This window comes from Curtobacterium sp. PhB130 (assembly GCF_003755165.1).
In the GTDB taxonomy this organism is placed as follows: Bacteria; Actinomycetota; Actinomycetes; order Actinomycetales; family Microbacteriaceae; genus Curtobacterium.
Window position 1 is genome coordinate 1 of sequence record NZ_RKII01000006.1, and the last position, 55,639, is coordinate 55,639.

The window sequence follows — 55,639 nt, forward strand, 5'->3', positions numbered from 1 at the left end:
GGCATTGACAATGTGCACGCTGTTGAGTTCTCAAGGACCAGACGCACTCCCCGCTCGACCCGTAACAGGTTCCGCCAGAGAGGCATTCGTTCTTGGTTTGACCACCGGCGTCGTCGATCCGATTGGATCAGTGGCTCATCCCGAGGGAGAGAACCGGTGGAGTAGTCATCCTAGGCGTCGAAGCCGTCCAGCGCAAGGCCGGATCTGAACTCCAGTGGAAGGATGGTCCCGCTTGAGGGCCGACGTGCTCTGGGCTTTCGCTCCAGCCGCTCCGCCGCACCTTTGGGGTGACGAGTGATTACTTTACGCAGGGGTCGGCGGGAGCGCCAAGCCAGCCCACATCCCGGGCGTGTCGCATCCTGCAACACGCGCGGCCCCGGACGCGTAGAAGCCCGGTTCCGCAGGTGCGTGGGCACTGCGGAAACCGGGCTTCCGGGCGTGGGTGGGTCAGCTGGCGAGGGTCACGCCGGCGAGGGTCTTCTTGCCGCGACGGAGCACGAGCACTCCCCCGGGCAGGGCGAGTCCGGACAGCGGTGCGGTGGCATCGTCGGCTCGGGCGTTGTTCACGTAGACCCCGCCCTGGTCGATCGCGCGGCGCGCTTCGCCGAGGGACTTCACGAGTTCGGTCTCGACGAGCGCCTTCGCCAGGTCGGCATCCGGTGCGAGCGTCACCGACCCCGGCAGTTCGGCGATCGCCGCCCGGAGGGTGGGGCCGTCGAGTGCTTCGAGGTCACCGTTGCCGAACAGCGCCGCGGAGGCGTCGATCGCCGCCTGGGTCGCGGCGACCCCGTGGACGAGCGCGGTGACCTCGAACGCGAGGGTCCGCTGGGCTTCCCGCCGGAACGGTTCGTCCGCCACGGCCTGCTCGAGCCGGTCGATCTCGGCGCGGGAGAGGAACGTGAACTCCCGCAACCGGGCGATCACGTCCGCATCCGCCGTGTTGAGCCAGAACTGGTACAGCGCGTACGGCGAGGTCATCTCCGCGTCGAGCCAGATCGCGTTGCCCTCGCTCTTGCCGAACTTCGTGCCGTCGGAGTTCGTGATGAGGGGCGTCCCCAGCGCGTGCACCGTCGCCCCCTCGGCACGCCGGATGAGCTCCGTCCCCGAGGTCAGGTTGCCCCACTGGTCCGAGCCGCCGGTCTGCAGCGTGCACCCGTACTGCAGGAAGAGTTCGCGGTAGTCCAGCCCCTGGAGGATCTGGTAGCTGAACTCCGTGTAGCTGATCCCCGCGTCCGAGTTCAGCCGCGCGGAGACGGCGTCCTTCTTGATCATCGAGTTCACGCGGAAGTACTTGCCGATGTCCCGGAGGAAGTCGATCGCGGACAGCGGCGCCGTCCAGTCGAGGTTGTTCACCAGGCGCACACCGTTGTCGCCGTCCGGGCTGAGGAACCGGGAGACCTGTTCCTGCAGGCGCGACACCCACGACGCCACCGTTTCTCGGGTGTTCAGCGTGCGTTCGGCCGTTGGTCGCGGGTCACCGATCAGGCCGGTGGAACCGCCGACCAGTGCGAGCGGCTTGTGTCCGGCCAGCTGCAGTCGGCGCATCGTCAGCAGCTGCAGCAGGTTGCCGCAGTGCAGCGACGGCGCCGTGGGGTCGAAGCCGCAGTAGTACGTGATCGGCTCACCGTCGAGGGCCTCTTTGAGCGCGGTCTCGTCGGTCGAGACCTGCACCAGACCACGCCAGCGCAGTTCGTCCCACACCGAGGCGAAGGTGGGGTCGTTCTGCTGGCGCGTCAGGACATCGGGAGCGGTATCACTGGACACCACGCCATCGTAGCGGCGACCTCCGACGCGTCGAGCGCGGGGTCTGGTCAGTCGATCGCGGCCTTGTGCCGCCGGTACGTCGACACCGTCGGCTCGCCGGCCAGCGCGAACCGCCAGGGGAAGGACCGGCCGCCGGCGATGCCCGCGACACCGGTGCGCGGCCCGCGGAGGATGCGGGGATCTGCAGCCAGCTCCGCGAGGACCGCAGTCGGTCCGTCGGCGGCGAGCCGAGCCTCCAGGCCGGGTGCCAGGGTGAGCACGTACGGGCCGCGACCGTCGACGACCGACGTGCCGTCGTCGGCACCGAGGACCGCCCCGAGTGCCGCTCCGAGGTTGCCTGGCCCCCGGGCGAGCTGGACGTCCGAGACGGACGCGCCGCGCCGCGAACGCGCCACCGCGACGCCGTCCACGACCTCCGCGCCGCGGAGCAGCGATCCGGATGAGGTGCCCGCCGGTGCGCTCACGACGTTGACGCACGTGTGGATGCCGTAGGACCGGTAGGCGTAGAGCGTCCCGGGCGGCCCGAAGAGCTGCTTGTTGCGCTCCGTCATGCCGCGGTGCCCGTGCGATCCCGGGTCGGTGGGACCGAAGTAGGCCTCCACCTCGGTGATCCGGAGCGTGACCCCCTTGCCCGTGAGCGTCGCGCCGAGCAGGGCCGGCGCGCTCACCGGCGCCGGCTCCGCGAGCAGGGCGAGGAGCGCGTCGTTCACCGCGTGAACGGCACCCCGGACGCGAGGTCGTGCACACGCTGCGTCAGGCCGGCGAGCTGCTCGGCGACCCGGTCCGGTGCCGTCCCGCCGACGCCCCTGCGGGACGCGACACTGCCCTCGATGGTGAGGACCGCGCGGACACCCGGCGTCAGGTGCTCCGAGATCGACGCGTACTCCGCGTCGGTCGGGTCGTCGAGCTCGATCCCCCGCTGCTCGCAGTACTGCACCAGTGCGCCGGAGACCTCGTGTGCATCGCGGAACGGCACGCCCTGGCGCACCAGCCACTCGGCCACGTCCGTCGCGAGCGAGAAGCCCTGCGGCGCGAGCTCGGCCATCCGGTCCGTGTCGAACGTCAGCGTCGCGATCATGCCGGTGAACGCCGGCAGCAGGACCTCGAGCGTCGCGACGGAGTCGAAGACGGGCTCCTTGTCCTCCTGCAGGTCGCGGTTGTAGGCCAGCGGCAGGCCCTTGAGCGTCGCGAGGAGGCCCGTCAGGTTGCCGATGAGCCGACCGGACTTGCCCCGCGCGAGTTCGGCGATGTCCGGGTTCTTCTTCTGCGGCATGATGCTCGAGCCGGTGGAGAAGGCGTCGTGGAGCCGGACGAAGCCGAACTCCTTCGTGTTCCAGAGGATGACCTCTTCGGCGAGGCGGGAGACGTCGATCCCGATCTGCGCCAGCACGAAGGCGAACTCCGCGACGGTGTCGCGGGCCGCGGTGGCGTCGATCGAGTTCTCGGCCGGACGGTCGAACCCGAGCTCGCGGGCGATCGCCGACGGGTCCAGCCCGAGGGAACTGCCGGCCAGCGCCCCGGCACCGTAGGGGCTCACGCTGGCCCGCGTCGACCAGTCGCGGAGCCGCTCCAGGTCACGGACCAGGGGCCACGCGTGCGCGAGGAGGTGGTGCGCGAGCAGGACCGGCTGCGCGTGCTGCAGGTGCGTCCGGCCCGGCATGATCGCCGCCGGGTGTTCGCTCGCCTGCTGGCTGATCGCGTCGACGAGGTCGATCACGAGCCGGCCGATGCGGCGCCCGTGGTCGAGCATGTGCATCCGGCCGAGGGTCGCGATCTGGTCGTTCCGGCTCCGCCCGGCGCGGAGCTTCCCACCGAGTTCCGGACCGAGGTCGGCGATGAGCAGGCGCTCGAGGGCACCGTGCACGTCCTCGTCGGAGTCCGCCGGCAGGAGCGTGCCGTCGGCATGCGCCGCGTCGAGACGGTCCAGGCCCCCGAGCATCTGCTCGAGCTCGTCGGCGGTCAGGTACCCGGCCGTCTGCAGGGCTCGGGCGTGGGCACGCGACCCCGCGAGGTCGTAGGGCGCCAGCTGCCAGTCGAAGTGCGTCGACTTCGACAGGGCGGCGAGCTCCGGGCTCGGCCCGTCGGCGAACCGCGCGCCCCACAGCGCACCCTGGTTGGTGCCGTCGGTCTTCGTGTGCTGGGTCTCCGGCCGGGAGGCTCCGCTTGCGTCCGTCATGTCGTCCTGCGTCGTGTCGTGGGTCGGTCTGGTGCTCGTCGGTCGGCCCGGTGCTCGTGGGCCGCGCAGGGCATGGCGGAGGCGGGTCGGGCCTCCAGGACGGTCCGGACGGCGTGACCAGCGGGTCACGCCGTCCGGGACCGGCTCAGTTCGCCAGGTCGCGGCGTGCCGAGATCTTGCTGGGCAGCGACCAGATCTCGATGAAGCCCTTCGACAGCGACTGGTCGAACGTGTCGCCGGTGTCGTAGGTGGCGAGGTCGAAGTCGTACAGCGACTGCTCGCTGCGGCGACCCGTGACCGTCGCGCGACCGCCCTGCAGCTGCAGGCGGATGTCGCCGGAGACGTACTGCTGGGTGTCGTCGATGAAGGCGTCGAGGCTGCGCTTGAGCCCACCGAACCAGAGGCCGTCGTAGACCAGGTCGGCCCACTCCGACTCCACACCGCGCTTGTAGCGGTTCACGTCACGCTCGAGGGTCAGGCTCTCGAGCTCCTCGTGCGCGGCGATCAGTGCCATCGCGGCCGGGGCCTCGTAGACCTCGCGCGACTTGATGCCGACGAGACGGTCCTCGACGACGTCGATGCGGCCGACGCCGTGCTTGCCGGCGAGGGCGTTGAGCTCCTGCACGATGCGCAGGACGCTGAAGCGCTGGCCGTCGATCGCGACCGGGACGCCCTGCTCGAACGTGATCGTGACCTCGTCCGCCTCACGCGGGACCGAGGGGTCCTGGGTGTACGCGTAGAGGTCCTCGATCGGGGCGTTCCACGGGTCCTCGAGGAACCCGGTCTCCACCGCGCGACCCCAGACGTTCTGGTCGATCGAGTACGGCGACTTCTTGCTCTGCAGGATCGGCAGGTCGTGCTCCTGCGCGTAGACGATCGCCTTGTCACGGGTCAGCGCGAGGTCACGGACCGGGGCGACGCTGGTCAGGTCGGGTGCGATCGCGGCGACGGCGGCCTCGAAGCGGACCTGGTCGTTGCCCTTGCCGGTGCAGCCGTGCGCGACGCTGTCGGCGCCGAGCTGCTTCGCCGTCAGGGCGAGGTGCTTCGCGATGAGCGGGCGGCTCAGCGCGGAGACCAGGGGGTAGCGCTTCTGGTACAGCGCGTTGGCCTTGAGGGCGGGGACGAGGTAGTCGTCGGCGAACTCGTCCTTGGCGTCGATGACGACGGACTCCACCGCGCCGCAGTCGAGTGCGCGCTGACGGATCGCCTCCATGTCCTCGCCGCCCTGGCCGACGTCGACCGCCAGCGCGACGACGTCCTTGCCGGTGGCGTCCTTGAGCCAGCCGATGCCGACGGAGGTGTCGAGGCCTCCGGAGTACGCCAGTACGACGCGGTCTGCCATGGGTTTTCTCCTAGGGGTGTTGGTTGTCAGTTGTTCGCGGCGGTCGCGGCCGTCGCGGCCGTCGCACCGGTCGCGGCGTTCGCGGCGAGGAGCCAGGCGAGGAGCGCCTTCTGGGCGTGCAGACGGTTCTCCGCTTCGTCCCAGATGATGCTGCGCGGGCCGTCGATGACGTCCGCCGTGACCTCGTAGCCGCGGTCGGCCGGCAGGCAGTGCATGAACACCGCGTCGTCGGCTGCGTGCGCCATCAGCGCGTCGTCCACGCGGTAGTCCTTGAAGGTGTCGAGGCGCTGCTGCTTCTCGTCTTCCTTGCCCATCGACACCCAGGTGTCGGTGACCACGACGTCGGCGCCCGCCACGGCGGCGACCGGGTCGGTCACGACGAGCACGGAACCGCCGGTCTCGGCGGCGCGGTGCTCGGCGTCCGTCACGACCTGCGCAGCCGGGGAGAACTCGGACGGCGATGCGACCCGGACGTGCATGCCGGCAGTCGCTGCCGCGAGCAGGTACGACTGCGCCATGTTGCTCGCGCCGTCGCCGACGAAGGCGATGGTCTGCCCCGCGAGCGTTCCACGGTGCTCGCGGATCGTCAGAAGGTCCGCGAGCAGCTGGCACGGGTGGAAGTCGTCGGACAGCGCGTTGACGACGGGCACCGTGGTGCCTGCCGCCATCTCCTCGAGCCCGGCCTGGCCGTACGTGCGCCAGACGATGGCGGACACCATGCGCTCCAGCACCCGGGCGGTGTCGGAGGGGGTCTCCTTGCCGCCGAGCTGGCTGTTCGCGGTCGAGATGATCAGCGGGCTGCCGCCGAGGTCGCTGATGCCGACGTGGAACGACACCCGGGTCCGGGTGGACGACTTGTCGAAGATCACGGCGACGCTCTGCGGACCGGCGAGCGGCTTCGCGGCCCAGCGGTCCCGCTTCATCTCGACCGCGAGGTCGAGGATGGCGGACTGCTCGGCCTGGGAGAGGTCGTCGTCGCGGAGGAAGTGGCGGGTCATGCGGAGGTCTCCTGGACTGCGGTCATGCTCGCCGCCAGGATCGCGAGGAACTCGTCGATCTCGGCGTCGGACACGATGAGCGGCGGTGCGATGCGCAGGCTCGACTCGTTGGGGGCGTTGACGATCAGGCCGCGCTCGAGCGCGGCGGCCGAGATCGCGGCGGCGACGGGCAGGTGCAGCCCGACGCCGATGAGGAGGCCCTGTCCGCGGACCTCTTCCACGAGCGGGGACCCGATCGCGGCGATGCCGGCACGGATGCGCTCGCCCTTGGTCACCGCGGCGTCCACCAGTCCGGCGGACTCGATCTCGCCGAGCACCGCGTTCGCGACGCGGGTCCCGAGCGGGTTGCCGCCGAAGGTCGAGCCGTGCTGGCCGGCCGAGAAGAGGTCGGAGGCGTGGCCGAACGTCACGAGGGCGCCGATCGGGAAGCCACCCGCGATGCCCTTCGCGACGGTGATGGCATCCGGGACCACGCCGAGGTGCTGGAAGGCGAACCACGAGCCCGTCCGGCCGACGCCGGTCTGGATCTCGTCGAGGATCAGCAGTGCGCCGTGCTCCTCGGTCAGCTTCCGAGCGGCGACGAGGAAGCCCTCGGGGAGGTCGACGACGCCGGCCTCGCCCTTGATCGGCTCGATGAAGAGCGCGGCGACGGTGTCGTCGATCGCGTGCTCGAGCGCTTCGATCGAGGTGTCGATGTGCTCGACACCCGGGATCATCGGCAGGAAGTCCGCCTGCAGGGCCGGCTTGCCGGTGAGCGCGAGGGCACCCATCGTCCGACCGTGGAAGGCCTGCTGCAGCGCGAGGATGCGCGTCTTGCGGCCGTCCTTCCCCCGGTTCAGGCGGGCGAGCTTGAACGCTGCCTCGTTCGCCTCGGCGCCGGAGTTGCCGAAGTACACGCGGCCGGCGTCACCGGCACCGGAGATGCGCTTGAGGCGCTCGGCGAGCTCGAGCTGCGGCGGTGTCGCGAAGTAGTTCGAGACGTGCACGAGCTTGGCTGCCTGGTCGGCGATCGCCTCGACGAGCGCGGGGTGCGCGTGCCCGAGGGAGTTCACCGCGATGCCGGCGAGGAAGTCGAGGTACTCGTTGCCGTCGACGTCCCAGACCCGGCAGCCCTGGCCGCGCTCGAGCATGATCTTCGGCGGGGTCAGGGATCGCATCAGCGACGCCCCGAACCGGTCGTTCCAGGTCTCGGTCTGCGTCTCGGTGCTCACCGTGCGTTCCCCTTCGTGTCGCTGCTGTCTGCTGGGTGCTGGATCGGGCTCGCGGGACCGCGTCGGCCGATCTCGGCGTGGGTGTTCTGGTTCTCGGTTCGTCGGCTCGGGTCCGGGATCACCTCGGTGCCCGCGCCGCGGAGGGTGAAGACCTCGAGCAGGATCGAGTGCGGGATCCGGCCGTCGATGATGGTCGCGCCGCCGACCCCGCCGACCACGGCGTCGAGGCACGCGGTCATCTTCGGGATCATCCCGGACTCGAGCGACGGCAGGAGCTCGCGGAGTTCCTCGACTGCGATGAGGTCGATGATCGAGTCGCGGTCGGGCCAGTTGCGGTACAGCCCGGGGACGTCGGTCAGCATCATCAGCTTCGAGGCACCGAGTGCGATCGCCAGCGCTGCGGCTGCGGCGTCGGCGTTCACGTTGAGCGCCTGGTCCGGGTGGGCGTCGTCGATCGCGATGCTCGACACGACCGGGATCTGGTTCGCCCGGATCGCCGCGAGGACGCCGGACGGGTCGACGTGGGTGATGTCGCCGACGTGGCCGAGGTCGAAGTGCTCGCCGTCCACGACGACGCCCTTCTTCTCGCCGGTGAACAGCGACCCGCCGTCGCCGAACACCCCGACGCCGAGGCCGTCGCCGTGCTCGTTCATCAGCTCGACGATCTCGCGGTTGACCTCACCCGCCAGGACGTCCCGGACGACCGTGATCGCCTCGGTCGTCGTGACGCGGTAACCACCGCGGAACTCGGACTGGATGCCCTGCTCCTTGAGCGCGGCGGAGATCTGCGGCCCGCCGCCGTGCACCACGACCGGGTGCAGCCCGGCGTAGCGGAGGTAGACCATGTCCTCGGCGAACGCCCGCTTGAGGTCGTCGTTCACCATCGCGTTGCCGCCGAACTTGACGACGACGATCTTGCCCGAGAACCGCTTCAGCCACGGCAGGGACTCGATCAGGGTGGCGGCCTTGACGGCGGCCAGCTCGTGCTCTTCCTGTTTCGACAGGGCGTCTCCGGTGCCCATCAGCTGGAGTACGCGCTGTTCTCGTGGACGTAGTCGTGCGTCAGGTCGTTCGTCAGGATGGTCGCCGCGTACGGTCCCACCCCGAGGTCGATCAGCACGTCGGTGTCGCGGGGCGTCAGGTCGACCTCGTCGCTCGGGCGGTCCGGGGCGCCGGCGTGGCAGACCCGGATGCCGTTCATCGACACGTCGACCGCGTAGGGGTCGAACTCGGCGTCGGTCGTGCCGATCGCTGCGAGGACCCGGCCCCAGTTCGGGTCGTTGCCGAACACCGCTGCCTTGAACAGGTTGTTCCGCGCGACGCTGCGGCCGACGGTGACCGCGTCGTCTTCGCTCGCGGCGTTCACCACGTGGATCGCGATGTCGTGGCTCGCGCCCTCGGCGTCCTGCTGGAGCTGCCGGGCGAGGTCCGCGCACACGGCGGTCAGCGCTTCCTGGAAGTCGCCGACTTCCGGCGTGACACCCGAGGCGCCGGAGGACATCAGGACCACCGTGTCGTTCGTCGACATGCAGCCGTCCGAGTCGACCCGGTCGAACGTGACCCGGGTGGCGGCGCGGAGTGCCTGGTCGAGTTCGTCGGACCCGAGGAGCGCGTCGGTGGTGATCACGACGAGCATCGTCGCGAGGCCCGGCGCGAGCATGCCAGCGCCCTTGGCCATGCCGCCGACGGTCCAGCCGTCTTCGGTGACCTCGGACTGCTTCGCCTTCGTGTCCGTGGTCATGATCGCGGTGGCCGCGTCCGGGCCGCCGGTCTCCGACAGGGCGTCCTTGGTGAGTGCGACGCCGTGCAGGACGTGGTCGCGGAAGGTCTGGTCGCCGACCCCGATGAGGCCGGTCGAGCAGACGACGACGTCGCCGGCACCGATCCCGAGGGACTCGGCCACCGCCTCCGCCGTCATGTGCGTGGTCTGGAACCCGAACGAGCCGGTGAAGCAGTTCGCGCCGCCGGAGTTGAGGAACACGGCACGGGCGATGCCGTCGCCGACGACCTGGCGGGACCAGATCACCGGGTGGGCCTGCGCGCGGTTGCTCGTGAAGACCGCGGCGACCGCGGCTTCGGGGCCGTCGTTGACGACGAGGGCGACGTCCGGGGTGCCGCTCGCCTTGAGGCCGGCGGTGGCGCCGGCAGCGCGGAAGCCGGCCGCTGCGGTGACGCCCTGTCCGGCGGTGACAGCCCGTCCGGCAGTCGCGTCGGTGTCGGCCTGGGCCCCCTCGTGCCGGTTCCGGTCGGACGCGGAGCTTGCGGAGCGGCCGTCCGGCCGAGTGCGTGGGGAGAGGCTCGGCTCGGTCTGGTCCTGCTTGCTGGCGTCGGTCACGGTGCGACTCCGTCCACGCTGAGGCCGAGGGTCTCGGGGAACCCGAGTGCGATGTTCGCCGACTGCACCGCGGCACCGCCGGTCCCCTTGGCGAGGTTGTCGAGTGCGCTGACCGCGATGACCCGGCCCGCGGCTTCGTCCACGGCGAGCCCGACGAGCGCGGTGTTCGCACCGATCGTGTCCGCGACGCGGGGGAACTCGCCCTCCGGCAGCAGGTGCACGAACGGCTCGTCCGCGTAGGCCTGCTCCCAGGCGAGGCGGACGTCCCGCGCGCTGACGCCCGGAGCCAGCTTGGCCGTCGTCGTCGCGAGGATCCCCCGCGACATCGGCACGAGCACCGGGGTGAACGAGATCGTCACGTCCGAGGCGCCGGCAGCCCGCAGGTTCTGCTGGATCTCCGGGATGTGCCGGTGGGTCCCACCGACCGCGTAGGCGCTGGCCGAGCCCATGATCTCCGACGCGAGGTAGGTCGGCGCGAGCTTCTTGCCGGCACCGGAGGGCCCGACGCTCAGCACGGCGACGATGTCGTCGGACTGGACGAGCCCGGCCTGGATCCCCGGCTGGATGCCGAGCGTCACCGCGGTGACGTTGCACCCGGGGACCGCGATCCGCTTCGTGCTCGCGAGCTCGGTCCGCTGGCGGCTCTGCGCGACGATGTCGTCGACGTCACGCCACTCGTCAGCCGATCCGGGAGCCGGTGCCGCGTGCAGGAGCTCCGGCAGGCCGTAGGTCCACGCCCCGAACCAGTCCCCGCCGTAGAACGCTTCCCACGCCGCCGGGTCCGTGAGCCGGTGGTCCGCGCCGCAGTCCACGACGAGGGTGTCCTCCTCGAGCTCCGCCGTGATCGCGCCCGACTGGCCGTGCGGCAGCGCCAGGAACACCACGTCGTGCCCGCGGAGGTTCGCCGCCGTCGTCTCGACCAGGGTCAGGTGCGACAGCGAACGGAGGTGCGGCTGGGTCGCGATGAGCGGCTGCCCCGCGTTCGAGAACGCGGTCACCGTCCTGACGTCGAACTCGGGATGGGCGGAGAGGATGCGCAGCAGCTCACCGCCCGCGTAGCCGCTGGCTCCCGCCACGGCGACGGATACGGACATGGGATTCCACCTTTGGTCGGACTGTTCGTCGAGAGATCGGAGGCGGCGGCCCCGGGCGGTGCTGTCCCAGTGGGATCAGTCGCGCAGGGTCGCCCCGAATCGCTCGCCGGCACGTCGGACTGCGCCGTCACGGGCCTCAGAGGCCTCGGCAGCGGTCAGGGTGCGGTCCGTGGCACGGAAGCGCAGCGCGAACGTCAGGGACTTCTGTCCCTCGTCCACGCCGGAGCCCCGGTAGTCATCCACGAGGCGAGCATACTCCAAGAGCTCTCCGGCACCAGTCCGGACGGCATCCAGTACTTCGCCCGCCGGTACCTCGGCTCCGACCACCAGGGAGAGGTCCTGGGTGGCCGCGGGGTACGACACGATCGGTGCAACGGACACGACGTCCGGCACCGCGGCGACGACCGCGTCGAGGTCGATCTCGACGACGGCGACGACCCGCGGGAGGTCCGCCGCGGCCGTCAGCTCGGGCAGGAGCTCCCCCGCGACGCCGACGACCGAGTCGCCGACGAGCAGTGACGCCGCGCGGCCCGGGTGCAGCGACGGGTGCGACGTCTGCGCCACGGTCAGCTCGGCGCCGGCCGCCCACGCGACGGTCCGTGCGACGTCGAGTGCGTCCGCGATGCCGAACGACTCGGGCTGCGTGCCGGGCTGCTTCCCGACGCGGTGGCCGGTGAGGAGCGCGGACACGTGGAAGGGCTGCGCGGGGAGCGAGGCGTCCAGTGCGCGGAGCGTGTCCGCGCCGGGGTGCGCGGCACCCGCCGGGACCTCGGTCGTGCCGAGCTCGGCGTCCGTCGGGAGGAACACCCGCGACGTCTCGTACACCGCGACGTCCACGAGCCCGCGGGAGACGTTCCGACGTGCGACGTCCACGAGCGCCGGGATGCCGCTGCGGCGCAGGAGGTTCTGCTCGCTGTCCAGGGCGTTCGCGAGCACGACGCTCGGACCGCCGGCCGGGTCGATGCCCGGGTACGCCGCGGTGGTCGCCGCGGACACGAAGGGGGCGGTGACGACCTCGACCAGGCCGTCGGCAGCCAACGCCGCCGACACCCGGCGGAGCGCCCGCTGGTGCGTCGAGAGACCGCGGCCGGGAGGGGCGACGGGGAGCACACTCGGGATGCGGTCGTAGCCGACGATGCGCGCGACTTCTTCCACCAGGGTGGTGTCGTCGGTCAGGTCGGGGCGCCAGGTCGGCGGCGTCACCGCCAGCTGCTCACCGTCGACGTCGACCGTGGCGCCGACCGCGCGCAGGGTCTCGATGACCTCGGCGTCGGTGTACTCGACGCCGACGAGCTCGGACGGACGGGACAGGCGCATCGTCACGACGGGCCGGGGCGCGTCGTCGACGAGCGTCGAGCCGAGGGCGTCCGCGGTGCCGCCGGCGAGCTCGACGAGGAGTTCGACGGCACGGTTCGCCGCGGCTTCGGCGACGAGCGGGTCGACGCCCCGCTCGAAGCGCCGTGACGCCTCGCTCGGGAGCTTGTGCCGACGGGCGGTGCGCGCGATGGAGACCTGGTCGAAGCCGGCTGCCTCGATCAGGACGTCCGTCGTGGTGCCGGAGAGCTCGGTGCGGGCGCCGCCCATCACCCCGGCGAGTCCGACGGGGCCGTCGTCGTCGGTGATGACGAGGTCTTCGGGGTCGAGCCTCCGGGTGACGTCGTCGAGGGTCGTCAGGGTCTCCCCCGGTGCTGCACGACGGACCCCGAGGCCGCCGGCGACCTTCGCGAGGTCGTAGCCGTGCAGGGGCTGCCCGAGCTCGAACATGACGTAGTTCGTGATGTCGACGGGCAGCGAGATGGAGCGGACGCCGACGAGTGCCAGGCGCGACACCATCCAGGCCGGTGTCGGCTTGGTGGCGTCGATGCCGCGCACGACACGGGTGACGAAGGTGCTGGAGCCGACGCGGCCGCGGATCGGGGCGTCGTCGGTGATCGTGACCGAGAAGCCCTCCCCGTTGCGCGGCGGCACCCGGTCCACCGGGTCGTGGAAGGACGCACCGGTGGCGTGGGCGTACTCACGCGCGACGCCGCGCATGCTCAGCGCGTAGCCACGGTCCGGGGTGACGTTGATCTCGACCGCGGCGTCGTCGAGGCCGAGGAGCGCGATGGCGTCTTCCCCGACGGACGGCTCCATGCCGAGGTCCGCGAACCGGAGGATGCCGTCGTGCTCGTCGCCGAGCCCGAGTTCACGGGCGGAGGCGATCATGCCGTCGGACACGTGGCCGTAGGTCTTGCGCGCAGCGATCGGGAACGGCCCGGGCAGCACGGCACCGGGGAGCGTGACGACGACGAGGTCGCCGACGTCGAAGTTGTGCGCACCGCAGACGATGCCGCGGGGCTCGGGCTCGCCGACGTCCACCTGGCACCAGTTGATCGTCTTGCCGTTCTTCTGCGGCTCCGGGACGCGCTCGAGCACCCGGCCGACCACGACGGGTCCGGTCAGGTCGTAGGTGTGGACGGCTTCCTCTTCGAAGCCGACCGACACGAGCGCCGCGTGGACGTGCTCGAGGGTGGCGTCGTCGGGGAGGTCGACCGACTCACCGAGCCAGCGGAGTGGGACGCGCATCAGACCACCGTTCCGAACTGCTGCGAGAAGCGGATGTCGCCCTCGAGGAAGTCACGCATGTCGTTCAGGCCGTTGCGGAACTGCAGCGTCCGCTCGATGCCCATGCCGAAGGCGAAGCCCTGGTACTCGTCGGGGTCGATGCCGGCGGAACGGAGGACGTTCGGGTTCACCATGCCGCAGCCGCCCCACTCGACCCAGCGCGCGCCGCCCTTGGCGTTCGGCTGCCAGACGTCCATCTCGGCGGAGGGCTCGGTGAACGGGAAGTAGTTCGGGCGCAGGCGGATCTGCGCTTCGGCGCCGAACACCTGCCGGGCGAAGTGCTCGAGCGTGCCGCGCAGGTGCGCCATCGTCAGGCCCTTGTCGATGGCGATGCCCTCGACCTGGGTGAAGACGGGCAGGTGCGTGGCGTCGAGCTCGTCGGCGCGGTACACGCGTCCGGGGGCGATGACGTACAGCGGCAGTTCGCGCGACAGCAGCGAGCGGACCTGCACCGGGGAGGTGTGGGTGCGCATCACCATGTGGCGGTCCACCGGCTCGACGAAGATCGTGTCGGCCATGGCCCGCGCGGGGTGGTCCTGGTCGAAGTTCAGCGCGTCGAAGTTGAACCACTCGTGCTCGAGCTCCGGGCCTTCCGCGACTTCCCATCCCATGCCGACGAAGATGTCGGCGACGGTCTCGTTGAGGAGCGACAGCGGGTGGCGGGAGCCGGGCGTCCGGGTCGACGGCAGCGCGGTGACGTCGACCCGTTCGGCTTCGAGCCGCGCGCGTTCCTCGGCCTCGGCGAGCACCGATTCCTGCTCGGCGATCGCCCCGTTGACCCGGCCGCGGGCCTGTCCGACGAGCTTGCCCGCCTGGGCCTTCTGCTCCGGCGGCACGCTGCGCATCGAGGCGTTCATCCGCGCGAGCGGCGACTGCTCCCCGGTGTGCTCGGCCCTGGCCTGCTTGAGCTCGGCGACCGTCGTGGCGGCACGGACGGCCGCGAGGGCTGCGTCGACCGCGTCGGCGACGGCCGATTCGCTGATCTCGAGAGGTTCTGACACGGGACCCAAGCCTACCGGCCCCTGGGATACCGCCGAGGTGCACCAGGTGGACTGTGGAGAACCCCGGTCAGGCGGTGCGGTGTGCGAACGCCGACTCGTAGAGGCAGACCGAGGCGGCCGTCGCCAGGTTCATCGACTCCGCCTTGCCGTAGATCGGCACCTTCACCGCACGGTCGACGAGCGCCAGGTCCTCGGCCGTGAGCCCACGGGCCTCGTTCCCGAAGACCCAGGCGGTCGGTCCGTCGAGGAGCCCCTCGGCGCGGACCTCGGGCAGGTCGTCGCCCGAGACGTCCGCCGCCAGGATCGTGTAGCCGAGGGCACGGGCGCGCGACACGGCGTCCTGCAGCGAGACGCCGACGGACACCGGGACGTGGAACAGCGAGCCCGTGGTGGACCGGACGACCTTCGGGTTGTACGGGTCGACGCTCCGCCCGGTGAGGACGACGGCATCCGCGCCGGCGGAGTCGGCGGCCCGGATGATCGTGCCGGCGTTCCCCGGGTCCCGCACCTCTTCGAGGATGGCGACCAGACCGGGCAGGGTGCGGTCCGCGGCGGGGTCGACCCGAGCCTCCGGATCGATCGCGCCGGGATCGGGGAAGACCTGCCGGACCGACGTCGGGAACTGCTGGCACACCGCGACGACGCCCTGCGGGGTCACCGTGTCCGCCATCGCGGCGAGGACCTGCTCGGTCACGAACCAGGTGTCCACCGGGGCGTCGGCGAGGCCGTAGCGCTCCGCGGCGGTCGGCGTCACGTAGAGCTCGCGGAGGAGCTCCGGCGCGTACTCGAGCGCTTCGCGCACCGCCTGCGGGCCCTCGAGGAGGAACAGGCCGGTGTCGGCACGTACGTCCTTCTTCGTCAGCGCGGCCACGGCCTTGACGCGTCCGGCACGGGGGTTCTCGAGGAGGTCAGTCACGCACCAAGTGTGGCAGCACACCCGTGGCATGCGCGAAGCCCCCGTTCCTCGGGAGGAACGGGGGCTTCGCGGAGACGCAGGTGACTACGCGGCCTTGGGAGCCGAGGTGTCGGCCGGGAGGGCCTTCTTGGCCGACTCGACGAGCGCGGCGAAGGTCTCCGGGTTGTTCACGGCGAGGTCCGCGAGGATGCGACGGTCGACCTCGATGCCGGCCAGGGCGAGGCCCTGGATGAGGCGGTTGTAGGTCAGGCCGTTCGCGCGGGACGCAGCGTTGATGCGCTGGATCCACAGGCGACGGAACTCGCCCTTCTTCGCGTGGCGGTCACGGTACGCGTAGACGAGGGAGTGGGTGACCTGCTCCTTCGCCTTGCGGTACAGACGCGAACGCTGGCCGCGGTAGCCCTCGGCGCGCTCGAGGATGACGCGACGCTTCTTGGCGGCGTTGACCGCTCTCTTCACTCTTGCCATTGCAGTGTTCCTTTACGAATCCGGGGGCTCAGTGGCCGAGGAGCTTCTTGACGTTCTTCGCGTCGGCCTTCGAGAGGACCTGGTCCTCGTTGAGGCGGGCCTTGCGCTTGGACGACTTGACCTCGAGGTTGTGACGCATACCGGCCTGCTGCTTCATGATCTTGCCGGTGCCGGTGACCTTGAAGCGCTTCTTCGACCCGGAGTGGGTCTTCTGCTTGGGCATGGTGGTGCCTTTCCGTGGGATGGATGGGGGGCCGCGCCATTGCGGATGGGAGTACTGCGCGGGATCGGTCTGGGTGGACCTGTCGGCCCGAGACCTACTCGGCCGTGGACTCGGTGGTGGCCGGTTCCGTCGACGCGGCCGGGGCAGCGTCTTCTTGCGGCTTCGCCTTTGCGGCGTGCTCGGACGCGCGACGCTCGGCCTTGTCGGCCGCACGCTTGGCGTTCTGCTCGCCCTTGACGTCGGACTTGTTCTTGAGCGGCGCGATGATCATCGTCATGTTGCGGCCGTCCTGCGTGGGTCGGGACTCGACGACACCGAAATCGGCGATCTCCTCCGCGAACTTGTGCAGGAGCCGGACACCCTGTTCCGGACGCGACTGCTCGCGGCCACGGAAGAGGATCATGGCCTTCACCTTGTCGCCACCGAGGAGGAAGCCCTCGGCACGCTTGCGCTTGGTCTCGTAGTCGTGCACGTCGATCTTCAGGCGGAACCGGACCTCTTTGAGCTCGGTGTTGACCTGGTTGCGACGGGCTTCCTTGGCCTTCTGAGCGGCCTCGTACTTGAACTTGCCGTAGTCCATGATCTTGGCCACGGGCGGCTTCGCGTCCGGCGCGACCTCGACCAGATCCAGCTCGGCTTCCTGCGCGAGGCGCAGTGCGACGGCGATGGGGACAACGCCGACCTGCTCGCCCTGGGGTCCGACAAGACGGACCTCGGGGACGCGGATTCGGTCGTTGGTACGGGGATCGGGAATGCGGAGCTCCTTCAATCAGTGGTGGCCGTCCGGGGCGTTTGCCTGGACGACGGCACGAGAGGAGATCTGACGCACGGATCGGGACCCGTTCGGCAGCCGCCCGACTCCTGTCCAGCCGAGACCGTCATGTGACTGACTCAGCCGTGCAGGACTGCCGAACGCTGGCGCTCGGCGGAGCGGTGGTGACCCGGTAGCCTGGTGGTTCGTGGCCGCGGGTGGGAGTGACTCCTCTTCGTGATGAAGCCCGCCAGTCCGGATGGATTCGAGAAGCCAACTGGACGCACGGGCAGCATCTGCCGCGACGAGTCTAGCAGAGGAGCACCGTGACCGACACCCCGCCCAACCTCCCCCTCGACGACGGAGCGGACGACGCCGCCCGCGACATCTCCGAGGTCCCCGCCGTCGAGCTCATCAACACCGTGGCGGTGCACCTGCTGAGCGCAGCGGCCGTCAAGGTCGGGCTCGCCGACGACCCGCAGGAGCAGACCGACCTCGACGAGGCCCGCAAGCTCATCACCGCCCTCGCCGGGCTCGTGACCGCGGCCGCCACCGAGATCGGCGACCACCACGCCCGCCCCCTGCGTGACGGACTGCGCTCGGTGCAGCTCGCGTTCCGGGAGGCATCGGCGATCCCGGACGCGCCGGGCGCCGGCCCCGGCGAGAAGTACACCGGACCCGTCAACTAGCGAACGGGTCACGTCCCGAGCAGGGGACGGGACGACGGACGGGAGGCCCGTGGCGGCGCCGCCACGAGCCTCCCGTCCGTCTGTCGGCCCTGATCAGTGCGCCGAGCGCGCGGCCAGGCGCGCCACGGCGGCCACCGGGATGCCGACCCACGTCGGCCGGTTACGTGCCTCGTAGACGACCTCGTAGACCGCCTTGTCGATCTCGAACGCGTCGAGGACCTCGCGGTGCGCGCGGACGTCGACGTCGAGTCCGCGCTCGTACCCGCCGAGGAACGCGTCCCGTGCCTCGTGCGCCCACGCACCGGCATCGACCGGGTCGTCGTCGTGGGCGAGCGCCCCGGCGACGTAGTCGAACGAGCGCAGCATGCCGGCGACGTCACGCAGCGGGACGTCGGGCAGCGACCGCTCGTGGAGCGGGCGGAGGGGCTCGCCCTCGAAGTCCAGGAACACCCAGCCGCGGGGCTCCGGTGCCGAGAGGACCTGGCCGAGGTGCAGGTCCCCGTGGATCCGCTGCAGGTCGGGCCACGGCACCGCAGCGGCTCGGGCGTAGACGGCCCGCACGGCGTCGGCGTGCTCGGCGATCGCGGGGACCTCGGCAGCGGCGGTGTCGAGCCGCTGCAGCATCGTGGCGTGCGCCTGGGCGATCCGGTCGGCGGTCGCGGGCTCCGTCGGCATCACGCCGGCGAGGGTCACGTGCACCTCGGCGAGCGCCGCGCCGAGGCGGTCGGCCCCGACCGCGAACGAGTCGCCCCGCCGTGCGTCGTCGAGTGCCACACGCCACGCGTCGTCGAGCCCCGGCAGGAACTCCTGCGCGAACGCGAGGTGACCGCTCGCGACGCCGTCCGCGCGCCCGGTGTCCGGCCACGCGCCACGGAGGGCACCGAAGACCCGAGGGACCCGTGCCGAACCGGCCGCGGACAGGGCCTGTTGCGTGGTGACGTCCGGGTTGTCGCCGTGGTGCAGGACACGGAACACCTTGACGATCACGGTGCCGTTGTCCTCGGTCTCGCAGATGATCGAGGTGTTCGACTGCTCGCCGCGGAGGACCCGGGCACTCCGGACCGCGCCGATCGGCGTCAGCGACTCCTCGCCGGCGTCGATCCGGGCGAGGAGCCACCTGGCGTACGCGGGGTCGTGGGGGCCGTCGTAGTCGACGGTCGCCGGGGTCGACGAGTCCGGATCCGGGTCGATGCGGGCGGCGTCGAGCCCGTCGACGGCAGCCGCGTGTTCGGTGACGGGGACCTGGTAGAGCACCGGGCCGGTCGGGGCGTCGTCGATGACGAAGCGGGTGCGGACCCGCGCCTCGTCGGTGGTCTCGTCGATCTCCGCGATCGTGCGGAGGTCCGGGACACCACCCTTCGCCGCGTACCAGCGTTGCCGGGCCATCCACTGCGCGACGTCGGTCATGCGTCAGGAGGCTACGCGTCGGGAGGGCCGGCGGACTCAGGTCCTCCACAACGCGCGCTCGACGACCCGTTCTCCACAACCTGCAGCACGCGCCGCCTCGGGCATCGGCCGCGCACGACACTGATCCGCATGCAGACCACACACGCACCGGCCGACACCACCACGGGGACGCTCGACGACCCCCGGCACACCTGGCGCATCCCGGACGACCGACCACTCCCGGCGCTCGAGCACTGCGCGGACGACGTCCGCTCTCGGCCGACGGTGACCCAGCGGGAGACGCTGTGGGACACCCCGGACCGGGTGCTCGCCTTCGACGGGATCGAACTGCTGCGCGCCGACTCGGGGACGTGGACCGTCGACCACGGCGACGGGCCGGAGGACCCCGACTCCGAGGAGCACGGCGGCGTGCCTCCCGGCTCGGCGGGCCCCGAGGCGCCGACGGACGACCCGGTCGCGGTGCTCCTCGGTGGCGCGCAGCTCCTCCCGGTCCGGGTGCGGGTGACGACGACCACCCTCGTCGTGCTGCACGACGCGGACGGCCGCGCCCGGGCCGAGGTCGCCGACGTGCGCATCGACGAGGGCGACACGGACACGACGCTGCTCCGGAGCGCACGGTGGTGGGCGCTCTCGGACGACGGTGAGGCGGGACCCGTCGGGCGGCGCGCGCAGGCCGCCCTGACAGAGGCCACCGGCGACGACGGACACGGCCCGGACGAACCGGTCCCGACGCTCGCCCCGGTGCGACGCCCGGCCGCCGGGGCGTTCTGGGAGGATGAGCGGGTGCCGCACTACCTCGAGGACCTCACCGCCGGGCAGACCTTCACGACCCCGGGTCGCACCATCACCGAGGCGGACGTCGTGTCGTTCGCCTCGTGGACGAACGACAACAACCAGGTGCACACCGACGTGGAGTTCGCGTCCCACACCCGGTACGGACAGCGGATCGTGCACGGGATGCTCGGTGCCTCGCTCTGCCTCGGCCTGATCGCCCGCACCGGGGTGTTCGAAGGGTCGGCGGTGGCACTGCTCGGGATCGACCAGTGGCGGTTCACGGCGCCGGTGTTCATCGGGGACACCCTCACCTGCACGGTGGAGATCCTCTCGACGCGGCTGACGAGCTCCGGGAAGACCGGCATCGTCGAGCGGACGGTCACGCTCCGGAACCAGCACGGCGACGTCGTGCAGCAGGGCCGGATGGACGTCATGGTCCTGACCCGCGACGCGGCGATCGGCTGAGGGCGGCCCACACCCGCGCGGCAACCCGGACCGGTGTTGCCAGCCCCCTTTACAACGATGTACGTCCGCGCCAGCATGGACGCATGAGCACGCTCGACGGCACCGTCGCCGCATCCACCAGCGCCCCTGCAACCGACCTCCCGCTCGCCAGTCGGCAGGACGGCTCGTACCCCCGCCCGCAGATGCTCCGTGAGCACTGGGCCGACCTCGACGGGACGTGGTCGTTCCGGAACGACGGCGACGACACCGCGTGGCGGTCGGGCTTCCCCGACGCGCGTGACATCGTCGTGCCGTTCCCGCCCGAGTCGGTCGCGTCGGGCATCGACGAGCCGGGCTTCCACCCCGTGGTCTGGTACTCCCGGACCATCACCCGCGCCGACCTCGACGCCGCCGGGCTCGGCGCCGCCACCCCGCGGCTCGTGCTGCACTTCGGCGCGGCCGACTACCGCGCGAGCGTGTGGATCGACGGCACCTTCGTCGGATCCCACGAGGGCGGTCACACCCCCTTCCAGTTCGACGTCACCGACGTGCTGGCCGAGGACACCAACGCGGTGCACACCCTCGTGGTCCGCGCCGAGGACGACCCGCACGACCTCACCCAGCCCCGCGGCAAGCAGGACTGGCACGAGGACCCACACGCCATCTGGTACCGCCGCACCACCGGGATCTGGCAGACCGTCTGGCTCGAAGCCGTGCCGACCGCGTCGATCGAGTACCTCCGCTGGACGAACGTCGACCACGCCACCGTGCGCCTGACCGTCCGGGTCGCGGGACACCGGACCGGCGGCGAGCGCCTCCGCGTCGAGGCACGCTGGGACGAGCGCGACGAACACCTCGCGACGATCGAGGCCACCCTCGGCGACACCGCGGACGAGTTCGACGTCGTGGTCCCGATCGCGCGGCAGGCGAACGGGCAGGCCGAGGACGAACTGCACTGGACGCCGGAGGCCCCGCGGCTCGTGGACGCCTCCGTCGCGCTCCTCGACCGCACCGGCGAGCCGATCGACACCGTCGCGAGCTACTTCGGCGTCCGCACGGTCGGCGTCGACGGCGGCGCGTTCCAGCTGAACGGTCGCAGCTACGACGTCCGCAGCGTCCTCAACCAGGGGTACTGGCCGGACTCGCACATCGCCGCCCCGTCGCGCGCAGCACTCCGGCGTGAGGTCGAGCTCATCAAGGAGCTCGGCTTCAACGCGGCCCGCAACCACCAGAAGATCGAGGACCCCCGGTTCCTGTACTGGGCGGACCGCCTCGGGCTCCTGGTCTGGGGCGAAGCCCCCGGCGCCTACGCGTTCTCGCCCCGCGCCGTCCAGCGGCTGATGCGGGAGTGGATGGACGCCGTCGAACGCGACGCGTCGCACCCGTCGATCGTGACCTGGGTGCCGGCGAACGAGAGCTGGGGCGTCCAGCACATCAGCACGGACCCGGCGCAGCAGGCCTACGCCCGTGCACTCGCCGACGTCACCCGTGCGCTCGACCCGACGCGTCCGGTGATCTCGAACGACGGCTGGGAGCACACGAACTCGGACATCATCACGATCCACGACTACGAGGGCGTCGGCGAACGACTCGCACGCACCTACGCGGACGAGACCGCCCGGACCGAGCTCTTCCACGGCATGGGCCCGTCCGACCGGTGGGTGCTCGTCGGGGGCGCCGAAGACCTCGGGCAGCCGGTGATGCTGACCGAGTTCGGTGGCGTCGACTACCAGCCGGGCGGGGCGCGTGAGGACGGTTGGGGCTACACCTCGGCCGCCGACGGGGACGACTACGTCGCCCGCATCACGGCGCTGTACGACGCGATCCGGGCCAGCTCGTTCCTCGCCGGCTCGTGCTACACCCAGCTCACCGACACGATGCAGGAGACGAACGGCCTGCTGAACGCTGACCGCACGCCGAAGGTGCCGATCGAGCAGATCCGACGCGCGATCACGGGGCACTAGCCAGCGGTCCGCCCCGGTCCGGACGTCCGGACCGGGGCCCTGGTCTGGGAGGATCGGGCGGGTGACGAGCGTGGCGGAGACGAGCCGAGCCTCCCGGTCGGGGTTCCGTGCCCTGCTGGACGGACCGCGGAGCAGCTGGACCGCGCCGCTGGTGATCTGGGCCGGTTCGCGGGTGGTGAGCACGGCGCTGCTCCTGGGCATGTTCCTGCTCGCCACCGCGAACGGGTGGGAGTTCGCGTCGTACCGGCGCGACCCGTCGTTCGCCACGTTCTCCGGCTCGTGGGACGCCTCGTTCTACCGGACCATCGCGGAGCACGGGTACCCGTCGACGCTGCCCACCGACGGCGACGGGCACGTGCTGCCGAACCCGTGGGCCTTCCTGCCGGTGTTCCCCGCGCTCGTCCGGGCCGTGATGGCCGTGACGGGTGGGTCGTTCTGGGTCGTCGGTGTCGTCGTCGCGACGCTCGCCGGGGCCGGCGCCTGCGTGCTGTTGTACCGCCTGGTGCTCGCTGTCGGGTGTTCGCACCGTGCACGGTGGGCGACGGCGCTGTTCGCGTTCGGGCCGACGGCGTTCCTGCTGCAGGTGGCCTACGCCGAGTCGACGCTGCTGCTCCTGCTGTTCGGCGGCATGCTCGCGCTCGTCCGGCGGCGGTACTGGCTGGTCGGGCTGCTCGGCGTGGTCGCCGCGTTCACGAAGCCCGGGGTGCTGGCACTGGCCGTCGCGCTCGCGGTGCACCTGGTCGTGCGGTGGACCCGGGAACGCCGCGCGCTCCCGGTGCGGGACGTGATCACGATCGTCGTCGCGGGGTGCGTCGTCGCGGCCGCGGGGCTGGCGTGGCCCGTGATCGCCTCGGCGGTGACGGGGACGCCGAACGCGTACCTCGACACCGAGCTGTCGTGGTGGGTGGGGTTCGTCGGGCGGCAGCACTTCGCGCCCCTGACACCGTGGTTCGTGATGGCGGGGCGGTGGCTCGGGCCGGTCGGGATCGTGCTCGTGGTCGCGGTGCTCGCGGGGGCGGTGTGGTTCTGGACCCGGAAGGACGTGCGCGCGCTCGGGCCGGAGGTGCTCGGGTTCACGGCGTCGTACGGGCTGTACCTCGTCGCGGTGTTCCTGCCGCAGCAGAGCCTGCCGCGGCTGCTCATGCCGATGGCGCCGCTGCTCGGGTCGGACGTGTTCGTGCGGACGCGGCGACGAGCGGTGACGTGGCTGCTCGTCGGGGTGTGCCTGCAGCCGGTCGCGATCGTGCTGCTCTGGTTCCTCGGGTACCCCTGAGGCGCAAGCAGCGGCCGCCGTGTCGCTCGGCGGTGGTGCCGTTCGCTTCCGCACAACCCAAACCGCCCCGAACCACGGGATCCCGTGGTGCGAAGCGGTTTCGATTGCGCGCGTCGGCGCCGACCCGCGCGGCTACGCGTCGAAGGTGTGGAACCAGGCCTTGCCGCCGGGGTGCTGCACCGTGATCATCTCGTCGAGGTCGCGGTACGGGCCGTCCTGGTTGTGGCTCGCCGACTTGATGCGGATCGTGCCGTCGGACTCCGTGAAGACCTCGGACACGATCGTGGTGTGGTCCGGGGAGTCGTTGTCGTTCCAGTCGAAGAACACGATGTCGCCGACCTGCACCTTGTCGCGCTCGTCACTCGAGCGGCGGGTGAGCCCGAACGTCGCCGCGTTGGCCGAGAGCCACGGGTCCATCGACGGGCAGTACGTCCAGGTGGCGGAGTGCGCTGCTCCCGCGGAGCGGCTGTACCAGTCGTCGCGCTGCTCCCAGCCCCGGGCGATGAGCGTCTGGCTGACGTAGTTCGCGCAGTCGCCGCCGATCGGGTTCATCGTGCCGTACTCGGCGAGGTTGTAGTCCTTCCAGTACCGCATCGCGTAGGCGAGCTGCCGGTCCACGTCGGTGAGCGCCGCGTACGACAACGACGTCGTCGCGAGCGCGCTCGAGGCGGACGGCACCGGCGCCGCGCTGGCCGTCGGCGTGCCGGTCGCGGAGTCCTGTGTCGCACCGCTCTGCCCGTCGTTCGCCGCGCTGCCGTTGCCGTCGGAGCTCTGGTTCGCGGACGCGACGGGCGTCAGTTCGGCGTCGAACAGCGCGACGTCGGCGGATCCCGCCGTGTACATCGCCTGGTGCGGCGCGGTGAAGGTCACCTTCGTCGCGGTGGCCTTGACGTCCCGCGCGGCGATCCCGCCGACGGTGACCCCGCGGACGGCAGCGAGACCGGTCCCGGCAACGGTGACGGTCACCCCGCCGGCGAGCGGGACCTGGGCCGGCGTCAGTCCGGTGGCCTTCGGCTTCGCGGAGGGCGTCGACCCGGTGGACCGCGACGCACCGCCCTTCCCGCCGTCCGCACCGCCGTCCGCTCCGTTGTCGGAGGAACACGCGGCGACGGCGAGGCCGACCCCGGCGATCCCGGCGAGGGACAGGAGTGAGCGGCGCGTGAAGGAGGCAGTCATGGCGTCACCAGGGTACGTGACGGCCCCCGACACACGAGGGGACGCGCGGCGCGTCAGACGCCGGTGACGTTCACCAGCCAGCTCACGCCGAACCGGTCCGTCACCATCCCGAACTCGTCGCCCCACGGCGCCTTCGTCAACGGTTCGAGCACGGTGCCGCCCTCGGAGAGCCCGGCGAAGAAGCGGCGCATGTCCTCGGCGTCGTCACCGGACAGGGACACCGAGATGCTGCTGCCGCCGCTGCTGTACTGCATGCTGTTCGGGGTGTCGGCGCCCATGATCAGGTAGCCGTTCGGCGTCTCGAGCTGGCCGTGCATGATCTTGTCCGCCTCGGCCGGGTCCTCGGATGCGTGCATCTCGCCGAACGTGCTCAGGGTGAGCTCGCCGCCGAACACCGACTGGTAGAACTCCATCGCCTGCCGGGCGTCGTCGCGGAAGCCGAGGTACGGGTTCAGTCGCGAGGTCATGTCGGTCTCCTTCGTCCGGCCCGGGCGCGTGTTCCCGGCGCTCGCCGTCATCGTGGCACCGCTCCGGACACCGCGCAACGATCGTTCCGGAGCGGCACCATCGCGTGCTGCCGCACCGCATTCCGGACAGGAGGCTCGTGGGGGGCCCGCCACGAGCCTCCCGTCCGTCACGGAACGGTCTCGAGCCGATCTCGATTCCGCAACCACGGCTCGCCACCACCTGCCGGTCCGAGAGGATCGGCGCATGGGGAACCTCCGATCCGCCCGCCCGTCCACCATCGCTGCCGCGCTGCTCGCGTGCGCCGCGTTCGCGCTCACCGGCTGCTCGTCCACGGGGGACGCCGGCGCGACCCCCGCTCCGGCCCGGACCGCGACGCCGACAACCGCGGCGAGCACGACCGATTCGGACGACCCGGTGATGGACGACGTCGACACCAGTGCTGCGGCGGTCTGCGGGCGGCTCAGCATGCTCACCACGATCTCCCTGAACGCGAGCACCGGGCACAGCCGCGGGGAGCTCTCGGACGCGCAGTACGAGGCGCTCCTGGCGTCGGTGCGCTTCGGGTACGAGCGGCTGGTGAGCACCGACCCGACGATGACGACCGCGGTCGACTACACGCAGCGCTACCTCGAGGACCACCCGGCGCCTGCGACCGGACCGGCGATCGACGAGACCACCGCCGACTGGGACCTGGTCGGTCGGACGCTGGTCACCGCGTGCCGTGACGCCGGGTCGTCGATCGTGGCGGACGCGCAGTACGGCGGCTGACGCTCGTGCCCGTCCGGCGGCCGGCCCGGCGCGCGAACGCAACAGGCCCGAACGCAACAGGCCCGAAGACAACAAGCACGAAGACAACAAGCACGAACGCAACAGGCCCGGACCATGCGGTCCGGGCCTGTTGCACTTGGTGGAGCTAAGGGGATTCGAACCCCTGACCTTCTCATTGCGAACGAGACGCGCTACCAACTGCGCCATAGCCCCAAGTGCTCGACAACACTAGCACCCGGCCGCCGCGGACCGAAATCGCGCGGCACCCGCCGGGCGTGCCGCGATCAGACCGCGCGGCGGCGACGCATGATCGCGTCGAGGTCGGCCTGCTGGTAGTCGTCGTCGCCGATGACGCCCATCCCGGCCCACTTGCTCGGCGGAGCGGATGCTTCTGCGACCGGCGCCGACTCGGCGACCGGCGCACCGGCAGCACGGGCGGCGGGCGCAGTCGCAGACGCAGTCGCAGGCGCGGCGGGCGCAGCCCGGAGTCCGAGCCGCTCCGCGAGCCGGCCCTGGTCGTGCGCGGACAGTGCCGCGACGGCCTCCTCGACGTCCGGACGCATCCGGGACACCGTCGCGAGCGTCGGGTCCGACTCCCCCGCACGGATCGCTGCGGCCTCGGCGTCGGCCTCCGCCTTGGCAGCGGCCACGCGTTCCTTGAGTCGCGCGGCGAGCTCCGCGGAGGACTCCGGGGACGCGGCAGGAGCGGCGGGCCGCTCGACGTACAGCGGCTTCGGCACGCGGGCGGGCGTCCAGGTGCGGTCCGCCTCGGGCTCGGCAGGGCGGTCGGTGGTCAGCGGCGGGGCGGGATCGGTCCAGGCGGTCGTCGGCCTGGAGGCTCGGCGGACCTCCGGCGCGGACGCCGCGGCACGTGTCTTCCGCGCCTGGGCGACCTGGTGCAGCTGGGCGAGGACGGCTGCGGACCCTCCGGCGGCGACGAGCCCCGCGACGGCGACGAGCCAGGCGGCGGGCGCGACGACGAGCACCACGAGCGCGACGACGAGCCCGGCGACGCCGAGCAGGGTCGCACCGAGCCGCGAACGACGCATGCGCATCGCGGTCAGTGCGGGGACCGCTCCGGCCCGTTCGAGCGCCGGAGCCTGCTCCGCGAGTCGACGGGTGATCTCCCGCTGCCGTGCGGCCTCGTGCGCCCGGACGATGGCGGAGCGCTTGGCCTCTTCGGACTTCGCGACCTTCTGCGCCTCGGCGAGGGACTTCGCGTTCATCTCGATGCGGACCTCGTCCGGCAGTTCAGCGGTCTGCGCGAGGATCCGGAGGGTCTGCTGCAACCGGATCGCGTTCCGTTCGGTGGCGAGGTACTGCCGCCGGGCAGCCCACGCGGGCATCAGGTACACGAGCCAGAGCACCGCGGCGACGAGCAGCACGATGCCGCCGCCCCACGACCCGATACCTGCCATGGGGAGAGGCTAGGGGCGGGGGTTCCCCGCGCTCGTGATTGCCGGGCGTGTGTTGCGCTATCGGCGCAGGCGCTCCCGGCGGGGGCGCTATCGGCGGGGGCCGGTGACGATCGGCAGCGCGGCCTCGTCACGCGCGGCGAGCGGCACGCTCCCGACGCCGGGCGGCACCTGACCGGAGACCCACCGTTCGAGGACGCCCTCGCGCACCTCTTCGGCGACGAGCGCGAAACAGAAGTGGTCGCGCCAGTCCCCGTTGATGTGGATGTACCGGCGACGGAGCCCCTCGTACCGGAACCCGAGCTTCTCGACGACGCGGAGCGACGGAGCGTTCTCGGGCCGGATGCAGACCTCGATGCGGTGGATGCCGACCGCGCGGAAGCAGTGGTCGGTCGCGAGGGCGACGGCGATCGGCGTGACGTTGTGGCCGGCGGCGCCCTCGACCACCCAGTAGCCGATCGAGGCGCTGGCGAGTGACCCGTAGGTGACGCCGGAGACGTTCAGCTGCCCGACGAAGCGGCCGTCGAGCTCCATCGCGAACGGGAGCCCGAGTCCCGCGCGGGCGTTGGCCTGGAGCGCGCGGATGCTGCCACGGACGTCGGTCGAGACGTGACCCGACGGGTTCGTGGCCTCCCAGGTGCGGAGCCAGGAGCGGTTCATCGCGAGCGCGGCGTCGAGGTCGCGCGTGTCGCGGAGCCGGAGGGGGCGGATCGTGACCCGTCCGTGGGACAGGGTCGGGATGGTCGTCATCGGGCGGTTCCTCCGGTGCTCCGGGGGTTCCCGGAGCGGGTGTCCCACCCGGGGCCAGTGCTACCGGCCCCGGGTGGGATGGGTCGACTCATTCGCCCGCGTTGAACTCCTTGAGCCACGACTTGAGGTCGGGGCCGAGGTCTTCGCGGTCCGAGGCGAGCTGCACGATCGCCTTGATGTAGTCGAGTTTGTCACCGGTGTCGTACCGGCGTCCACGGAACACGACGCCGTACACGCCGCCGGTCCACTCCTCGGCGCTCGCCATCTTCATGAGCGCGTCGGTGAGCTGGATCTCGCCGCCCTTGCCCGGCTCCTGCTTCTCGAGGACGTCGAAGACCTCGGGGCGGATGACGTAGCGGCCGATGATGGCCAGGTTCGAGGGCGCTTCGCCCTGCGCCGGCTTCTCGACGAGGCCGGTGATCTTCACGACGTCGTCGGTGTCGGTCGGCTCGACCGTGGCGATGCCGTAGAGGTGGGTCTGCGATTCCGGGACCTCGAGCAGTGCGACGACGGTCGCGTTCTTCTCGCCCTGGACTTCGATCATGCGCTTGAGGAGCGGGTCGCGGGCGTCGATGATGTCGTCGCCGAGGAGGACGGCGAACGGCTCACGACCGACGTGCATCTTCGCGCGGAGCACGGCGTGGCCGAGTCCGAGCGGGTCGCCCTGACGGACGTAGTGCATGTCGGCGAGGTCGGTCGACTGGTTGACCTTCTGGAGCTTCTCGTGGTCGCCCTTCTTCTTGAGGGTCTCCTCGAGCTCCGACACGTGGTCGAAGTGGTTCTCGAGCGCGTTCTTGTTGCGCCCGGTGATCATCAGCACATCGGTGAGTCCCGCGTCGACGGCCTCTTCCACCACGTACTGGATGGCCGGCTTGTCGACGACGGGGAGCATCTCCTTCGGCATCGCCTTGGTCGCGGGGAGGAAGCGGGTGCCCAGCCCTGCCGCTGGGATCACCGCCTTGGAAATCTGGAAGCCCATGCCCACGACCGTATCCGATGCCCCCTCCTGGGTCATGTCAACGGAACGGAGGACAAGGGCTTTGCGGACAGGAGCGCGGCTTCCCGCAGGATCGCGATCGTTAGACTCCCTCGCATGATCCCCGATCTCGGCAACGAGAAGCGCGCGCTGCGAGCCGAGCTCCGGCAGCGGCGACGCACCAGGACCACCACCGAGCGCGAGACCGACACCGAGTCGCTCACCGCCACCCTGCGGCGCTTCGCGGAGGAGCGGCAGCTCGAGTCCGTCGCGCTGTACCTGTCCGCCTCCGACGAACCGAACGTCCGCCCGTTCCTGAACTGGGCGTACGAGCACGGACTCCGCGTCCTGCTCCCGATCACCCGGGAGGACGGGCTGCTCGACTGGGCCGTCGGCGACGGGTCCTCGGAGACCGAGGGGCTGTTCGGCATGCCCGAGGTCGTCGGCGAGGTCCTGTCCCCGCTCGCGATCAACGACGTCGACGCGATCCTCACCCCGGCGGCGGCGGTCGGGCGCGACGGCGTCCGGATGGGCTGGGGCCGCGGCTACTACGACAAGACCCTCGGGTCCATGGCGAACCGCCCGCCCGTCTATGCTGTGATCTTCGACGCGGAGTACCTCGAGGAGGTTCCGCGCGAACCCCACGACGAACCCGTCGACGGCATCATCACGCCGTCACGCATCATCACGTTCCGGAGCTGACGTGCCCACCTACTCGTACCGCTGCACCGAGTGCGACACCGCGTTCGACATCAAGCAGTCGTTCTCCGACGCCACGCTCACCGAGTGCCCGACGTGCGGCGGTGTGCTGCGCAAGGTGTTCTCGCCGGTCGGCGTCACGTTCAACGGCGGTGGGTTCTACCGGACCGACTCCCGTCCGGCGCCGAAGTCGGAGGGCTCGAGCACGCCGGCGAAGTCCGAGCCGAAGAAGGCCGAGTCCAAGCCGGCCGCGCCCGCGAAGCCTGCCGCGTCCTGACCAGCGTTCTCACTCCTCGATAGGTTGAGGTGTCGCCACCCGGCGGCCGTCCCCGACCCGGAAGGAGTCCCGTGAAGGGCTTCAAGGAGTTCCTGCTCCGCGGAAACGTCATCGACCTGGCCGTCGCAGTCGTCATCGGTGCCGCGTTCACCGCGATCGTGACCACGATCGTGAACGCGCTCATCAACCCCCTGATCGGCGCGGTGTTCAACGCGTCGAGCCTCGACGAGGCGCTCGTCTGGAAGATCCCGACCGTGTCCGGCGGACACGCGTCGATCCTCTTCGGTGCGATCATCGGCGCCGCGCTGAACTTCGTCATCGTCGCAGCGGTCGTGTACTTCGCCCTCGTGCTCCCGGTGAACCACCTCAAGAAGGTCGCGTTCGAGCGGGTCAAGAACGACGACGAGCAGACGCCGCAGGACGTCCCGCCGACCGATGTCGAGGTGCTGCTCGAGATCCGCGACCTGCTCCGGTCGCAGAACGGCGTGCCCACGAGCACCGGCAGTGGCGCCCACGTCGCCCCGTCGAACGCGCCGGAGGGTCCCGGCATCAGCGGCACGACGAAGCTCTAGCGAGCGGTCGGACGCTCGGCGCGGATCGGCGCCGCACAACCGAAACCCGTTCGCACCACGGAAGTCCATGGTGCGAACGGGTTTCCGTTGTGCGCGGCCGAAACGCGCCAGCGGCGGCAGCGACGGCCGCGGCGGGCGTGGGCCGCGGGCCGCGGGCCGGGGGCCGCGGGCTACGCCACGCGGGCGCGCTCGCGGCGGCGCTTCGCGCGCAGGGCGACGAAGTACTGCGCGCCGGCGAGCAGGTGCCCGGCGGTGCCGAGCCACACGAAGACGAGCGCCGTGATGCGGATCCAGGAGTGGTCCGACGCCCACGAGGTCGCCGAGAAGAGCAGCACCGGCAACCCGACGAAGAGCAGGGCCGAGCGGATCTTGCCCGTCCAGGACACGTCGAGGTCCGGGTCGCCGCCGAACCACACGCTCGACAGCAGCGCGAGCACGGCGTCGACGACCACGATGATCACGACGACGATCCACGGCAGCAGGCCGACGAGCACGAGCGACAGCACGATCGCGATGATGGCGAGGCGGTCGGCGACGGGGTCGAGCGCCTTGCCGAGCTTGGACGTCTGGTCGAACTTCCGCGCGATGAAGCCGTCCGCCCAGTCCGAGACGCCGAGCACCACGAGCGAGAACAGCGCCCAGCCGGGGTGGCTCGTCACGACCAGGATCACGAACACCGGGATGAGCAGGAACCGGAACAGCGTGATGAGGTTCGGCCAGGTCTGCCAGTCGGGACGCTGGCGCACTGCGGAGTCGGTCATCACGTGCTTTCTTCGGGGTCGGACCTCCAGGGTACCCATCACCAGTGGGGAGGTCGGTCCCCCAGCAGTCGGGCGTCGTTCTCCCCGCGGCCGTGCCGAGGCGGTTCCGGGGCCGGAGCGGGGTCCGATCCCGGCACCGGCTGGGTGGTGACGCGTCTGCGGACCCGTCCCGAGCCTCCGGTCCGGCCCTGGTCCGGTTCACTCCGGACGGGAGGCTCCGGTGCGGCCGCGTCGTCGACCCGCGTCCACGTGCCCAGCAGCTGGTCCGTGCCGGGCGTCACCGGACCGGCGGGCCGGGAGGCCCTCCGACTCATCGGCGCGCAGGACCCGACGTGGGCACGCGGGGATCGAGATCCTGCGTGCTCATCGGCGTGCAGGAACCGGAGGGATGGAAATCTCCTGCGTGGCCCCACGGTCGACGCCGAGGACCGACGCGACCGTGTTCGCGACCCGGTCCGGGTCGGAGAACAGCTGGAAGGCGTGCACGCGCACGTAGTGCCAGCCGAGTCGGCGGAGCACCTCGGGCCGGAGCCGCAGCGACTCGCGGAGGGATCCCTGCACGAGCGACGCGTCGGTCTCGATCGTGACGCAGACCCCGCCGTGCGCGGCCACCAGGCCGAGCTTGCCGCGGTGGCCGAGCGCGACCGGGATGCCGCGCATCTCGAGTCGGCGTGCCAGGTCGACGAGCAGCGGGTCGGAGTCGTCCGGCACGTACTCGGCGGTGGTGCGGGCACGGACCTCGGCGAGGATCTCGGCGAGGGCGACGGTGCCGTGGCCCATCCGCTCCGCCTCGATGTCGGACGGCTGGAAGCACGTGACGATCACCATGGAGCGGCGTGCGCGGGTCATCGCGACGGCGAGCAGACGCTCCCCGCCGGGCTTGCCGAGCGGGCCGAAGTCGCGGAGGACACGGCCGTGCGGGGTCCGGCCGTAGCCGATCGAGAACACGACGCGGTCACGGCTCTGCGCGACCGACTGCTCGAGCGTCGCGACGATGAACGGTTCGGCACGGTCGCCGATCACGAACTCGGTGAGGTCCTTGTGCCCGGCAGCAGCGGTGAGCACGGCCTGCTCGACGCGCACGGCGTGCTTCGCGGAGGCGGTGATGACCATGAGCGACTCGGTCGGACGGGTGCGGGCGTGGTCGATGACGAGCCGGACCACGCGGTCCACCTCGGCGTCGACGCTCTCCACCGCGCCGGACTCGGGGTCCGGGACGGCCTTGCCGTCGCTGACGTAGTCGAGCGCGATCGAGCCGTGCCCGAGGAACGAACCGGCCCACGGCAGCGACTCGATCCGGCCGCCGTAGAAGCGGCGGTTCACGAGCTCGGCGAGGTCTTCGCCGCCGGCGCGGTAGGACCGGGTCAGGGACAGGGTCGGCAGGAGCGTCGAGAGCTTCGCGAGCGCGGAGTCCGCGTGCAGGGCGTCGAGCGTCTCCTCGTCCACCTGCAGCGCACGGTGCGCGGGGTCGACGGCGATCCGGAACGGCGACGGGGTCTGCGTCACCGGGTCACCGAAGACGACGGTCTGGCGGGCGCGACGGACGGCGTCGACGGTCTCGGCGATGGTCACGGCACCGGCGTCGACGAGGATCACCGTGTCGAACGGCATCGTGTCGGCGATCTGCGGGACCTCGTACGGGGACGCGAGCCACACCGGCGCGATCGACCGGGACAGGTGCGGGGCGGAGTCCTGGAGCAGGCGCGAGGTGATCGCGCCGTCCTTGAGCTGCGACTTCAGCGCCGCGGCTTCTTCCGGCCAGTCGACGAGGCCGACCTTCCAGTTCTCGGCGAGCTGCCACGCGAGGCCCTGCGAGACACCGGCGGCGTGCGCGTCGTCGACGAGGCGGAAGTCGGCCTCGACCCGGTCGAGCATGTCGGTGTTCGCGCCGAGCAGCGCACGGTCGGACTCGAGCATCGTCTCGAGGGCGGACTGCCACCACGCGAGCTCGAGCTCCGCGGGGACCTGCGTGTCCGGGACGTGCCGGTTCGCGAGGTCGGTGATGAGCGGCTGGAGCTGCAGGTCGCGGAGGGTCTGCATGAGCTCGGTGCGCTCCTGCAGGTTGTGCAGGACGTCGGACTCCTCGGCCAGGGTGCCGATGTACGGCAGGAGCTGGTCGACGGGCATGTTCGCGAGCTGTTCGTCGCGGCTGGTGCGACCGAGCGGCTCGTCGAGGCGGGCCAGGTCCTCCACGACGTTCGAGAACAGCACCTGGACGTCCGCGATGCCCGTGGGGACCTCGGGGTTGACGCCCGCGGCGACGTAGCGCTGCCAGAGCACGCGCTGCTGCTGCACGCGGGTCAGTGCCTCGTGCAGGTCGGAGACGTGCACACCGGGGCGGACGTACTCCCGCGCGAGCTTCTTCAGCCGGCGTCGGTTCGTGGACGACATCGGGGCGCCCTCGCCGCGCGGGGCGGTCGCCGCCACGAGCTCGGACACCGAACGGTCGAAGACCACCGGCAGGAAGCGGTCGAGCGTGTCCCGGATCTCGGTGAGCAGGCGGAGGTAGATGCCGAGCTCGTTGATCGTCGTGAACTGCCGCATCCGGGTCGTCGCGATGAGTTCGTGCGCGCGCTGGAGCAGCGTCGGCAGGGACCCGCCGTGCAGGTCCTTGGCGATCTTGTGGGCGCGCTGCGCACCGTCGCTCGAGGAGAACTTCGCGCCGTACCAGGGCGAGTCGTCCGGGCCGTAGCGGAACTCGCCGAGGTTCGCCGCGCTGACCATCGTCTCGGCGACGCGGGAGCGGCCGGTGACCATGGCGCTGACGGACTGCTTCGACAGCCGCGCGGTCGTCGACGGGGGCACGGGCAGCAGCGACAGGCGGGAGAGCTCGACCAGGCAGTCGAGGACGCTCACGCCGAAGTCGGGGTCGGTCCGGGAGAGGCCGCCGCGGTAGTCGGTGAGGACCTTGCGGAGCCGGACGAGGGCGTCGTCGACCTCACGCAGGGACGGGCGGGTCGCCTTCTCGTTGCGGGCGATGGCCCGGACCACGTCACGGCGGAGGGTCGCGGGCGTCACGGCGACACCCGGCAGGTGCACCTCGCCGAAGCGGGCCGCGATGCCGCGGAGGGTCGCACGACGCGGGCTGACCACGAGGACGCGCTTGTTCGCGGCGACGAGGCCACCGAGTGCGTTCACGATCGTCTGCGTGCCGCCGGTGCCCGGCAGGGTCTTCACGACGATGGAGTTGCCGGCCGTGATCTGCGCGATCACGTTCTCCTGCTCGTCGTCGGCGTCGAGCAGCAGGGTGTCGGTGTCCGGGCTGCGCTCGTCCGACGGGGTCTGCTCGACCGGGTGGTAGGACTGCTCGACCTGCCACTTGGCGCTGGGGTTGCCGGCGAGGGCGTCGAGCACGGGGTGCGAGAGGTCCTTCGTGTCCTCGACCAGGCCGGTCGCGACCTCCGCGAAGGTCGAGACGACGAGCCGGGCGTGCACCGAGAAACCGGGGATGTGCGCCGTCAGACCACGCAGCCGGTCGATCACCGGGTTCGGGGTGAACGAGCCGTCCTGCTGCGCCAGCGCGACGAACGCCTGGGAGTCGAGCGTCACGCCGAACTGCTCGCGGAGCGCGTCGGCGAGTGCCGGGTTCAGCACGGGTTCGCCGAGGAGCCGGACCTCGAAGTCGCGGCCGTGGCGGCGGATCGCCAGCGGGCGGAGCAGCACCGGGCCGCGGAACTGCTCGTCGCCGCGCTGCCAGTCGGCCATGCCGATGCCGAGGTTCACGGCGTCGATGCCGCGCACGGTGGCGAGCTCGGTGCCCTTCGCCTCGACGTGGTTCGCCGCGATGCGGGCGGCGCGGAGTGCCACCTCGTCGCGGATCAGGCTCGAGAGCAGCGTGGTCTTGCCGGTGATGAACTGTGCGAGACCACCGGGGTGGGTCGTGGAGAGCTCGATGCGGGCGCGAGGGTGGTCCGCGAAGTGCACGAGCGGGCTGGAACCGCCGACGCCCGCCAGCTGTGCGCGCCAGGCGTCCCAGACGGGTTCCGCCGCGTTCGTCGCGGTGAGCCGCGGGTCGCCGAGGCTGATCGCGTGCGGGCTCGTCACCTGGAGCTCGGGGCGGAGCGAGCGGTCCAGCTCGTCGCCGTCGGTGTCGGTCTCGTCTGCACGGACGGCGTCGTCGCGGTCGGTGGCGTCGGGAGTGCTCGTCGTGTCGTCCTGCTCGTCGCGGTGCTGCTGGTCGTCGGGCCGTGCTCCCCCGGCGGCGCGCGCGTCCTCAGCGGGGACGTCGCCGTTCACGTCGTCCTCGCCGTCGGTCACCCTGTCCGCACGCCACACACGCCCACTGTAGGCGGAAGCGCACCAGCACTCTGGCAATGAACCGAGGTTTCGGGAGATCCGGGCGGTCCCGAGGCGGTCCCCCGACCCCGTCTGTGGTACCAACGTGGCATGGCCATCGACGACCGAACCGCTCCCCCCACCGCTGCTCCCTCACGGCGCCGGTCGGTCCCTGCCGAGATCTCCCGCTCGTGGCTCCTCGTCGCCGGCACCGCCTCGGACCGCTTCGAGTCGGCCTCCCGGTCCCGCGCGGACCAGATCATCCTGGACATCGAGGACGCCGTCGACCCAGCCGCGAAGCCCGCCGCCCGGGCCACCGTCGCCGACTGGCTGACCGGCGGCGGCGACGCCTGGGTGCGGATCAACGACGTGACGACCGACTTCTGGGCCGACGACGTCGAGGAGCTCCGCGGGCTGCCCGGCCTGCTCGGCGTGATGCTCGCGAAGACCGAGAGCCCGGCGCAGGTCACCGACACCTGGCACCGGCTCGGCGGCCAGACCCCGGTGATCGCGCTGGTCGAGTCGGCACTCGGCATCGAGGAGGCGACCTCCATCGCCCGCGCGCAGGGTGCGTTCCGCCTGGCCTTCGGCAGCGGCGACTACCGTCGCGACACCGGCACCTCGGCGGACACCCTCGCGATGGCGTACCCGCGGTCCCGGCTCGTCGTCGCCTCCCGCGTCGGGGACCTCCCCGGCCCGATCGACGGCCCCACCGTGGGCTCGTCGCACCCGATCCTCCGCGAGCAGTCCCAGGTCGCCGTGTCCCTCGGGCTCACCGGGAAGCTGTGCCTCGACACCGACCAGCTGCCCGTCATCAACGAGGTGATCTCGCCCACGTCGACCGACGTCGCCTGGGCGCAGGACTTCCTCGACGACTTCGAGGCCCGCGGCCGCGTGATCCGCGACGGCTCCGACCTGCCGCGACTCGGGCGTGCCCAGAAGATCCAACGACTCGCCGAGGCCTTCGGCGTCGAAGCACGTTAGGGGTTCCGCATGACCTGGTCAGCTCCCGAGCCCGGCCCCACGTCCGGCCCGCCGCCCTCGCAGTCGCAGTCGCAGTGGGAACGCGGCGGCTCGACGCTCTTCCCGCCGGGCAGGCTCGCCGACCGGATCTCCACGGTGCTGCTCCTGGCCTTCGGCGCGATCCTGGTGATCGTGGTCGCCATCGTGGCGCTGATCGCGACGATCTCGGCCACCGCGACGTGCGACGCCGCGACCGGGTGCTCCCCCGGCGGCTACATCGGCGGTGCCTCGCTCGCGGTGGGCGGGGCGTTCGTGATCGGCGTGGCGACGGTCGTCCTGGCGATCGGCGCGTGGATCCGTCGGCGCACCTCGTGGTGGATCGCCGCGGTGGGCTTCCTGCTGGCCGTCGCGTGCATCACGTGGGGTGGCGTGGTGTTCGCGGGCGCGGCCGACGGCGACACCTCGTCGTCGAGCAGCAGCACGATCTGACGCGGGCCCGTCGGCGCCGGACGTGACCGGGCGCACGTCCCACGTCGAGGCGTAGCGTCGCGCGCATGGGCAGGGTGAGCCGGACGACGGTGGCCATCGTGGGCGGCGGGCCCGCCGGAGTGGTCCTCGGGCTGCTCCTGGCCCGCGCCGGAATCGCGGTCCGCGTGGTCGAGAAGCACGACGACTTCAACCGGGACTTCCGCGGCGACACGGTGCACGCCTCGACGATCCGGCTCCTCGACGAGCTCGGCCTCGGCGACCGGTTCCGGGCGCTCCCGCAGTCCCGGCTCGACGACTTCTCGCTGCCGATGGCCGACGGTTCCCAGCTGCGGCTCGGCGACTTCTCGCGGCTCCGCCCGCCGTACGACCACGTCGCGATGGTGCCGCAGTGGGACCTGCTCGACATGCTCGTCGGCGCTGCCCGCGAGGAACCGTCCTTCGACATCGTGATGGGCCGTGCCGCGTCCGACCTGATCGTCGAGAACGGCCTGGTCGTGGGCGTGCACCTGCACCCGTACGGCGAACCCGACGGCGAGCACGACGAGCTCCGCGCGGAGCTCGTCGTCGCGTGCGACGGCCGGGACTCGGTGCTCCGGGCCGCGGCCGGACTGCACCCGCGGGAGTTCCCGGTGCCGTTCGACACCTGGTGGTTCCGGCTGCCCAAGGAACCCGGGGACGCCGACACCGCGCTCGTCCCCGCGTTCGACGGGAGCGACGTGCTCCTGAGCTTCCCGCGCGGCGACTACCACCAGGTCGCGTACTTCGCGCCAAAGGGGTCCGACGCTCGACTCCGCGCGCTCGGCGTCGAGGACTTCCGGGCGCGGGTCGCGCGGATCCGGCCGTCGTTCGCGGACCGGGTGTCCGCGATCGGCTCGATGGACGACGTGCACGTGCTCGACGTGCGGATGGACCGGTTGCGGCGCTGGTGGCGGCCGGGGCTGCTGTGCATCGGGGACGCGGCGCACGCGATGTCACCGGCGGGCGGGGTCGGGATCAACCTCGCGGTGCAGGACGCCGTCGCGGCAGCGGCGATCCTCGCGCCGGCGATCGTCGGCGGCGTCCGCGGACGGTCCCTGAACCACGCGCTCGCGGCGGTGGAACGGCGACGGACCCCGCCGGCCGTGATCGTGCAGGGCGCCCAGCGGATGCTGCACCGGGTGGTGTTCGAGCGCGCGTTCGCGGGGCGGCTGCAGGGCGGCCCGCCGATCCTGCCCGCCGTGCTGGCGAAGTACGTGCCACCGGCTCGCGGGCTCTACGCGCGGGGGATCGCGTTCGGCCCGCTGCCGGAGCACGCGCCGGCATGGGCGCGCCCGGCTGCCGACACCGAGACCGAGACCGAGACCGAGCAGACCTGAACGGGGCAGCTCCGCCCGGGCGCATGCTGGGCCCATGAAGCAGCGAACCATCGGCGACACCAACGTCAGCGCGATCGGCCTCGGCGGCATGCCGATGTCCATCGAGGGACGACCCGACGAGCGACGGGCCATCGCGACGATCCACGCGGCGCTCGAGGCCGGGGTGACCCTCGTCGACACCGCGGACGCCTACCACCTCGGAGGCCACGACGAAGTGGGCCACAACGAGGAGCTCATCGGGCGGGCGGTCCGCGAGTACCACGGCGACGCGGACTCGGTCCTCATCGCGACGAAGGGCGGGCACCTCCGCCCGACGGCCGGAGCGTGGACGCAGAACGGCGACCCGGCGTACCTCAAGGAAGCGGCGAAGGCCTCCGCGAAGCGGCTCGGCGTCGAGACCATCGACCTGTACCAGTTCCACCGCCCGGACCCCGCCGTGCCCTACGCGGACTCGATCGGCGCGCTCGCGGAGCTGCTCGACGAGGGCGTGATCCGGATGGCCGGCATCTCGAACGCCGACGTCGACCAGATCCGGCAGGCGAACGAGGTGCTCGACGGTCGGCTCGTCTCGGTGCAGAACCAGTACTCGCCGAAGTTCCGGTCGAGCGAGGTCGAACTCGAGCTCTGCGACGAACTGAGCATCGCCTTCCTGCCGTGGAGCCCCCTCGGCGGCATCGCCGGAGCGTCGGACCTCGGCACCACCTACCAGGACTTCGCCACGGTCGCCCGCGCCCACGGGGTCACCCCGCAGGTCGTCGCGCTGGCGTGGGAGCTGGCGAAGAGCGACGTCGTCGTGCCGATCCCGGGAGCCTCACGGCCGCAGTCGATCCTCGACTCGGTGACCGCGGCGACCGTGAAGCTCCGCCCCGAGGAGATCGACCGACTCGACCGTTCGGAGGCCGCTGCGGCCTAGTCGCAGACCTTGCTCATCGCCTGCGTGGAGGACTGCACGTCGGTGATCGAGTCCTGCAGCTTGGTCGAGTCCACCGACTTCGGGTCCTTCGAGAAGGCCTCGAGCTGTCCGACGAGGTTCGAGAACGACTGCTCGAACCCGGCGGCGGTCTCGTGGACCTCCTTGTTCGTCACCTTGTCGGTGGCGGCCTTGAGCTTGCCGTCGAAGTCCTTCAACGTCGCCACCGCAGCGGTCGGGTCGCTCTGGAACTTCGTCATCTGGGACTGCAGCTGGGTCGACACGGACTTCATGTCGCTCTCCAGCGTCTTGCAGGCCTCGGCCTTGCTCTGCGTCGCCACCGGCTTCGCGGCCGTGGTGGCGTCGCCGTCGGATCCGCCCGAGCCGGACGCGCAGCCGGCGAGCAGGACGACGGCGACGGCAGCCGTGGTGAGTGCAGCGAACTTCTTCATGGTGATCCCCCTGGAGCAGATGGTCGAGACCCCGGCCGGGGTCATCGATGCGTCACCGAGCGTACATCGGAGCCGCACAGGCGGCCGGGCGTCCACGAGCGCCCGACGCGTACCGTCGAGGGCATGCAGGCCATCACCTTCGACCACCCGGGGGACGAGACCGTCCTCTCCCGCACCGAGCTCCCCGACCCGACGCCGTCCGACGGCGAGGTCCTCGTCGAGGTCGCCGCAGCCGGGGTCAACAACGCCGACCTGCAGCAGCGGCAGGGCAACTACCCGCCGCCGCCCGGTGCGTCCGACATCCTCGGCCTCGAGGTCTCCGGCACGATCCGTGCGCTCGGCCCAGGGGTGACCGGCTGGGCCGTCGGCGACCGCGTCTGCGCGCTGCTCTCCGGCGGCGGGTACGCCTCGCTCGCCGTGGTGCCCGCGACGCAGCTGCTCCCGGTGCCGGACGACCTCGACCTGGTCAGCGCGGCGGCACTGCCCGAAGCGGCGTGCACCGTCTACTCGAACATCGGCATGCTCGCCGGGCTCCGTCCGGGACAGACCCTCCTGGTCCACGGCGGGACCGGCGGGATGGGCTCGCACGCGGTCCTCTGGGCGAAGGCGCTCGGGGCCCGGGTGATCGCGACGTCCGGCGGCGAACGGAAGGTCGCCGCGTCCCGCGAGCTCGGCGCGGACCTGGTCATCGACCACCGCACCGAGGACTTCGTCGCACGCTCGACGGACTTCACGGACGGCGCCGGCGTCGACGTGGTGCTCGACGTCGTCGGGCCCGCGTACCTGGCGCGGAACCTCGAGGCCCTCGCGCCGAACGGGCACGTCGCCGTGATCGCGTCCGGCAGCGGCACCGAGGCCACGCTGCCGTTCGGGCTGCTGATGCGGAAGCGGGCGACGATCAGCGGGACCACCCTCCGCGCGCGGCCGCTGGCGGAGAAGGCGGAGATCGTCGAGGCGGTCCGCTACAACGTGTGGCCGTTCGTCGCGGACGGCCGGGTCCGTCCCGTGGTCGACGCCGTGCTGCCGCTCGCCGAGGCGGGTGAGGCGCACCGGCGACTCGCCGCCGGCGACGTGATCGGGAAGCTGCTGCTCACGCCCTGATCGCGCAGCGGCGCGCGGCGGCGCGGCGGGGCGCGACCGACTGGAGGCCCGGTGCCGGTCCGGCGGACCGGCACCGGGCCTCCAGGCGGTCGCCGTCAGGGCACGCGCGTCACGCGGCCGCTCGGGCCGACGCCACCACCTGCATGCACTTCTCGCCGAAGGTCGCGCGGAGCAGCGACGCGGCGTCCTGGTCGGCGTCGAACAGCGACGGCATGTCGATGGCGAGCATGACGCTGAAGATCATCCCGCTGCCGAGGAACCCCTGCACCTGCTCGTCCGGCATCCCCGCCTCGTCGCGGAGGAAGCGGTAGATCGCGAGGAAGCCGTCCCGTGCCGCCTGTCCGATCGCCGGCTCTGCGCCCGAGACGAACGCCTGGAGCAGCATCGTGTGCAGCCCCCGAGTGGCGGACAGGTCGATGAACTGCTCGCCGATCGCCTGTGCGCGGCGGTGTTCGTCGGCGTCGGACGGGAGCGCTGCGAGCGTGGTGCGCCATGCGTCGACGAGGGCCCCGAGGGTGGCGTGGAACACCTCGAGGAACAGGGCTTCCTTCGTGCCGAACATCCGGACGACGTAGGGCTGGCTGATCCCGGCCGCCGTGGCGATCTGGTCGGTGGTGGTGCCGTTGTAGCCCTGGCGGCCGAAGAGGTCGCGGGCGGCCTCGAGGATCATCGCCCGACGTTCGGCGGCGGGCATCCGTGCGGATCCGGAACTCATGGTTGACAGGTTATCAGTCGATTACTACAGTCCACCAGTGTAGTAATCATCCGATTACCAACAGAACGGAACCCTCCCCATGAAGCGACGCATCCCGGTCTGGCTCGCCATCGCAGCCGCGTCCCTCCCGATGTTCATGGCGACCCTCGACAACCTCGTCGTGACGAGCGCCCTCCCCGCCGTGCACGCGGACCTCGGCGCCTCCGTCGAGGAACTGCAGTGGATCACCAACGCCTACACGCTCTCCTTCGCCGCGCTGATGCTGCTGGCCGTCGGACTCGGCGACCGGTTCGGCCGCCGGCACCTCTTCATCGCCGGCATCGGCGTCTTCACGATCTCCTCCGCGTTCGCCGCGATGAGCACCGACCCCACCGCGCTCATCGTCTGGCGCGCCGTCGAGGGTGCCGGCGCGGCGGCGATCATGCCGCTGTCCCTCACGCTCCTGGTCGGCAGCGTCCCGGACCGGCTCCGGACCGTCGCGATCGGGGCGTGGGGCGGCATCTCCGGACTCGGCGTCGCGCTCGGCCCGCTCATCGGCGGCGCCGTCGTCGAGGGGTGGAGCTGGGAGGCCATCTTCTGGCTCAACGTCCCGGTCGGGATCGTCGCCGTCCCGCTCGCCCTCCTGGCACTCCCGAACACCCTCGGTGCTCGCGTGCGTGCGGACTTCCTCGGCGTGGTGCTCGCCGGGCTCGGTGTCCTCGGCGTGGTCTTCGGGATCGTGCGGGGCAACGACGCCGGCTGGACCTCGGCCCAGGTGCTCGTCGGACTGGTCGGCGGAGGGCTGCTCCTGGTGGCGTTCGTCGTCCGGCAGGCAACGACCAGCGCCCCGCTCCTGCCGCTGCGGTTCTTCCGCGACCGGAGCTTCGCGCTCGCGAACGTCGTCGCGATGACGTTCTCGTTCGGAGCGTTCGGTGCGGTGTTCATCCTCATCCAGTTCCTGCAGGTCGTGCAGGGCCGTTCCCCGCTCGAGGCCGGCGTCTGGACGATGCCCTGGACCCTCGCCCCGATGGTGATCGCGCCGCTCGCCGGCATGGTCGCGCCCCGGGTCGGGACCCGCGTGCTGATCGCCGGCGGGATGGCGTTCCTGTCCGCCGGACTGTTCTGGATCGCGGGCGCGATGTCCGCGGACGTGACGTTCGCCGGTCTGCTGCCCGGGTTCCTGCTCGCGGGGATCGGCATGGGCGCCGTGTTCGGGCCGATCTCCACCGCGGTGCTCGCCCGGATGCCGCAGGAGGACCACGCGAAGGCCTCCGGCGCGAACTCCACGCTCCGGGAGATCGGCGTCGCGCTCGGCATCGCCGTGCTGACCGCCGTGTTCACCGGGGCCGGCGGGCAGCTGACGCCGACCGGGTACGTCGACGCGGCGCAGCCGGCGGTGCTCGTCGGGGCGGGCGTGGTCGCGGTCTCCGCGCTGGTGGCGTTGTTCCTGCCGGCGGGGCGCGGGGTCGCGGCGGCGGCGCCGGAGGCGGCGGGCGCCGCGCCCGCGGGCGTGCCGGACGCAGCGACCGCGGTCGGCGCGGCGCCCGCGGCGGCCGCGCCAGCGCCCTCGCCCGCGCCGGCCGCGCCAGCGCCCTCGCCCGCGCCGGCCGCGTAGCGGCACGCCGCACAACCACGGCCAGCTCGCACCACGGGATCACGTGGTGCGAGCTGGTTGCTGTTGTGCGGACCCCGACCGAACCGCCTGGAGGCTCGGTGCCGGTCCGGCGGACCGGCACCGAGCCTCCAGGCGGTCGCCGTGGACACCGCAGTGGCCGGGGCGCGCTACGCGCCGACGCGGGAGAGGAACTCGACCAGGGCGGGGTGCTGCGGCGCGTCGAGGAGCTCGGCGGGAGCGCCCTGCTCGACGACCTCCCCGCGGTGCAGGAACACGATGCGATCGGCCACGTTCCGCGCGAAGTGCATCTCGTGCGTCGTCATCAGGATCGTGGAGCCCTGGCGCTGCAGCTCAGTGACCAGGTCGAGCACCTCCCCGACGAGCATCGGGTCGAGGGCGCTCGTGACCTCGTCGAGCAGGAGCAGCTCCGGGTCGGACGCGATCGCCCGGACGATCGCCACGCGCTGCTGCTGCCCGCCGGACAGCCGGTCCGGGTACGCCCCCGCGAACTCGCCGAGCCCGATCCGGTCCAGCAGCCGACGGGCGGTCGTCTCGGCGGTGGCACGGTCGATCCCGTGCACCTTCCGGGACGCCAGCGTCACGTTGTCGAGCACGGTGATGTGCGGGAACAGGTTGAACTGCTGGAAGACCACGCCGATCCGGGCCCGGGTGGCGTCGACGTCCACCCGCGGGTCCGAGATGTCCGCGCCCTGCAGGAAGATCTGTCCGTCGTCGATGCCCTCGAGCAGGTTCACCGTCTTGAGCAGTGTCGACTTGCCGGAACCCGAGGCCCCGATGACGCAGATGACCTCGTGCCGGTCGACGGTGAGGTCGATGCCGCGCAGGACCTCCTGGTCGCCGAACGACTTCCGGAGCCCACGGAGCTCCAGCACCGGTGCGGCGGGTGCGGTGCTCATACGGCTCCCCCGATCTGCTCGCGACGCTGCTGCCGGCGGGCGATGGCGTCGGTGACGCGGATGAGCGGCAGGCTGATCACGACGAACAGCAGGCCGGCGACGAAGTACGGCGTGAAGTTGTAGGTCTCGGCCTGGGCGATCTGGGCCGAGCGGACGGCGTCGACCGCGCCGAGGATCGAGACGAGCCCGACGTCCTTCTGCATCGAGACGAAGTCGTTCATCAGCGCGGGCGTCACCTTGCGGATCGCCTGCGGCATCACGACGAGCCGGAGCGTCTGCACATGCGAGAGCCCGAGCGACCGGGCGGCGAGGCGCTGCGAGGGGTGCACGGCCTCCATGCCCGCACGGAGCACCTCGGCGATGTACGACGAGTACGTCAGGACGATCGCGACGGTGCCCCACACCTCGGCGGGCAGGCGCGGGAAGATGCCGAGCCCCGGGATGCCGTACCCGACCAGGTACAGGACGATGATCAGCGGCAGCCCGCGGAACAGGTCGGTGTAGCCGGTGGCGAGCATCCGCAGCGGGAAGAAGACCGGGTTCGTCAGGCCCCGGACCACCGCGAGCAGGGTGCCGAACACGGCGACGCCGATCGCCGCGAAGAACAGGATCCGGATGTTCAGCCAGAGGCCGAGCAGGATGTCCGGGAACGTCGACGCGGCGACGCCCGGGTCGAAGAACGACTGCTGGACGGCGGCCCACCCGGGGGTGTTCACGACACCGAAGTACACGATCGCCAGGACGACGAGCGTCGACGCGATCGACACCAGGATCGCCCGGCGTCCACGCTGCCGGCGGAAGATCTGCCGTTCGAGCTCGATCTGACTCGGCGCGGGCGACGTGACGGGCGTGCCCGCTCCTGCTGGGAGGGTCACGCTACTGCAGGACCGGGGTGTTCGTCTCCGACGACAGCCACTTCGTCTGCAGGTCCTGCAGCGTGCCGTCGTCGTCGAGCGTCTTCAGGGCCTTGTCGACCTTGCTCGTGAGTTCCGAGTCCTTCGGCAGCACGAAGCCGAACTGGTCGCCCTTGCCGTCGGCCGGGAACTGTGCGGAGACGGTGCCGTCGTCGAGCTGCGAGGCTGCCATGTAGAACGCCGTGGGCAGGTCGGTGACGATGGCGTCGATCTGACCGGACTTCAGGGCGAGGACGGCGTCGTCGTTCGAGTTGAAGACCTGCGGGGTCACCCCGAGCGTGTTCTTCACGCTCGCGATGCTGGTCGAGCCGGTCGCCACACCGATGGCGTCCTTCTTGAGCGCGGCGACGGTGGTGTCGTCCGCCGCGTCCGACTTCGTCGTCGTCACGACGGCCTGCGTGGTCGTGTAGTACGGCGAGGACATGTCGACGGCCTTCTTGCGCTTGGCGTCGATCGAGAACTGCTGGACGTTGAGGTCCCAGTCCTTCGGGCCGGGGGCGATCGCGCTGTCGAACGTGCTGCGCTTCCAGACCACGTCGGACTTGTCGTAGCCCATCTCCTTCGCGACGGCGTAGGCCACCGCGGACTCGAAGCCCTTGCCGGACTGCGGCTTGTTGTCCTCGACCCAGGGCGAGTACGCCGGCTGCCCGGTCGCGATCGTGAGCTTGCCGTCGGTCACCGTGCCGTCGGCGCTGCCACCGCTCCCCGAGGCGCAGGAGGACAGGGCGAGCGCGGCGACGGCGGCGGTCGCGACGGCGAGGGAGAGACGCAGGGTACGGGTCACGGTCGGGCCTTCGTGAGGGGGTCGAGGGGGCAGGGAGAATCGTACGGGGAACTGGTACACCACCGCGACCAGGGCGTCACGGAGCGCCTCAGGCCAGGGAGAAGTCCTCGAACGAGAAGCCCGGCGACACCAGGCAGCTCACGAGCACCTCGCCGTCCCCGGGCAGCGTCCGCTGCCACACGCCCCCGCGGACGAACGCCTGTGCGTCGTTCACCCGGTCGCGGCCGGCGTCGGGTCCGAGGGTGATCTGCTGCCCCGGCTCTGGCTGGTCGCCGTCGCCGCCGAGCTCGAGCACGACCGAGTCCGGCCCGTGCCACATCCAGATCTCGTCGCTCGTCACCCGGTGCCACGCGGAGGCTTCGCCCGGCGGCAGCAGGAAGTGGATGAGCGTCGCGGCCGGCCGCTCGCCCGCCGCCGTCGTGACCGTGGCCGGCGAGGTCCACGTCCGGACGTACCAGCCGCCCTCGGGGTGCGGTTCCATGCCGAGTGCCGCTGCCCGGCGCGGGACGTCGAGCCACTCGATGAGCTCGCCGTCGACCGTTCGTCGTGCCACCTGATCGTTCATCGGACCATCATCCCGCGCCGAGACCCTCCGACCCACCGTCGAGCGCCCGCACCGTGCCGCGGATGACCGTGGCGGCAGCCCGACCGGCGCCGTCCTCGACGAGTTCGGCCAGCGCGTCGGGCACCGTCCGGGCATCGACGTCGAACACGGCGAGATCGGCGCGCGCCCCGACGGCCAGGTGTCCGATCCGGTCCGTTCCGACCGCAAGTCCCATCGCGTGCGCTCCGCCGAGCGTCGCCGCGGCGAGCAACCGCTCGTGCAGGTCACGGTCGCCGTACCCCTGTGCCCGGGCGATCCGGTGCAGCGCGGTGACGTCCGCCATCAGGTCGAGCGACGGCGACGAGGACAGCGAGTCGGTGCCGATGGCGATGGGACTGCCCTCGCGGAGGTAGTCCGCGACCGGCGGCGGGTCGAGTCCGATCACGGCGTTCGACCGGGGGCAGAGGGCGACGGCGGTGCCGCGCGCCCGGAGCAGCGCCCGGTCCGCCGCGGTCATGTAGACGCCGTGCGCGATGTGGCAGTCCGGCCCGAGGACCCCCAGCCGGTCCACGAACGAGGTCGCGCTCGCGCCGAACCCGAGCGCGCGCATCGCCCGGAACGAGGGCACGTTCGCCAGGTGCCAGTCGGTGCCGTGCTCGAGCGAGGTGGCCAGCCGTTCCCCCTCGAAGGCCGCTTCGCCGAGGTGCAGGTGCAGCCGCAGTCCGCGCTGCCGGACGATGTCGGGCAGTTCCAGGAGCGGCGCGACGTCGAGCGAGTACGGCGCGTGCGGCGAGAGACCGGCACCCGGGGTGGTGGGGATGCGCGCGAGCTCGTCGAGGACCTGGTCGCGGCCGTGCTCCTGCCAGGCCGCGTTCTCCCAGTCCATCACCTCCCAGTAGGCGATGCCGCCGAGCCCGTGCGTCTCGAGTGCGGTCGCCGCCTCGATGTCGGTGACGATGTCCGCGATGCTCGTCACGCCCGCGGCGATCGACTGCGCGGCCCCCTCGGCGGCTTCGGCCCGCCAGTCGTGCGGTTCGGCGTACTCCTCGTTGAAGGCGGCCGCCCAGTCCTCGAACCCGTCGTACTGGCCTCGGCCGACACTGGCCATGCCGGTGTACTGCAGGTGCGAGTGCGCGTTGACCAGGCCGGGCAGCAGCGCCCCGCGCCAGCGTCGCTCGGTGAACGGCGTGCCGTCGAGCTGGTCCACGACCCAGGAGCGCTCGCCGACGTGCAGGATCCGCCCGTCGCGCACGGCGACGGCACCGTCCGCGATCGGCGGCGCGGTCATCGGGACGACGATGCGCGCCGAGTGCACGGTCGTCGGGTGGTCGCTCACGACGGGTCCCCGAATCGGCGGGTCCGGACGTCGGGCTCGCGTTCCGCAGGCTGTTCAGCAGGACTGACGGGAGGCTCGGCTCGGCTCCCGAACGCGGCCAGCGCCACGCGGGCGGTCGCCTCGTCCACCTCCGGGTCGATGGGCACGACGGCGCGCGGCAGCTCGTCACCGTGCTCGAGCAGCATCCGGACGGCCCCGAGCTGCACGGCGAACGACAGGTCCATGATCTCGATCGGGTTGCCCTCGGCCGCGGTGATGTTGATGCACCCGCCGTCGTCGAGCACGAGGACCCCGTTCTCGCCGCCCGGGAACGTGAACCGCTCGGCCTTCGGCCCCACCGTCGTCCGGGTGGCACCGGCGGCGAGCGCGTCGTCGATCGCGATCTCCTGGTCGACCCCGCCGGCGACCGCGACGACGGCGTCGGGAGCGCAGGCCCGCAGCGCCTCGACGGTGATCGTGCCGCGGACGCCCGTCGCGCTCATCACCAGGTCGGCGTCACGGACGGCGTCGACGAGCGGTGCGACGGCGTACCCGGCGAACTGCGCCTGCAGCGCACGGACGGGGTCGGTCTCGGTGACCGTGACCCGGAAGCCGAGCGCGCGGAGCACCAGGGCGACCCCCTCGCCGACGTGCCCGAACCCGGCGACGACAGCCGAGCCTCCCGTCAGCGCTGGGTGAGGAGTGGCGGACGTGAGCCGGTCGACCAGGTCGAGCACCGCGAAGACCGTCGACTGCCCGGTGCCGTACCGGTTGTCGAAGAACGTCTTCGTGCGGGCGTCGTTCACGGCGATCACCGGGATGCCGAGCTGCCCGCGCTCGGCAAGCACCCGGAGGGGGCGGAGGCCGCTCGTCGTCTCCTCCGCTGCGCCGAGCATCGCCCCGAGCAGGTCGGGCCGTTCCTGGTGCGCGAGCCGGATCAGGTGCGAGCCGTCGTCGAGGAGCACGTGCGGCCGCGTGTCGAGCATCGCGAGCGCCAGGTCCTTCTGCTGCGCGAGCGTCGCGGTGCTGCTCGCGTGCACGGTCATCCCGGTGGTCCGCAGCGCCTCCGCGACGGCGTCGTCGGTCTCGTCGGCGTGGGCGTAGACGACGACGTCGGCGCCGGCGTCGCGGAGGAGCAGGCTCAGGACGGCGGTCTTCGGCTCGAGGACCATCGCGACGCCGATGCGGGTGCCGCGGAGCAGCCCGCCGTCGCGGAGTTCGGCGGCCACCGCGCGGGAGACCGGCATCGAGCGGCGAGCCCAGCGGAGGCGCGCATCGGCTGCCGGGTCGTCCTCCGGGTCGCGGCCCGTCGAGACGAGGAACACGTCGTCGGACAGCATCGGGACGCCGAGGACGCCCGGTCGTGCCGGGGCGACGGGGCCGAAGGCGTCCTCGTCGACCGCGGGGAGGTGCCGGCCGGCGTCGATGACGACGAGGGTGCTGCCGCGGGGGCGGTCGGCCTCGTGCTCGATCGCCGGGGTGCTCTCCTCCGGGGTGCCGAGGCACCAGAGCTGGTCGGCGTGGTCGTGGTCGTGTTCGTGTTCGGTTGTCTCGCGCGCGCCGAGGCCGGTGAGCAGCGCGCGGAGGACGGCCGCGTCGCGGGGGTCGCCGCCGACGATCCGGAACCGACGGGCCGCGACGAGCAGGTTCGTGGTCCTGGCGAAGTGCCGGACGGCCGCCGATGCCCAAGCTCGCGTGGCTGCGTCGGGTCCTGGGGGCATGGTCTCAGCGTAGGGCCGCGCGCTCGGGCATCTCGGCGTGCGGCGTGCGGCGCCTGCCGTGCGGCGTGCGGCGTGCGGCGTGCGGCGTGCGGCGTGCGGCGTGCGGCGGTCAGCCCAGTGCGTGCGGTGGCGGTGCGTCGTCCCAGCCGGTCGCTCCCACGGGAACCGCTGCTGTCGCCCGGCGGGCACGGTTCCGGAAGTGCACCTGCACGCCGATCAGCACCGCGACGCCGATCGCCGACACGATCGCGAGCCCGACCAGGTAGAGCATCGTCGCGAGTCCGGCGATCGCCATCGGCACCGTCCCGTCCTGCGCGGCGGAGAGCGGCGTCCCCGTGAGCACGAACGCCAGCACCGTGGAGATCGTCGAGTTCGAGTCGTACAGCCCGTGCAGCAGCGAGACGACGACGTACGTGACCAGCACGGTCCACGTCCACCGGAACCGGGGACGGCCGTGCGCGACGCCGAACAGCACGGCGCCGAGGATCGCCGTCCAGAGCACGTGCCCCACCGGCGACAGGATCGCGCGGAGGACCTCGGTCTGCAGCAGCGACACCAGGTCGATGCCACGCGACGTGATCGCGGCGTTGAACGCGTAGCCGGCGGACTCGAACGCGGCGAAGCCCGCACCGACCGTCGCGCCGAGGAGCGCCCCCTGTCTCGCGGTCTTCGGGCGCACCCGCCAGCCGACGACCACGAGCAGCACGCCCTTGACGAACTCCTCCACGAAGCCGACCAGCAGGTAGAGCGCCGCGCCCTGGCGCAGGTTCGACTCGAGCAGGGACGCCCCGAGCACGCCGAGGATCCCGCCGACGAAGAACGCCGTGACGAGCTGCATCGTGCTCACCGTTCCGGTCACCCGCTCGATCACGAACAGCACGACGGTGAAGGGGACGAGGAAGCTGCCGAGCAGGATGATCGTCGGCACCAGGTTGGTGTTGCTCGTGAACACCGTGACCACGATCGTCACGACCCAGAGCACGAAGCCGACGACGAGCGTCTTCCACCACCAGCCGTGCCGGTGGTGCGGGTGGTCCACGGGTGCGTCGCTGGTCAGGGCCATGCGCCCATCGTGCCGCGGCGACCGGGCGACTGCTCACGGGAATGTCCGACGTCGGTCCGTTGTAGTGGACAGCATGAGCGACGAGACCTTCGACCAGGTGACCATGTTCGGCGCGGACTGGTGCCGCGACTGCCGGCGTTCCAAGGCGCTGCTCGACAAGCTCGGCGTGGCGTACACGTACGTCGACGTCGAGGTGGAGGCCTCGGGGGCGTCCCGGGCGGAGGCGATCAGCGGGCGGAAGAACATCCCCGTCGTCGTGCTGCCGAACGGGAAGCACTTCGTGGAGCCCTCGGACGCCGAGCTGCAGGCGGAGCTGGAGCGCGCCGGCGCGGTCTGAGCTGGAGCTCGCCGGCGCGGTCTGAGCTGGAGCGCGCCGGCGCGGTCTGTGCTGGAGCTCGCCGGCGCGGTCTGAGCGCAGTACTCCCCGAAAGCGACAGTGGTCCGCCGGAAACGGCGGCTCCACTGTCGCTTTCGTGTACCCGTTGTCGCGCCCGACGCTCGACCGGTCCACGAGCGACACCTCCCCGCCGAATGCGCGGCGCATCTGGCTGCACGGTGTCGCTTTCGTCGCCTGGGCCCGCCTCGGAGCGAGCCGCCACGCTCCGACCCACGGACATCGGATGAATCGGGCATGATGGCCGCGTGATCATCGACGCTCACCACCACCTCTGGGACCCCGCCGACCGGCCGTACCCCTGGATGGACGACTCGGTCGCCCCGCTCCGGCGGCGGTTCGACCTGGACGACCTGCGCGCGGCGAGCGGGGCGGTGGCCGGGGCGGTGGCCGGCGCGATCGGGGACGTCGCAGGCAGCAGCCCCCGCGACAGCGTCGCAGGCAGCAGCCCCCGCGACGGCGGCGCCGGCAGCAGCCCCCGCGACGACGTCACCGCCACGATCGTCGTCCAGGCCGTGCACGACCCCGGCGAGACCACGTGGCTCCTCGCCCAGCCCGCTCCCGTCGCCGGCGTCGTCGGATGGGTGGACCTGACCGCGCCCGACGTGGCCGACCGGCTCGCCGCGCTCCGGCAGCACCCGCGACTGGTGGGCATCCGGCACCAGGCGCAGGACGAACCCGACCCGGACTGGCTCGCCCGGCCCGACGTGGTCCGCGGCGTCCGGGCCGTCGCCGATGCTGGGCTCGTGTTCGACCTGCTCGTCCGTGGCGCGCGGGAGCACGCCGCCGCGATCACCCTCGTCGACGCCGTGCCCGACGGGACCTTCGTGCTGGACCACGCCGGCAAGCCCGCCATCGCGGACGATCCCGACGACCCGACCGTGCGCATTGCCTGGCGGGCCCGCATGCAGGACCTCGCCGCGCGGCCGAACGTGTCGTGCAAGGTGTCCGGCCTGCTCACCGAGGCCGGCGCCGACTGGCGGGAGCGCCCTGTCGCCCGGTACGCCCGCGAGGCCGTCGAGGTCTTCGGCCCCGACCGCGCGATGTTCGGCTCCGACTGGCCCGTCTCCACGCTCGCGGCGGACTACGCCACCGTCGTGCACACGACGCAGCACGCGCTCGTGGACCTCAGCGACGACGAGCGCGACGCCGTGTTCCACCGGACCGCGGCACGCGTCTACCTTGCCGAGGGCCAGCCCCAGACATAGGATGTTTCCGCTGCACCGGCGCAGCGGAGAGAGCGAGGAACGATGAAGTTCGCACGACTCGGCCCCCTGGGACGCGAGGTCCCCGTGGCCCTCGACACCGACGGGCAGGCATGGGACCTCCGCCCGATCACCACGGACATCAGCGGGGCGTTCCTCGCATCGGACCCCGTCGGCCGCGTCCGGCACGCCCGTGAAGCCGGCGACCTCAAGCCCGTCCCGGACGCCGACGCCCTGCGCCGCGGCGCACCCGTGGCCCGCCCCGGCAAGGTCGTCTGCATCGGCCTGAACTACCGCGACCACGCAGCCGAGACCGGCGCGGAGATCCCCACAGAGCCCATCGTGTTCATGAAGGACCCGATGACGGTGATCGGCCCGGACGACGAGGTGCTCGTCCCCCGCGCCAGCACGAAGACCGACTGGGAGATCGAGCTCGCCGTCGTGATCGGATCGGTCGCGAAGTACTGCGAGTCCGAGGACGAGGCCGCGACCCACATCGCCGGCTACGCCATCGCGAACGACGTCTCCGAGCGGGAGTTCCAGCTGGAGCGGGGCGGGCAGTGGGACAAGGGCAAGTCCTGCGAGACCTTCAACCCGCTCGGCCCGTGGCTCGTGACCCCGGACGAGGTCGACCCCGCGGCGCTCCCGTTGCGCCTCAGCGTGAACGGCGAGGTCCGGCAGGACGGCACGACCGCCGACATGATCTTCCGACCGGCGGAGATCGTCCGGTACCTGTCCCAGTTCATGGTGCTCTACCCGGGCGACGTGATCAGCACGGGCACCCCGGCGGGCGTCGCGCTCGCCGGCAACGCCCCGTACCTGCAGCCGGGCGACGTCGTCGAGCTGACGGCGGAGGGCCTCGGATCGCAGCGCCAGACGGTCGGGGCGGCCTGATGCCCGGCACCCACGCCGGTCTCCGGGCGATCGTCACGGGCGGCGCCTCCGGGATCGGCGCGGCGATCACCACGGCACTCCAGGAGCGCGGGGCGACGGTGGCCGTGCTCGACCTGCAGACGTCCGGCGTCACCGACGGCACGATCGCCGTCCCGTGCGACGTCGGGGACGACGAGAGCGTCCGCGCCGCGGTCGCCAGCGCCGTCGAGGCCCTCGGTGGGCTCGACGTGCTCGTCAACAACGCCGGCATCGGCGCCCAGGGCACGGTCGAGGACAACCCCGACGACGAGTGGCGGCGCGTGTACGAGGTCAACGTGCTCGGCGCCGTCCGGCTCTCCCGCGCTGCACTCCCCCACCTCCGCGCGTCCGGCAACGCGAGCATCGTCAACACGTGCTCGATCGCTGCGACCGCGGGGCTCCCCCAGCGGGCGCTCTACTCCGCGACGAAGGGCGCCATCGCGGCGCTCACCCGGGCCATGGCGGCCGACCACATCCGTGAGGGCATCCGCGTCAACGCCGTGAACCCGGGCACCGCGGACACCCCGTGGGTCGCGCGGCTGCTCGCCACCGCTGGGGACCCGGCGGCCGAACGCGCGGCGCTCGAAGCGCGCCAGCCCCACGGTCGGCTCGTCGCGCCGGAGGAGGTCGCCGAAGCCGTCGCGTACCTGACGAGCCCACTCGCCCGTTCGACGACGGGCGTCGACCTGGCCGTCGACGGCGGGATGCAGGCACTCCGGCTCCGGCCCGCCTGATGGCCGGTTCGCGGCGCCGCCGCATCGGTCGGGAGGCTCGGCCCGGGTATCGTCGGGAGGTCCCGTCCCAGCCGGCTCAGGAAGAGGGCACCGCATGGCTTCGCTGACCGACGACGCGATCGCGCGCATCCAGCAGATGATCGTCTCCGGCGAGCTCGCTCCCGGGCAGCGCCTGCCGCCGGAGAAGGAGCTGAGCGAGTCCCTCGGGCTGTCCAGGAACAGCCTCCGCGAAGCGGTGAAGGCACTCGAGCTGATCCGCGTGCTCGACGTCCGCCGCGGGGACGGGACGTACGTGACGAGCCTCGAGCCCTCGGTCCTCCTCGAAGCGGTCTCCTTCGTCGTCGACATGCACCACGACCGCTCCCTCGTCGACCTGCTCGAGGTCCGGCGCATCCTGGAGCCCGCCTCCGCCGTGCTCGCCACCGCCCGCGCGACGGAGCAGCAGATCGACGAGCTCGCGACGCTGATGGCGACCGTCGACGACGACACCGGCGTCGAGGACCTCGTCGCCCACGACCTGCTCTTCCACTCCACGATCGCCGGCATCGGCGGGAACCAGTACCTCTCGGGGCTCCTCGACGCCCTGTCGAGCAAGACCGTCCGGGTGCGGGTGTGGCGCGGCCTCACCCAGAACGGCTCCGTCCAGCGGACCCTCGACGAGCACGCCGCGATCGTCGACGCGATTCGTCGCCGCGACCCCCAGCTCGTGCAGGCCCTCGTCGTGGCGCACGTCGAGGGTGTCGAGCGCTGGTTGCGGCGTTCCCTGGACTGATCCGTTCTGCGCACATGTGGCCGCGTGCAGTTGATCACGTGTTCACTCAGTGGCTGACCTCGGCACCGGCGAACCCGCCGGTGCCGATTCGTTCGTTCCACCAGGAGGACACCGTGCTCGGTCTCATCATCAGCTTGATCATCATCGGACTGATCGCCGGTGCGCTCGCGCGCCTGATCATCCCGGGGAAGCAGCACATCTCGATCCTCATGACCATCGTGCTCGGCATCGTCGGCTCGTTCGTCGGCGGGTTCCTCGGGTTCCTGATCTTCCAGCACGACCCGATGGACGGCTTCTTCCAGCCGGCGGGCATCATCGGTTCGGTGATCGGCGCGGTCATCGTGCTCTTCATCTACACGCGCTTCGCCGGTCGGAGCGCCTCGCGCCGCTGACCCCAGCGGCAGCGGCAGCGGTGCCGATCGGCGCCGCACCATCGGAAGCGGCTCGCACCACGGTTCTCCGTGGCGCGAGCTGCTTTCCGTTGTGCGGGGACGTCTGACACCAGACGCGCGACGGAGCGGCCCGGCCGCCCCTGACCCGTCGCACTCAGGCGGGGAGCAGCCCCTCGGCGCGCAAGTCGGACCACAGCTCCTCGGGGACGACCGCGGCAGCACGCGCCGCGTTCTCCCGCACCTGCGCCGCGGATTGCGCCCCGACCGCCACGGTGCGCACCGCCGGAGCCCGGCGTGGGAAGGCCAGTGCGGCATCGGGCAGCGTGACCCCGTGTCGCGAACAGACCTCGGCGAGCGCCCGGGCCCGCTCCAGGACCGATGCCGGCGCCGGGGCGTAGTCGTACGTGGTGTCCGGCGCCGGCAGCGGGTTGCTGAGCAGACCCGAGTTGTAGACGCCGACCGCGACGACGTCGACCCCGACCGCGGCGCAGCGGGCGACGAGCTCGGCCGCTGGCTGTTCGAGCAGCGTGTACCGCCCGGCCAGCATGATCACGTCGCAGAGCCCGGTGTCCACGGCAGCCGACAGTGCGGACACCGAGTTCGACCCGACCCCGACGGCCTGCACGACCCCTTCGTCCCGGAGTGCGGCGAGCGCCGGCAGAGCCTGGGTCAGACCGTCCGTCAGCGAGTACACGTCCGGGTCGTGCAGGTACGCGATGTCGACGTGGTCGAGCCCGAGCCGCTCGAGGGACTCGTCGAGCGACCGACGGACCCCGGACGGCGACGGGTCCCACTGCCGCACCAGGTCGTTCGGTACCGCGA

Annotated in this window: 53 protein-coding genes and 1 tRNA gene (1 of these 54 cut by a window edge); 20 read left to right on the forward strand and 34 right to left on the reverse strand. The window is 71.7% G+C overall.

The annotated features are described in order from the left end of the window. Positions 1 to 447 precede the first annotated feature (447 nt). From tyrS to infC, 15 genes are all read right to left on the reverse strand, one after another. Positions 448 to 1,764 carry a tyrosine--tRNA ligase gene (gene tyrS, locus EDF24_RS00060; protein ID WP_260233316.1) on the reverse strand — a complete coding sequence of 439 codons (1,317 nt, stop codon included), beginning with the start codon at positions 1,762 to 1,764 and terminating at the stop codon, positions 448 to 450. A gap of 47 nt (positions 1,765 to 1,811) precedes the next feature. Beyond that, entirely contained in the window at positions 1,812 to 2,474 is a 663-nt protein-coding gene (locus tag EDF24_RS00065) for a DNA-3-methyladenine glycosylase (protein ID WP_123700747.1), read from the reverse strand. Beyond that, positions 2,471 to 3,940, reverse strand: a complete 1,470-nt coding sequence (argH, locus tag EDF24_RS00070; RefSeq protein ID WP_185017511.1) for an argininosuccinate lyase — start codon at positions 3,938 to 3,940, stop codon at positions 2,471 to 2,473. Before argH ends, EDF24_RS00065 begins: the two co-directional genes overlap by 4 nt. A 145-nt stretch (positions 3,941 to 4,085) precedes the next feature. Beyond that, the gene (locus EDF24_RS00075; RefSeq protein ID WP_123656220.1) at positions 4,086 to 5,282 is read right to left on the reverse strand and encodes an argininosuccinate synthase; all 1,197 of its coding nucleotides are present in this window, start codon (positions 5,280 to 5,282) and stop codon (positions 4,086 to 4,088) included. Between the two features lie 26 nt (positions 5,283 to 5,308). Continuing rightward, positions 5,309 to 6,280 (reverse strand): ornithine carbamoyltransferase, encoded by a 972-nt coding sequence (gene argF / locus EDF24_RS00080; RefSeq protein WP_123700748.1) that lies wholly within the window; start codon positions 6,278 to 6,280, stop codon positions 5,309 to 5,311. Next, positions 6,277 to 7,437, reverse strand: a complete 1,161-nt coding sequence (locus EDF24_RS00085; RefSeq protein WP_243698233.1) for an acetylornithine transaminase — start codon at positions 7,435 to 7,437, stop codon at positions 6,277 to 6,279. Before EDF24_RS00085 ends, argF begins: the two co-directional genes overlap by 4 nt. A gap of 50 nt (positions 7,438 to 7,487) precedes the next feature. After that, the gene (gene argB / locus EDF24_RS00090; protein WP_123656222.1) at positions 7,488 to 8,513 is read right to left on the reverse strand and encodes an acetylglutamate kinase; all 1,026 of its coding nucleotides are present in this window, start codon (positions 8,511 to 8,513) and stop codon (positions 7,488 to 7,490) included. Beyond that, complete coding sequence (gene argJ / locus EDF24_RS00095; protein WP_123700749.1) at positions 8,513 to 9,826, reverse strand: bifunctional glutamate N-acetyltransferase/amino-acid acetyltransferase ArgJ; 1,314 nt, start codon at positions 9,824 to 9,826, stop codon at positions 8,513 to 8,515. The genes argB and argJ overlap by 1 nt, the downstream gene beginning before the upstream one ends. Then, positions 9,823 to 10,920, reverse strand: coding sequence for an N-acetyl-gamma-glutamyl-phosphate reductase (locus EDF24_RS00100; RefSeq protein WP_123700750.1), 1,098 nt, complete (start codon positions 10,918 to 10,920; stop codon positions 9,823 to 9,825). The genes argJ and EDF24_RS00100 overlap by 4 nt, the downstream gene beginning before the upstream one ends. A 75-nt stretch (positions 10,921 to 10,995) precedes the next feature. Next, on the reverse strand, positions 10,996 to 13,485 hold the full coding sequence (pheT, locus tag EDF24_RS00105; RefSeq protein ID WP_123700751.1) for a phenylalanine--tRNA ligase subunit beta: 2,490 nt from the start codon (positions 13,483 to 13,485) through the stop codon (positions 10,996 to 10,998). Next, positions 13,485 to 14,525 carry a phenylalanine--tRNA ligase subunit alpha gene (pheS, locus tag EDF24_RS00110; RefSeq protein ID WP_123700752.1) on the reverse strand — a complete coding sequence of 347 codons (1,041 nt, stop codon included), beginning with the start codon at positions 14,523 to 14,525 and terminating at the stop codon, positions 13,485 to 13,487. The genes pheT and pheS overlap by 1 nt, the downstream gene beginning before the upstream one ends. A 67-nt stretch (positions 14,526 to 14,592) precedes the next feature. Next, positions 14,593 to 15,441, reverse strand: a complete 849-nt coding sequence (locus EDF24_RS00115) for an RNA methyltransferase (RefSeq protein ID WP_260233317.1) — start codon at positions 15,439 to 15,441, stop codon at positions 14,593 to 14,595. Positions 15,442 to 15,525: 84 nt separating this feature from the next. Further along, the gene (rplT, locus tag EDF24_RS00120) at positions 15,526 to 15,909 is read right to left on the reverse strand and encodes a 50S ribosomal protein L20 (protein ID WP_056120821.1); all 384 of its coding nucleotides are present in this window, start codon (positions 15,907 to 15,909) and stop codon (positions 15,526 to 15,528) included. Positions 15,910 to 15,937: 28 nt separating this feature from the next. After that, a complete protein-coding gene (gene rpmI / locus EDF24_RS00125) occupies positions 15,938 to 16,132 on the reverse strand; it encodes a 50S ribosomal protein L35 (RefSeq protein WP_071273122.1) in 195 nt (64 codons plus the stop codon). Positions 16,133 to 16,226: 94 nt separating this feature from the next. Beyond that, positions 16,227 to 16,901 carry a translation initiation factor IF-3 gene (gene infC, locus EDF24_RS00130; protein ID WP_123656228.1) on the reverse strand — a complete coding sequence of 225 codons (675 nt, stop codon included), beginning with the start codon at positions 16,899 to 16,901 and terminating at the stop codon, positions 16,227 to 16,229. Between the two features lie 308 nt (positions 16,902 to 17,209). On the opposite strand from infC, the gene EDF24_RS00135 reads away from it, so the two are divergent. Next, the gene (locus tag EDF24_RS00135; RefSeq protein ID WP_123656229.1) at positions 17,210 to 17,572 is read left to right on the forward strand and encodes a DUF1844 domain-containing protein; all 363 of its coding nucleotides are present in this window, start codon (positions 17,210 to 17,212) and stop codon (positions 17,570 to 17,572) included. Positions 17,573 to 17,665: 93 nt separating this feature from the next. On the opposite strand, the gene EDF24_RS00140 is transcribed toward EDF24_RS00135, so the two are convergent. Then, the gene (locus EDF24_RS00140) at positions 17,666 to 18,979 is read right to left on the reverse strand and encodes a maltokinase N-terminal cap-like domain-containing protein (protein ID WP_123700754.1); all 1,314 of its coding nucleotides are present in this window, start codon (positions 18,977 to 18,979) and stop codon (positions 17,666 to 17,668) included. A 129-nt stretch (positions 18,980 to 19,108) separates the two neighbouring features. On the opposite strand from EDF24_RS00140, the gene EDF24_RS19340 reads away from it, so the two are divergent. From EDF24_RS19340 to EDF24_RS00155, 3 genes are all read left to right on the forward strand, one after another. Next, complete coding sequence (locus EDF24_RS19340; protein WP_207909564.1) at positions 19,109 to 20,218, forward strand: MaoC/PaaZ C-terminal domain-containing protein; 1,110 nt, start codon at positions 19,109 to 19,111, stop codon at positions 20,216 to 20,218. Positions 20,219 to 20,301: 83 nt separating this feature from the next. Continuing rightward, positions 20,302 to 22,161: a glycoside hydrolase family 2 protein gene (locus tag EDF24_RS00150; protein WP_123700755.1), complete on the forward strand. Its 1,860-nt coding sequence runs from the start codon at positions 20,302 to 20,304 to the stop codon at positions 22,159 to 22,161. Between the two features lie 61 nt (positions 22,162 to 22,222). Further along, a complete protein-coding gene (locus EDF24_RS00155) occupies positions 22,223 to 23,434 on the forward strand; it encodes a hypothetical protein (protein ID WP_185021525.1) in 1,212 nt (403 codons plus the stop codon). A gap of 132 nt (positions 23,435 to 23,566) precedes the next feature. On the opposite strand, the gene EDF24_RS00160 is transcribed toward EDF24_RS00155, so the two are convergent. Both EDF24_RS00160 and EDF24_RS00165 read right to left on the reverse strand, forming a co-directional pair. After that, positions 23,567 to 24,610, reverse strand: coding sequence for an amidase domain-containing protein (locus EDF24_RS00160; protein WP_123656232.1), 1,044 nt, complete (start codon positions 24,608 to 24,610; stop codon positions 23,567 to 23,569). Between the two features lie 53 nt (positions 24,611 to 24,663). Then, positions 24,664 to 25,077, reverse strand: a complete 414-nt coding sequence (locus EDF24_RS00165) for a VOC family protein (protein ID WP_123656233.1) — start codon at positions 25,075 to 25,077, stop codon at positions 24,664 to 24,666. Positions 25,078 to 25,321: 244 nt separating this feature from the next. On the opposite strand from EDF24_RS00165, the gene EDF24_RS00170 reads away from it, so the two are divergent. Then, positions 25,322 to 25,846: a hypothetical protein gene (locus EDF24_RS00170; RefSeq protein WP_123700756.1), complete on the forward strand. Its 525-nt coding sequence runs from the start codon at positions 25,322 to 25,324 to the stop codon at positions 25,844 to 25,846. A 137-nt stretch (positions 25,847 to 25,983) separates the two neighbouring features. Here EDF24_RS00170 and EDF24_RS00175 read toward each other — a convergent pair. The 4 genes from EDF24_RS00175 to galU form a co-directional block, all read right to left on the reverse strand. Next, positions 25,984 to 26,059, reverse strand: a tRNA-Ala gene (locus EDF24_RS00175). A 71-nt stretch (positions 26,060 to 26,130) separates the two neighbouring features. After that, positions 26,131 to 27,264, reverse strand: coding sequence for a hypothetical protein (locus EDF24_RS00180; RefSeq protein WP_123700757.1), 1,134 nt, complete (start codon positions 27,262 to 27,264; stop codon positions 26,131 to 26,133). Between the two features lie 87 nt (positions 27,265 to 27,351). Further along, entirely contained in the window at positions 27,352 to 28,011 is a 660-nt protein-coding gene (locus EDF24_RS00185; RefSeq protein WP_123656236.1) for a GNAT family N-acetyltransferase, read from the reverse strand. A gap of 88 nt (positions 28,012 to 28,099) precedes the next feature. Next, entirely contained in the window at positions 28,100 to 28,990 is an 891-nt protein-coding gene (gene galU / locus EDF24_RS00190; protein WP_123656237.1) for a UTP--glucose-1-phosphate uridylyltransferase GalU, read from the reverse strand. A 114-nt stretch (positions 28,991 to 29,104) separates the two neighbouring features. Here galU and EDF24_RS00195 point away from each other — a divergent pair, with 114 nt between their 5' ends. The 3 genes from EDF24_RS00195 to mscL all read left to right on the forward strand — a co-directional run bounded on the left by EDF24_RS00195 (position 29,105) and on the right by mscL (position 30,535). After that, positions 29,105 to 29,689, forward strand: a complete 585-nt coding sequence (locus tag EDF24_RS00195) for a 5-formyltetrahydrofolate cyclo-ligase (protein WP_123700758.1) — start codon at positions 29,105 to 29,107, stop codon at positions 29,687 to 29,689. A gap of 1 nt (position 29,690) precedes the next feature. Then, positions 29,691 to 29,963 carry an FmdB family zinc ribbon protein gene (locus EDF24_RS00200; RefSeq protein ID WP_123656239.1) on the forward strand — a complete coding sequence of 91 codons (273 nt, stop codon included), beginning with the start codon at positions 29,691 to 29,693 and terminating at the stop codon, positions 29,961 to 29,963. Between the two features lie 71 nt (positions 29,964 to 30,034). Continuing rightward, on the forward strand, positions 30,035 to 30,535 hold the full coding sequence (gene mscL / locus EDF24_RS00205; RefSeq protein WP_123656240.1) for a large conductance mechanosensitive channel protein MscL: 501 nt from the start codon (positions 30,035 to 30,037) through the stop codon (positions 30,533 to 30,535). A 170-nt stretch (positions 30,536 to 30,705) separates the two neighbouring features. Here the strand turns inward: mscL and EDF24_RS00210 are convergent, their stop codons facing one another. Both EDF24_RS00210 and EDF24_RS00220 read right to left on the reverse strand, forming a co-directional pair. After that, positions 30,706 to 31,296 (reverse strand): CDP-alcohol phosphatidyltransferase family protein, encoded by a 591-nt coding sequence (locus EDF24_RS00210; RefSeq protein WP_165931372.1) that lies wholly within the window; start codon positions 31,294 to 31,296, stop codon positions 30,706 to 30,708. A gap of 363 nt (positions 31,297 to 31,659) precedes the next feature. Beyond that, complete coding sequence (locus EDF24_RS00220; protein ID WP_395867452.1) at positions 31,660 to 35,370, reverse strand: AAA family ATPase; 3,711 nt, start codon at positions 35,368 to 35,370, stop codon at positions 31,660 to 31,662. A 312-nt stretch (positions 35,371 to 35,682) separates the two neighbouring features. Between EDF24_RS00220 and EDF24_RS00225 the strand changes: the two genes are divergently transcribed. The 4 genes from EDF24_RS00225 (at position 35,683) to EDF24_RS00240 (ending at position 39,291) form a co-directional block, all read left to right on the forward strand. Next, positions 35,683 to 36,555: a CoA ester lyase gene (locus EDF24_RS00225; protein ID WP_123656243.1), complete on the forward strand. Its 873-nt coding sequence runs from the start codon at positions 35,683 to 35,685 to the stop codon at positions 36,553 to 36,555. A 9-nt stretch (positions 36,556 to 36,564) separates the two neighbouring features. Next, positions 36,565 to 37,023, forward strand: coding sequence for a DUF6264 family protein (locus EDF24_RS00230; protein WP_123700760.1), 459 nt, complete (start codon positions 36,565 to 36,567; stop codon positions 37,021 to 37,023). A 65-nt stretch (positions 37,024 to 37,088) separates the two neighbouring features. After that, the gene (locus tag EDF24_RS00235; protein ID WP_123700761.1) at positions 37,089 to 38,378 is read left to right on the forward strand and encodes an FAD-dependent oxidoreductase; all 1,290 of its coding nucleotides are present in this window, start codon (positions 37,089 to 37,091) and stop codon (positions 38,376 to 38,378) included. Positions 38,379 to 38,412: 34 nt separating this feature from the next. Next, a complete protein-coding gene (locus EDF24_RS00240) occupies positions 38,413 to 39,291 on the forward strand; it encodes an aldo/keto reductase (RefSeq protein WP_123700762.1) in 879 nt (292 codons plus the stop codon). Here the strand turns inward: EDF24_RS00240 and EDF24_RS00245 are convergent. Beyond that, entirely contained in the window at positions 39,288 to 39,740 is a 453-nt protein-coding gene (locus tag EDF24_RS00245; RefSeq protein ID WP_123656247.1) for a hypothetical protein, read from the reverse strand. The genes EDF24_RS00240 and EDF24_RS00245 overlap by 4 nt on opposite strands. A 123-nt stretch (positions 39,741 to 39,863) precedes the next feature. Here EDF24_RS00245 and EDF24_RS00250 point away from each other — a divergent pair, with 123 nt between their 5' ends. Continuing rightward, positions 39,864 to 40,841 carry an NAD(P)H-quinone oxidoreductase gene (locus EDF24_RS00250; protein ID WP_123700764.1) on the forward strand — a complete coding sequence of 326 codons (978 nt, stop codon included), beginning with the start codon at positions 39,864 to 39,866 and terminating at the stop codon, positions 40,839 to 40,841. Between the two features lie 109 nt (positions 40,842 to 40,950). Here EDF24_RS00250 and EDF24_RS00255 read toward each other — a convergent pair whose 3' ends face one another. Next, complete coding sequence (locus EDF24_RS00255; RefSeq protein WP_123656249.1) at positions 40,951 to 41,556, reverse strand: TetR/AcrR family transcriptional regulator; 606 nt, start codon at positions 41,554 to 41,556, stop codon at positions 40,951 to 40,953. 79 nt (positions 41,557 to 41,635) lie between these two features. On the opposite strand from EDF24_RS00255, the gene EDF24_RS00260 reads away from it, so the two are divergent. Then, complete coding sequence (locus EDF24_RS00260) at positions 41,636 to 43,150, forward strand: DHA2 family efflux MFS transporter permease subunit (protein WP_123700765.1); 1,515 nt, start codon at positions 41,636 to 41,638, stop codon at positions 43,148 to 43,150. Positions 43,151 to 43,317: 167 nt separating this feature from the next. Here EDF24_RS00260 and EDF24_RS00265 read toward each other — a convergent pair whose 3' ends face one another. The 7 genes from EDF24_RS00265 to EDF24_RS00295 form a co-directional block, all read right to left on the reverse strand. Then, positions 43,318 to 44,067, reverse strand: a complete 750-nt coding sequence (locus EDF24_RS00265) for an amino acid ABC transporter ATP-binding protein (protein ID WP_123700766.1) — start codon at positions 44,065 to 44,067, stop codon at positions 43,318 to 43,320. After that, positions 44,064 to 44,942, reverse strand: coding sequence for an amino acid ABC transporter permease (locus EDF24_RS00270; protein ID WP_123656252.1), 879 nt, complete (start codon positions 44,940 to 44,942; stop codon positions 44,064 to 44,066). Before EDF24_RS00270 ends, EDF24_RS00265 begins: the two co-directional genes overlap by 4 nt. A 1-nt stretch (position 44,943) precedes the next feature. After that, entirely contained in the window at positions 44,944 to 45,765 is an 822-nt protein-coding gene (locus EDF24_RS00275) for an ABC transporter substrate-binding protein (protein ID WP_123700767.1), read from the reverse strand. Between the two features lie 88 nt (positions 45,766 to 45,853). Then, complete coding sequence (locus EDF24_RS00280; protein WP_123656254.1) at positions 45,854 to 46,330, reverse strand: cupin domain-containing protein; 477 nt, start codon at positions 46,328 to 46,330, stop codon at positions 45,854 to 45,856. 7 nt (positions 46,331 to 46,337) lie between these two features. Continuing rightward, positions 46,338 to 47,645 carry an amidohydrolase family protein gene (locus EDF24_RS00285; protein ID WP_311316790.1) on the reverse strand — a complete coding sequence of 436 codons (1,308 nt, stop codon included), beginning with the start codon at positions 47,643 to 47,645 and terminating at the stop codon, positions 46,338 to 46,340. Beyond that, positions 47,642 to 49,345, reverse strand: coding sequence for an adenosylhomocysteinase (locus tag EDF24_RS00290; protein WP_123700768.1), 1,704 nt, complete (start codon positions 49,343 to 49,345; stop codon positions 47,642 to 47,644). Before EDF24_RS00290 ends, EDF24_RS00285 begins: the two co-directional genes overlap by 4 nt. A 109-nt stretch (positions 49,346 to 49,454) precedes the next feature. After that, positions 49,455 to 50,408, reverse strand: coding sequence for a PrsW family intramembrane metalloprotease (locus tag EDF24_RS00295; RefSeq protein ID WP_123700769.1), 954 nt, complete (start codon positions 50,406 to 50,408; stop codon positions 49,455 to 49,457). Between the two features lie 73 nt (positions 50,409 to 50,481). Between EDF24_RS00295 and EDF24_RS00300 the strand changes: the two genes are divergently transcribed. From EDF24_RS00300 to EDF24_RS00325, 6 genes are all read left to right on the forward strand, one after another. Continuing rightward, positions 50,482 to 50,745 carry a glutaredoxin domain-containing protein gene (locus EDF24_RS00300; RefSeq protein WP_123701403.1) on the forward strand — a complete coding sequence of 88 codons (264 nt, stop codon included), beginning with the start codon at positions 50,482 to 50,484 and terminating at the stop codon, positions 50,743 to 50,745. A 305-nt stretch (positions 50,746 to 51,050) separates the two neighbouring features. Beyond that, positions 51,051 to 52,010, forward strand: a complete 960-nt coding sequence (locus EDF24_RS00305) for an amidohydrolase (protein ID WP_123700770.1) — start codon at positions 51,051 to 51,053, stop codon at positions 52,008 to 52,010. 42 nt (positions 52,011 to 52,052) lie between these two features. Beyond that, complete coding sequence (locus tag EDF24_RS00310) at positions 52,053 to 52,901, forward strand: fumarylacetoacetate hydrolase family protein (protein WP_123656258.1); 849 nt, start codon at positions 52,053 to 52,055, stop codon at positions 52,899 to 52,901. Beyond that, entirely contained in the window at positions 52,901 to 53,653 is a 753-nt protein-coding gene (locus EDF24_RS00315; protein ID WP_123700771.1) for an SDR family NAD(P)-dependent oxidoreductase, read from the forward strand. Before EDF24_RS00310 ends, EDF24_RS00315 begins: the two co-directional genes overlap by 1 nt. Positions 53,654 to 53,747: 94 nt before the next feature. Then, positions 53,748 to 54,425, forward strand: coding sequence for a FadR/GntR family transcriptional regulator (locus tag EDF24_RS00320; RefSeq protein ID WP_123656260.1), 678 nt, complete (start codon positions 53,748 to 53,750; stop codon positions 54,423 to 54,425). 113 nt (positions 54,426 to 54,538) lie between these two features. Beyond that, complete coding sequence (locus EDF24_RS00325) at positions 54,539 to 54,817, forward strand: GlsB/YeaQ/YmgE family stress response membrane protein (RefSeq protein WP_123656377.1); 279 nt, start codon at positions 54,539 to 54,541, stop codon at positions 54,815 to 54,817. A 154-nt stretch (positions 54,818 to 54,971) separates the two neighbouring features. On the opposite strand, the gene EDF24_RS00330 is transcribed toward EDF24_RS00325, so the two are convergent. Next, positions 54,972 to 55,639 carry the 3' portion of an aldo/keto reductase gene (locus EDF24_RS00330; protein ID WP_123701404.1) on the reverse strand. Its footprint extends 292 nt past the window's final position, so the window shows 668 of its 960 coding nt (coding positions 293–960); the start codon falls outside the window, past its right edge; it ends in the stop codon at positions 54,972 to 54,974.

What these genes read in the sequence shown, in the direction of transcription:
- EDF24_RS00320 (WP_123656260.1), top strand. Translation starts at nt 53,748, where the DNA reads ATGGCTTCGCTGACCGACGACGCGATCGCGCGCATCCAGCAGATGATC.
- EDF24_RS19340 (WP_207909564.1), top strand. Translation starts at nt 19,109, where the DNA reads ATGCAGACCACACACGCACCGGCCGACACCACCACGGGGACGCTCGAC.
- EDF24_RS00140 (WP_123700754.1), bottom strand. Translation starts at nt 18,979, where the DNA reads ATGACCGACGTCGCGCAGTGGATGGCCCGGCAACGCTGGTACGCGGCG.
- rpmI (WP_071273122.1), bottom strand. Translation starts at nt 16,132, where the DNA reads ATGCCCAAGCAGAAGACCCACTCCGGGTCGAAGAAGCGCTTCAAGGTC.
- galU (WP_123656237.1), bottom strand. Translation starts at nt 28,990, where the DNA reads ATGGGCTTCCAGATTTCCAAGGCGGTGATCCCAGCGGCAGGGCTGGGC.
- EDF24_RS00295 (WP_123700769.1), bottom strand. Translation starts at nt 50,408, where the DNA reads ATGGCCCTGACCAGCGACGCACCCGTGGACCACCCGCACCACCGGCAC.
- EDF24_RS00265 (WP_123700766.1), bottom strand. Translation starts at nt 44,067, where the DNA reads ATGAGCACCGCACCCGCCGCACCGGTGCTGGAGCTCCGTGGGCTCCGG.
- EDF24_RS00185 (WP_123656236.1), bottom strand. Translation starts at nt 28,011, where the DNA reads ATGACGACCATCCCGACCCTGTCCCACGGACGGGTCACGATCCGCCCC.
- EDF24_RS00225 (WP_123656243.1), top strand. Translation starts at nt 35,683, where the DNA reads ATGGCCATCGACGACCGAACCGCTCCCCCCACCGCTGCTCCCTCACGG.
- argF (WP_123700748.1), bottom strand. Translation starts at nt 6,280, where the DNA reads ATGACCCGCCACTTCCTCCGCGACGACGACCTCTCCCAGGCCGAGCAG.
- EDF24_RS00210 (WP_165931372.1), bottom strand. Translation starts at nt 31,296, where the DNA reads ATGACCGACTCCGCAGTGCGCCAGCGTCCCGACTGGCAGACCTGGCCG.
- argH (WP_185017511.1), bottom strand. Translation starts at nt 3,940, where the DNA reads ATGACGGACGCAAGCGGAGCCTCCCGGCCGGAGACCCAGCACACGAAG.
- EDF24_RS00230 (WP_123700760.1), top strand. Translation starts at nt 36,565, where the DNA reads ATGACCTGGTCAGCTCCCGAGCCCGGCCCCACGTCCGGCCCGCCGCCC.
- EDF24_RS00150 (WP_123700755.1), top strand. Translation starts at nt 20,302, where the DNA reads ATGAGCACGCTCGACGGCACCGTCGCCGCATCCACCAGCGCCCCTGCA.
- EDF24_RS00255 (WP_123656249.1), bottom strand. Translation starts at nt 41,556, where the DNA reads ATGAGTTCCGGATCCGCACGGATGCCCGCCGCCGAACGTCGGGCGATG.
- EDF24_RS00315 (WP_123700771.1), top strand. Translation starts at nt 52,901, where the DNA reads ATGCCCGGCACCCACGCCGGTCTCCGGGCGATCGTCACGGGCGGCGCC.
- EDF24_RS00165 (WP_123656233.1), bottom strand. Translation starts at nt 25,077, where the DNA reads ATGACCTCGCGACTGAACCCGTACCTCGGCTTCCGCGACGACGCCCGG.
- EDF24_RS00260 (WP_123700765.1), top strand. Translation starts at nt 41,636, where the DNA reads ATGAAGCGACGCATCCCGGTCTGGCTCGCCATCGCAGCCGCGTCCCTC.
- EDF24_RS00310 (WP_123656258.1), top strand. Translation starts at nt 52,053, where the DNA reads ATGAAGTTCGCACGACTCGGCCCCCTGGGACGCGAGGTCCCCGTGGCC.
- EDF24_RS00195 (WP_123700758.1), top strand. Translation starts at nt 29,105, where the DNA reads ATGATCCCCGATCTCGGCAACGAGAAGCGCGCGCTGCGAGCCGAGCTC.
- EDF24_RS00085 (WP_243698233.1), bottom strand. Translation starts at nt 7,437, where the DNA reads ATGCGATCCCTGACCCCGCCGAAGATCATGCTCGAGCGCGGCCAGGGC.
- EDF24_RS00290 (WP_123700768.1), bottom strand. Translation starts at nt 49,345, where the DNA reads ATGCCCCCAGGACCCGACGCAGCCACGCGAGCTTGGGCATCGGCGGCC.
- EDF24_RS00075 (WP_123656220.1), bottom strand. Translation starts at nt 5,282, where the DNA reads ATGGCAGACCGCGTCGTACTGGCGTACTCCGGAGGCCTCGACACCTCC.
- argB (WP_123656222.1), bottom strand. Translation starts at nt 8,513, where the DNA reads ATGGGCACCGGAGACGCCCTGTCGAAACAGGAAGAGCACGAGCTGGCC.
- EDF24_RS00300 (WP_123701403.1), top strand. Translation starts at nt 50,482, where the DNA reads ATGAGCGACGAGACCTTCGACCAGGTGACCATGTTCGGCGCGGACTGG.
- pheT (WP_123700751.1), bottom strand. Translation starts at nt 13,485, where the DNA reads ATGCGCGTCCCACTCCGCTGGCTCGGTGAGTCGGTCGACCTCCCCGAC.
- EDF24_RS00280 (WP_123656254.1), bottom strand. Translation starts at nt 46,330, where the DNA reads ATGAACGATCAGGTGGCACGACGAACGGTCGACGGCGAGCTCATCGAG.
- EDF24_RS00250 (WP_123700764.1), top strand. Translation starts at nt 39,864, where the DNA reads ATGCAGGCCATCACCTTCGACCACCCGGGGGACGAGACCGTCCTCTCC.
- EDF24_RS00160 (WP_123656232.1), bottom strand. Translation starts at nt 24,610, where the DNA reads ATGACTGCCTCCTTCACGCGCCGCTCACTCCTGTCCCTCGCCGGGATC.
- EDF24_RS00100 (WP_123700750.1), bottom strand. Translation starts at nt 10,920, where the DNA reads ATGTCCGTATCCGTCGCCGTGGCGGGAGCCAGCGGCTACGCGGGCGGT.
- EDF24_RS00170 (WP_123700756.1), top strand. Translation starts at nt 25,322, where the DNA reads ATGGGGAACCTCCGATCCGCCCGCCCGTCCACCATCGCTGCCGCGCTG.
- EDF24_RS00245 (WP_123656247.1), bottom strand. Translation starts at nt 39,740, where the DNA reads ATGAAGAAGTTCGCTGCACTCACCACGGCTGCCGTCGCCGTCGTCCTG.
- EDF24_RS00180 (WP_123700757.1), bottom strand. Translation starts at nt 27,264, where the DNA reads ATGGCAGGTATCGGGTCGTGGGGCGGCGGCATCGTGCTGCTCGTCGCC.
- rplT (WP_056120821.1), bottom strand. Translation starts at nt 15,909, where the DNA reads ATGGCAAGAGTGAAGAGAGCGGTCAACGCCGCCAAGAAGCGTCGCGTC.
- EDF24_RS00240 (WP_123700762.1), top strand. Translation starts at nt 38,413, where the DNA reads ATGAAGCAGCGAACCATCGGCGACACCAACGTCAGCGCGATCGGCCTC.
- EDF24_RS00235 (WP_123700761.1), top strand. Translation starts at nt 37,089, where the DNA reads ATGGGCAGGGTGAGCCGGACGACGGTGGCCATCGTGGGCGGCGGGCCC.